This is a genomic window from Providencia sp. PROV197, from assembly GCF_028479625.1.
In the GTDB taxonomy this organism is placed as follows: Bacteria; Pseudomonadota; Gammaproteobacteria; order Enterobacterales; family Enterobacteriaceae; genus Providencia; species Providencia vermicola.
Genome location: NZ_JAMPNZ010000003.1, coordinates 1 through 45,853 on the forward strand (window position 1 = coordinate 1; position 45,853 = coordinate 45,853).

The 45,853-nt window shown below is 41.8% G+C and carries 63 protein-coding genes; 18 read left to right on the top strand and 45 right to left on the bottom strand.

Annotated features, from left to right (window positions below; translation table 11 throughout):
* The first annotated feature begins 159 nt into the window (after positions 1-159).
* Positions 160-1,242 (top strand): tyrosine-type recombinase/integrase, encoded by a 1,083-nt coding sequence (locus PR808_RS01505; protein ID WP_272538530.1) that lies wholly within the window; start codon positions 160-162, stop codon positions 1,240-1,242.
* 38 nt (positions 1,243-1,280) lie between these two features.
* On the opposite strand, the gene PR808_RS01510 is transcribed toward PR808_RS01505, so the two are convergent.
* From PR808_RS01510 to PR808_RS01705, 40 genes are all read right to left on the bottom strand, one after another.
* Positions 1,281-2,771 (bottom strand): pyocin knob domain-containing protein, encoded by a 1,491-nt coding sequence (locus tag PR808_RS01510; protein ID WP_272538531.1) that lies wholly within the window; start codon positions 2,769-2,771, stop codon positions 1,281-1,283.
* Positions 2,772-2,849: 78 nt separating this feature from the next.
* Entirely contained in the window at positions 2,850-3,845 is a 996-nt protein-coding gene (locus PR808_RS01515; RefSeq protein ID WP_272538532.1) for a DUF6453 family protein, read from the bottom strand.
* Complete coding sequence (gpJ, locus tag PR808_RS01520) at positions 3,835-8,571, bottom strand: TipJ family phage tail tip protein (protein ID WP_272538533.1); 4,737 nt, start codon at positions 8,569-8,571, stop codon at positions 3,835-3,837. Before gpJ ends, PR808_RS01515 begins: the two co-directional genes overlap by 11 nt.
* A gap of 53 nt (positions 8,572-8,624) precedes the next feature.
* Positions 8,625-8,834, bottom strand: coding sequence for a recombinase RecA (locus PR808_RS01525; protein WP_272538534.1), 210 nt, complete (start codon positions 8,832-8,834; stop codon positions 8,625-8,627).
* Positions 8,831-9,439: a tail assembly protein gene (locus PR808_RS01530; RefSeq protein WP_272538535.1), complete on the bottom strand. Its 609-nt coding sequence runs from the start codon at positions 9,437-9,439 to the stop codon at positions 8,831-8,833. Before PR808_RS01530 ends, PR808_RS01525 begins: the two co-directional genes overlap by 4 nt.
* A complete protein-coding gene (locus tag PR808_RS01535; RefSeq protein WP_272538536.1) occupies positions 9,436-10,146 on the bottom strand; it encodes a C40 family peptidase in 711 nt (236 codons plus the stop codon). Before PR808_RS01535 ends, PR808_RS01530 begins: the two co-directional genes overlap by 4 nt.
* Positions 10,143-10,886, bottom strand: coding sequence for a phage minor tail protein L (locus tag PR808_RS01540; protein WP_272538537.1), 744 nt, complete (start codon positions 10,884-10,886; stop codon positions 10,143-10,145). The genes PR808_RS01535 and PR808_RS01540 overlap by 4 nt, the downstream gene beginning before the upstream one ends.
* The gene (locus PR808_RS01545; protein ID WP_272538538.1) at positions 10,883-11,227 is read right to left on the bottom strand and encodes a phage tail protein; all 345 of its coding nucleotides are present in this window, start codon (positions 11,225-11,227) and stop codon (positions 10,883-10,885) included. The genes PR808_RS01540 and PR808_RS01545 overlap by 4 nt, the downstream gene beginning before the upstream one ends.
* A 36-nt stretch (positions 11,228-11,263) precedes the next feature.
* The gene (locus tag PR808_RS01550; protein WP_272538539.1) at positions 11,264-14,752 is read right to left on the bottom strand and encodes a phage tail tape measure protein; all 3,489 of its coding nucleotides are present in this window, start codon (positions 14,750-14,752) and stop codon (positions 11,264-11,266) included.
* A gap of 60 nt (positions 14,753-14,812) precedes the next feature.
* On the bottom strand, positions 14,813-15,271 hold the full coding sequence (locus PR808_RS01555; RefSeq protein WP_272538540.1) for a hypothetical protein: 459 nt from the start codon (positions 15,269-15,271) through the stop codon (positions 14,813-14,815).
* Between the two features lie 54 nt (positions 15,272-15,325).
* Positions 15,326-15,853, bottom strand: a complete 528-nt coding sequence (locus PR808_RS01560) for a hypothetical protein (RefSeq protein WP_272538541.1) — start codon at positions 15,851-15,853, stop codon at positions 15,326-15,328.
* A gap of 97 nt (positions 15,854-15,950) precedes the next feature.
* The gene (locus PR808_RS01565; RefSeq protein ID WP_272538542.1) at positions 15,951-16,301 is read right to left on the bottom strand and encodes a hypothetical protein; all 351 of its coding nucleotides are present in this window, start codon (positions 16,299-16,301) and stop codon (positions 15,951-15,953) included.
* Between the two features lie 83 nt (positions 16,302-16,384).
* Positions 16,385-16,744, bottom strand: a complete 360-nt coding sequence (locus PR808_RS01570; protein WP_272538543.1) for a hypothetical protein — start codon at positions 16,742-16,744, stop codon at positions 16,385-16,387.
* Positions 16,745-16,822: 78 nt separating this feature from the next.
* On the bottom strand, positions 16,823-17,257 hold the full coding sequence (locus PR808_RS01575; protein WP_272538544.1) for a hypothetical protein: 435 nt from the start codon (positions 17,255-17,257) through the stop codon (positions 16,823-16,825).
* Between the two features lie 9 nt (positions 17,258-17,266).
* On the bottom strand, positions 17,267-17,707 hold the full coding sequence (locus PR808_RS01580) for a Panacea domain-containing protein (RefSeq protein ID WP_272538545.1): 441 nt from the start codon (positions 17,705-17,707) through the stop codon (positions 17,267-17,269).
* Between the two features lie 256 nt (positions 17,708-17,963).
* Positions 17,964-18,200, bottom strand: a complete 237-nt coding sequence (locus PR808_RS01585) for a DUF1799 domain-containing protein (protein WP_209102771.1) — start codon at positions 18,198-18,200, stop codon at positions 17,964-17,966.
* 50 nt (positions 18,201-18,250) lie between these two features.
* Positions 18,251-18,565: a phage tail assembly chaperone gene (locus tag PR808_RS01590; RefSeq protein WP_164528721.1), complete on the bottom strand. Its 315-nt coding sequence runs from the start codon at positions 18,563-18,565 to the stop codon at positions 18,251-18,253.
* Positions 18,558-18,821 (bottom strand): Ig-like domain-containing protein, encoded by a 264-nt coding sequence (locus PR808_RS01595; RefSeq protein WP_272538584.1) that lies wholly within the window; start codon positions 18,819-18,821, stop codon positions 18,558-18,560. The genes PR808_RS01590 and PR808_RS01595 overlap by 8 nt, the downstream gene beginning before the upstream one ends.
* Complete coding sequence (locus PR808_RS01600; RefSeq protein WP_196719272.1) at positions 18,821-19,480, bottom strand: phage tail tube protein; 660 nt, start codon at positions 19,478-19,480, stop codon at positions 18,821-18,823. Before PR808_RS01600 ends, PR808_RS01595 begins: the two co-directional genes overlap by 1 nt.
* 47 nt (positions 19,481-19,527) lie before the next feature.
* Positions 19,528-19,929: a phage tail terminator-like protein gene (locus tag PR808_RS01605; RefSeq protein WP_272538546.1), complete on the bottom strand. Its 402-nt coding sequence runs from the start codon at positions 19,927-19,929 to the stop codon at positions 19,528-19,530.
* Positions 19,926-20,507, bottom strand: coding sequence for a hypothetical protein (locus tag PR808_RS01610; protein ID WP_272538547.1), 582 nt, complete (start codon positions 20,505-20,507; stop codon positions 19,926-19,928). The genes PR808_RS01605 and PR808_RS01610 overlap by 4 nt, the downstream gene beginning before the upstream one ends.
* 1 nt (position 20,508) lies before the next feature.
* Positions 20,509-20,862 (bottom strand): hypothetical protein, encoded by a 354-nt coding sequence (locus tag PR808_RS01615; protein WP_272538548.1) that lies wholly within the window; start codon positions 20,860-20,862, stop codon positions 20,509-20,511.
* A gap of 2 nt (positions 20,863-20,864) precedes the next feature.
* Positions 20,865-21,344, bottom strand: coding sequence for a DnaT-like ssDNA-binding protein (locus PR808_RS01620; protein ID WP_272538549.1), 480 nt, complete (start codon positions 21,342-21,344; stop codon positions 20,865-20,867).
* A gap of 41 nt (positions 21,345-21,385) precedes the next feature.
* Positions 21,386-21,658, bottom strand: a complete 273-nt coding sequence (locus tag PR808_RS01625; protein WP_272538550.1) for an Ig-like domain-containing protein — start codon at positions 21,656-21,658, stop codon at positions 21,386-21,388.
* 17 nt (positions 21,659-21,675) lie between these two features.
* Positions 21,676-22,629, bottom strand: coding sequence for a major capsid protein (locus PR808_RS01630; protein WP_272538551.1), 954 nt, complete (start codon positions 22,627-22,629; stop codon positions 21,676-21,678).
* A gap of 12 nt (positions 22,630-22,641) precedes the next feature.
* Entirely contained in the window at positions 22,642-23,406 is a 765-nt protein-coding gene (locus PR808_RS01635) for a hypothetical protein (protein ID WP_272538552.1), read from the bottom strand.
* 109 nt (positions 23,407-23,515) lie between these two features.
* A complete protein-coding gene (locus PR808_RS01640) occupies positions 23,516-23,878 on the bottom strand; it encodes a Gp49 family protein (protein WP_110592008.1) in 363 nt (120 codons plus the stop codon).
* A 72-nt stretch (positions 23,879-23,950) separates the two neighbouring features.
* Positions 23,951-25,072 (bottom strand): hypothetical protein, encoded by a 1,122-nt coding sequence (locus tag PR808_RS01645; RefSeq protein WP_272538553.1) that lies wholly within the window; start codon positions 25,070-25,072, stop codon positions 23,951-23,953.
* The gene (locus PR808_RS01650; RefSeq protein WP_272538554.1) at positions 25,069-26,439 is read right to left on the bottom strand and encodes a DUF4055 domain-containing protein; all 1,371 of its coding nucleotides are present in this window, start codon (positions 26,437-26,439) and stop codon (positions 25,069-25,071) included. Before PR808_RS01650 ends, PR808_RS01645 begins: the two co-directional genes overlap by 4 nt.
* A complete protein-coding gene (locus PR808_RS01655) occupies positions 26,439-28,013 on the bottom strand; it encodes a terminase (RefSeq protein ID WP_272538555.1) in 1,575 nt (524 codons plus the stop codon). Before PR808_RS01655 ends, PR808_RS01650 begins: the two co-directional genes overlap by 1 nt.
* Positions 28,010-28,498: a DUF2280 domain-containing protein gene (locus PR808_RS01660; RefSeq protein ID WP_110592012.1), complete on the bottom strand. Its 489-nt coding sequence runs from the start codon at positions 28,496-28,498 to the stop codon at positions 28,010-28,012. Before PR808_RS01660 ends, PR808_RS01655 begins: the two co-directional genes overlap by 4 nt.
* A gap of 30 nt (positions 28,499-28,528) precedes the next feature.
* On the bottom strand, positions 28,529-29,158 hold the full coding sequence (locus tag PR808_RS01665; RefSeq protein WP_272538556.1) for a putative metallopeptidase: 630 nt from the start codon (positions 29,156-29,158) through the stop codon (positions 28,529-28,531).
* Between the two features lie 126 nt (positions 29,159-29,284).
* Positions 29,285-29,872, bottom strand: coding sequence for a hypothetical protein (locus tag PR808_RS01670; protein ID WP_272538557.1), 588 nt, complete (start codon positions 29,870-29,872; stop codon positions 29,285-29,287).
* A gap of 1,040 nt (positions 29,873-30,912) precedes the next feature.
* On the bottom strand, positions 30,913-31,383 hold the full coding sequence (locus PR808_RS01675) for a lysis protein (RefSeq protein ID WP_272538558.1): 471 nt from the start codon (positions 31,381-31,383) through the stop codon (positions 30,913-30,915).
* A gap of 1 nt (position 31,384) precedes the next feature.
* A complete protein-coding gene (locus PR808_RS01680; protein ID WP_272538559.1) occupies positions 31,385-31,879 on the bottom strand; it encodes a TIGR02594 family protein in 495 nt (164 codons plus the stop codon).
* Positions 31,876-32,244, bottom strand: a complete 369-nt coding sequence (locus PR808_RS01685) for a hypothetical protein (protein WP_272538560.1) — start codon at positions 32,242-32,244, stop codon at positions 31,876-31,878. Before PR808_RS01685 ends, PR808_RS01680 begins: the two co-directional genes overlap by 4 nt.
* Positions 32,244-32,657 carry a putative holin gene (locus PR808_RS01690; RefSeq protein ID WP_272538561.1) on the bottom strand — a complete coding sequence of 138 codons (414 nt, stop codon included), beginning with the start codon at positions 32,655-32,657 and terminating at the stop codon, positions 32,244-32,246. The genes PR808_RS01685 and PR808_RS01690 overlap by 1 nt, the downstream gene beginning before the upstream one ends.
* A 285-nt stretch (positions 32,658-32,942) precedes the next feature.
* Positions 32,943-33,158 carry a hypothetical protein gene (locus PR808_RS01695; RefSeq protein ID WP_125892325.1) on the bottom strand — a complete coding sequence of 72 codons (216 nt, stop codon included), beginning with the start codon at positions 33,156-33,158 and terminating at the stop codon, positions 32,943-32,945.
* Positions 33,159-33,210: 52 nt separating this feature from the next.
* Entirely contained in the window at positions 33,211-33,429 is a 219-nt protein-coding gene (locus PR808_RS01700) for a hypothetical protein (RefSeq protein WP_125892327.1), read from the bottom strand.
* Positions 33,430-33,585: 156 nt separating this feature from the next.
* The gene (locus tag PR808_RS01705; protein ID WP_272538562.1) at positions 33,586-34,020 is read right to left on the bottom strand and encodes a PACE efflux transporter; all 435 of its coding nucleotides are present in this window, start codon (positions 34,018-34,020) and stop codon (positions 33,586-33,588) included.
* A 428-nt stretch (positions 34,021-34,448) separates the two neighbouring features.
* Between PR808_RS01705 and PR808_RS01710 the strand changes: the two genes are divergently transcribed.
* Positions 34,449-34,973: a hypothetical protein gene (locus tag PR808_RS01710; RefSeq protein ID WP_272538563.1), complete on the top strand. Its 525-nt coding sequence runs from the start codon at positions 34,449-34,451 to the stop codon at positions 34,971-34,973.
* A gap of 84 nt (positions 34,974-35,057) precedes the next feature.
* On the opposite strand, the gene PR808_RS01715 is transcribed toward PR808_RS01710, so the two are convergent.
* The 5 genes from PR808_RS01715 to PR808_RS01735 form a co-directional block, all read right to left on the bottom strand.
* A complete protein-coding gene (locus PR808_RS01715; RefSeq protein ID WP_272538564.1) occupies positions 35,058-35,837 on the bottom strand; it encodes an antitermination protein Q in 780 nt (259 codons plus the stop codon).
* Positions 35,838-35,910: 73 nt separating this feature from the next.
* Positions 35,911-36,198: a hypothetical protein gene (locus PR808_RS01720; RefSeq protein ID WP_272538565.1), complete on the bottom strand. Its 288-nt coding sequence runs from the start codon at positions 36,196-36,198 to the stop codon at positions 35,911-35,913.
* 18 nt (positions 36,199-36,216) lie between these two features.
* Positions 36,217-38,109 carry a toprim domain-containing protein gene (locus PR808_RS01725; protein ID WP_272538566.1) on the bottom strand — a complete coding sequence of 631 codons (1,893 nt, stop codon included), beginning with the start codon at positions 38,107-38,109 and terminating at the stop codon, positions 36,217-36,219.
* Between the two features lie 45 nt (positions 38,110-38,154).
* Positions 38,155-39,087, bottom strand: coding sequence for a hypothetical protein (locus PR808_RS01730; protein ID WP_272538567.1), 933 nt, complete (start codon positions 39,085-39,087; stop codon positions 38,155-38,157).
* A gap of 21 nt (positions 39,088-39,108) precedes the next feature.
* Entirely contained in the window at positions 39,109-39,351 is a 243-nt protein-coding gene (locus PR808_RS01735; protein WP_272538568.1) for a helix-turn-helix transcriptional regulator, read from the bottom strand.
* A gap of 104 nt (positions 39,352-39,455) precedes the next feature.
* Between PR808_RS01735 and PR808_RS01740 the strand changes: the two genes are divergently transcribed.
* The 16 genes from PR808_RS01740 to PR808_RS01815 all read left to right on the top strand — a co-directional run bounded on the left by PR808_RS01740 (position 39,456) and on the right by PR808_RS01815 (position 45,765).
* Positions 39,456-40,100, top strand: a complete 645-nt coding sequence (locus tag PR808_RS01740) for a LexA family protein (RefSeq protein ID WP_272538569.1) — start codon at positions 39,456-39,458, stop codon at positions 40,098-40,100.
* A 222-nt stretch (positions 40,101-40,322) separates the two neighbouring features.
* Positions 40,323-40,562 carry a host cell division inhibitor Icd-like protein gene (locus tag PR808_RS01745; RefSeq protein WP_272538570.1) on the top strand — a complete coding sequence of 80 codons (240 nt, stop codon included), beginning with the start codon at positions 40,323-40,325 and terminating at the stop codon, positions 40,560-40,562.
* On the top strand, positions 40,541-40,864 hold the full coding sequence (locus PR808_RS01750) for a hypothetical protein (protein WP_272538571.1): 324 nt from the start codon (positions 40,541-40,543) through the stop codon (positions 40,862-40,864). The genes PR808_RS01745 and PR808_RS01750 overlap by 22 nt, the downstream gene beginning before the upstream one ends.
* On the top strand, positions 40,857-41,096 hold the full coding sequence (locus tag PR808_RS01755; protein ID WP_272538572.1) for a hypothetical protein: 240 nt from the start codon (positions 40,857-40,859) through the stop codon (positions 41,094-41,096). The genes PR808_RS01750 and PR808_RS01755 overlap by 8 nt, the downstream gene beginning before the upstream one ends.
* 2 nt (positions 41,097-41,098) lie before the next feature.
* Positions 41,099-41,350 carry a hypothetical protein gene (locus PR808_RS01760; protein WP_272538573.1) on the top strand — a complete coding sequence of 84 codons (252 nt, stop codon included), beginning with the start codon at positions 41,099-41,101 and terminating at the stop codon, positions 41,348-41,350.
* Position 41,351: 1 nt separating this feature from the next.
* Positions 41,352-41,783 carry a hypothetical protein gene (locus PR808_RS01765; RefSeq protein WP_272538574.1) on the top strand — a complete coding sequence of 144 codons (432 nt, stop codon included), beginning with the start codon at positions 41,352-41,354 and terminating at the stop codon, positions 41,781-41,783.
* A gap of 79 nt (positions 41,784-41,862) precedes the next feature.
* The gene (locus PR808_RS01770; protein ID WP_272538575.1) at positions 41,863-42,204 is read left to right on the top strand and encodes a hypothetical protein; all 342 of its coding nucleotides are present in this window, start codon (positions 41,863-41,865) and stop codon (positions 42,202-42,204) included.
* Positions 42,201-42,506: an ANR family transcriptional regulator gene (locus PR808_RS01775; protein ID WP_272538576.1), complete on the top strand. Its 306-nt coding sequence runs from the start codon at positions 42,201-42,203 to the stop codon at positions 42,504-42,506. Before PR808_RS01770 ends, PR808_RS01775 begins: the two co-directional genes overlap by 4 nt.
* Positions 42,499-42,708, top strand: coding sequence for a hypothetical protein (locus PR808_RS01780; RefSeq protein ID WP_272538577.1), 210 nt, complete (start codon positions 42,499-42,501; stop codon positions 42,706-42,708). Before PR808_RS01775 ends, PR808_RS01780 begins: the two co-directional genes overlap by 8 nt.
* Complete coding sequence (locus PR808_RS01785; RefSeq protein WP_272538578.1) at positions 42,705-43,397, top strand: Rha family transcriptional regulator; 693 nt, start codon at positions 42,705-42,707, stop codon at positions 43,395-43,397. Before PR808_RS01780 ends, PR808_RS01785 begins: the two co-directional genes overlap by 4 nt.
* A gap of 80 nt (positions 43,398-43,477) precedes the next feature.
* A complete protein-coding gene (locus tag PR808_RS01790) occupies positions 43,478-44,005 on the top strand; it encodes a hypothetical protein (RefSeq protein WP_272538579.1) in 528 nt (175 codons plus the stop codon).
* Positions 44,005-44,232, top strand: coding sequence for a hypothetical protein (locus tag PR808_RS01795; RefSeq protein WP_272538580.1), 228 nt, complete (start codon positions 44,005-44,007; stop codon positions 44,230-44,232). Before PR808_RS01790 ends, PR808_RS01795 begins: the two co-directional genes overlap by 1 nt.
* A complete protein-coding gene (locus tag PR808_RS01800) occupies positions 44,229-44,474 on the top strand; it encodes a hypothetical protein (RefSeq protein ID WP_272538581.1) in 246 nt (81 codons plus the stop codon). Before PR808_RS01795 ends, PR808_RS01800 begins: the two co-directional genes overlap by 4 nt.
* Positions 44,464-45,204 carry a hypothetical protein gene (locus PR808_RS01805; RefSeq protein WP_272538582.1) on the top strand — a complete coding sequence of 247 codons (741 nt, stop codon included), beginning with the start codon at positions 44,464-44,466 and terminating at the stop codon, positions 45,202-45,204. The genes PR808_RS01800 and PR808_RS01805 overlap by 11 nt, the downstream gene beginning before the upstream one ends.
* Positions 45,191-45,508, top strand: a complete 318-nt coding sequence (locus PR808_RS01810) for a hypothetical protein (RefSeq protein ID WP_272538583.1) — start codon at positions 45,191-45,193, stop codon at positions 45,506-45,508. The genes PR808_RS01805 and PR808_RS01810 overlap by 14 nt, the downstream gene beginning before the upstream one ends.
* Before the next feature lie 5 nt (positions 45,509-45,513).
* Complete coding sequence (locus tag PR808_RS01815) at positions 45,514-45,765, top strand: pyocin activator PrtN family protein (RefSeq protein WP_272538585.1); 252 nt, start codon at positions 45,514-45,516, stop codon at positions 45,763-45,765.
* The last annotated feature ends 88 nt before the right edge of the window (positions 45,766-45,853 follow it).

Genomic DNA, 45,853 nt, shown 5'->3' on the forward strand with positions numbered 1-45,853 from the left:
GCATGTATATCAACAAAAATGATAAAATCAATAGTTTCAATTAGTTATATCATTTTCGCGTTTTTGAAATATGTTTATTTTGGCTTTTTTCTGCGCGTTTTGGTATATTTTTCCTATCTCAGCACCCCTCACAGCACCCCCAAAATGGAGTTATAAAAAATGGCTTATTACAGTGTTGAAAAGCGCCCTAGAGCTGATGGTACTGTAAAATACAGATGTACTGTTGGAGTAAAGGAAGGTGGAAAATATGTTTATAGAGAAAATAAAACCTTTAGTAAAGCGGCAGCGGCTAAATCTTGGGGGATTAGGCGCGTTGCAGAAATTGAACAAACAGGAATACCTAAGTCTGATTCACCAACAAAAATAAAAATTGGGGAGCTGGTTCAGATGTACTTAGATGAGCCAGGACTTGGTGGAAAGTCTGGAAAAACAAAAAAGTATGTGCTCAATTCTCTACTTAAATCCTCACTGGCGGACATTTATTTATCTAAACTATCAGTCAATGACATTATAGAGCACTGCAAACTAAGAAGAGCTTCGGGCACTGGCCCTAACACTGTTAGCCAAGATGTCAGCTATCTCACGGTTGTATTAGATTCTGTAAAACCAGTATTTAGCATAGATTACACATCCAACCCCGCACGAGAATCTAAGGCAATACTCTACCAAATGGATCTAATAGCGCAGTCTAACGTGCGCAGTAGAAGGCCAACTAAAGAAGAAACTGAGCAGCTCTTATCCGCACTAAAAAAATTTGAAACTCTCAAGCAAGTAAAAATACCATATAGTAGTATTTTTATGTTTTCTATACTGTCATGTATGCGTGTTGGCGAAGTTTGCAAAATACTTTGGGCTGACGTGGATTATGACGCTCGGTCAGTAATTGTTCGAGACAGAAAAGATCCCCGAAAAAAAACAGGTAATCACATGTCTGTTCCCTTACTAGGTGATGCATGGGACATTTTAATTAGCCAAGAGAAAAAAAGTGATCGAATTTTTCCTTACAATGCAACTTCGATATCTAAAGGAGTTCGTACTGTAAGAAAATCTTTAGGTATTGAAGACTTGCGATACCATGATTTACGCAGGGAGGGCGCTAGTAGGCTATTTGAGGCTGGATTTTCTATCGAGGAAGTGGCGCAAGTTACTGGCCATAAATCACTTACAACGCTGTGGCGAGTTTATACTGAATTATTCCCTCAAACTCTTCACGAAAAATATAATAAATTAACTGGTAAATAATCAAAATGCGCCAACCACTCGAGCTGGCGCATTAGTTTTTATTGTTGCTCTACCTGTTCCGCAGCTTCCTGCTCTGCCCTTTCTGCTTCCTGCGCTGCACGTTTAGCTTCTTCTTGCGCTAATCGCTCTGCTTCTATCTTAGCGAGTCTCTCAGCTTCAGCTTGCTTTTGATTGTAGAGTGAGTTAGGTGGCATTTCGACACGCATGTCTATCCAGCGCGATTCAGGTACATCACAAGGTTCGTAGTTTTCGAAGTAAACCGGAACACCTTCTTCATCAAAGTGCTTAATGCGCTTGTTCTGGAAACGTTCAGGCATGTCCGCGTTCTGTTGGTGGAAAACAAAAACTTCAATATCACCATCAGGTCTCACCTCGTAATCAATGAGAACCATGTTTTTACCGTTATGGTCTTGAGGAATGACAAAGCCGTTATTGATACCCCATGCACCATCTGCATTAAAGCCTACAACGCCTTTAATGAGGTAGTGGCCAATACCAAGGTGCTCCATTTCAACGCCTTCAGATTCGTCGTTTAACTCAATGTCATCAGCAAAGAGTTTTACCACCGGGGAAGCGGCTTTTAAGTTACCGTTTGAGTCTTTTGTTGTGTTCCCAGTATTGTATTGCAAAATCCAAGGTTCACCCTCAGATGAACCGTTAGTATTTACTGAACGATAATAAATTAACTGTGGTCTGTTGTAGACTCGATACTCTTGTAGTGTTTTGGCTCCAGCGGATGGGTAATTGATTAATGTCCCCGCTAACCCATTATATGGGTATTCTTTTTCTAGTGTTGCCTCTACCGAATATTGCTGAATAAAACTCCCAGCACGAACGATGGATGACAAACTAATATTTAACGCCCCAATTAATGGGGTTGGATTACCAATGCCATAATCGTTAACTTGTAGTAGTGTTCCAGCAGACTCAGGTATGACATGGTCGTACCACTTTCCATCTTTGGAACGTGACCGTAACCTCGCGATATCTCCTTGCCCGTTTAATTGTGCCGCAGCACCATTTAGAACATGCGCAGTGACTTCACCTTGACTGGTTTGTATTGCGCCAAATGCCTTCAAGCCACCATTAAGCTCCCCACCTGTTTTATCAAACTTCCCATCTAGCTGCTTATCCTTTTCATTTTCGGTGCGTAATTTAACTTTCTGGCCATTGGGTAACTCAAATTCAATAATGCCCGTTCCAGTCATCAACTCCGTGAAAATATCAGTAAATATCTCACTAGCAATGACTTGTGCTGTCGCTTTATTAACTCCGTCAGAAATAGAGTCAATCATTGTTGTTAGAATTCTATATTTAACATTAGTCAGTTTTGCTGACACGGGAAAGCCCAGCGTTAAAGCCGTGTTACTTTCAATCGAATCAATGCAGTTGATGATTAGAGTGGATCCATTTTCAATCAACACAAGTTGTCCGACTGAGACAAGCGTGCTGTTATCTTTCCAGCGTGTGCCTGTCCCTGTTATTTTTGGGCTATTTGCTGTGGTGCTGACGGTACCGATATTATACATAGGATTGATTCTCCGAAATTTGAACGTAAAAAAACCGCAATTAAGCGGCCTAGTTGTAATTTAGTAACTTTTTAGAAATTAAAAGTAATCATCTCGATTTAAAACAATGGTGTCACACTCAGAATAAAACTCATTGCCTGCCCCTGTTTTGTGTGTTCCGCTCAAAAAGTAAGACCCTCTAGCAATGCTCACTCGACCACCTTGCATTTTTAGCCCGCCATGCCAACATCGAGCGTTACCCGTTGATCCAGTGAAAAATACACCATACCGCGCCAGTGGCACTAGTGGCCTTTCGTACACTTTAGATTCATTTCTTCCTATATGAATAGTACCAGGCGCTTTGATTGGTGGGTAATGATTCGTGATAACAGGCTGACCGAGTTTATTAAATAAAAACAACCCGTTATCACCGTTTTTTAAAGGTGGAGTAAACCCGCTCTGAATAATGATAATGTCCATTTGAACAGCATTACCATTTGTTGTCACTCGATTTGTAACATGGTCATACTCAACTACCGCGCTGGAATGATCCCAATACGCAAGAACTAATTGAGAATTACGGTTAGGTAAGTTGCTGGGCAATGTTAGCGCGTTTGTTACCATCCCGCTAAATGACCAGACAATAAACCCGAGCTGGGTATTGCTAGTTATTGCAGTAAAATCAGTTGCCCCCCTGATATAAACTCCCCAGCCTGAATGAGCCCCCTCATTATGCGTTTCAAATACATGCAATCTAGCCGCTGGATCTGTATAACCTCGATAATCATTCTTATAAAAATACGATGTTCTTAAGCCGATATTGACTTTATTATCTGCCACTCGTATGTTTTCAATAACAATATGATTAAACCAATCCATATTATCCCGCCAAACATTAGTTGCCTGAAATGGGACTGCGATCAGATTGGTATTAGGGGATTTTTCAGTGATAGTGACTTCATGGGAGTAAGTCCATTCACCCAGAGGAGCTCTTGGCACATCAATAGTTCTTAGATAATTGAAGCTACGTGTCCCCGAAAGCCCATAGGGATTTTTCAAACCAATTTTATTAAACATATAAACGTCATACGCCAAAATTCCCCCCTTTCCAGTTGCCAATAAACAATTCCAAATTACCATCTTTGTCATACATCGAAATTTCATTATTTTTTTGAATCATAGAGCCCTCACCATCTGATCCATATACTTCTGAAATTCCATTGGTCAAATCCATACGTGAACCTGTTCGATTTACTGGGTCATAGTTTTTAGAGCGCATATCACTTCCAATAACAATTTGTTGAATTGTTGCCTTATTAATAAGCGCATCACTCATTACAACTTGCCCGTTAACCACAACAAATGCAGGCTCTAACTTGCCGTTCGATGGATTGAAAATAACGAATGTATCGGCACTGAAACCTATTTGCGTAACAACTTTTCCATTTTTGACCGTCGCACCCATCATCATTTGTGCTTCATAGTACTGACCATTGAGCATAACCGCTGATTTGATGCTAAATACTGATGATGCATTTCCCTTGTGATCAACTGAGGTCTCGGCGCGTCGCTCAATTGCCGCCTTAGTATCTTTAATTTCAGATTGAATTGTCTCATTAGTGCTGGCCTGAGCTTTTTCATTATCTGAAATAGCTTTTTCAATACGAGTAAAGCGAGCATTGCTTTGTTCATACTGCGCATTCAACTGGGTAAACTTTTCAGCATGGGCCACTTCATTGGTCGCAATCAGCTTATTGGTCTCAATGATGCTAGCCTTAATTACCCTTGCATCATTGCCTTGCTTCATATTTTGCACAGCAAGCTGTAAGAGTGTTTCCGCTTGGGAAGACTCTTTGTCTGTTTCTGTTTTCTGCATATGAGCAATATCAGCTTCGTTACCCTCAAAACGGCTACTTGTTTTCTCCTCGTTTTCTGCAACGGTTTTATTGGTATCCGCTATCGCATTAGTATTTTTAGTCACCGCTGAACTGACGTCAGAAAGGTCTTTGCCTTGCTTATCAATGACTTTTCCTTGTTCATCGATTTGCTGACCTTTATCATCAATGTTTTTCTGTAACTGCGCACGGGTTTGCTCGGTGTGTTGGGTTTGGGCCTTGTCTTTTTCAGCAATTGACTCTGTGACGCGAACAAATGCCGCTTCAGTTTCATCATATTGCGCAGAGACTTTTTCTTCTAATGCCGCTTGAGCCTTTTCGTTGTCTGCAATCGTTTTTTCATTACGCTGAACCTGAGCTTTGATTTTACGATTGTCATTACGCGCCTTGCTGACTTCAGCAGTAGTTTGAGAAATCGCCTCAGCCTGTGATGATGCTTGATCTGCTTGCGTTTTGCGTACCTGTGCAAAGTTAGCATGCATTTCTTCATAGATACTTTGCTGATTTTCTTGCGTTTCTGTTGCCGTTTTTTCTAAACCAGCAATAGCCGTTTTTTGAGAATCAACAACGCTGCTCACATCCGACAACTCACGCCCCTGTTTATCAATATCCCCCTTCAGTTTGTCATCACCCGCTTTAATATCCGCAGTGAGCTGCTCTCGGGTTTGTGCGAGTGCCTTGTCTTGCTCAACCTGAACCTTTTTGATTTCAGTGATATTTGCCGCAGTATCATCAATATGCGCTTTAAGCTGAACACCTGTTTCCGCTATCGCTTTGTCAGCTGTCGCAATCGCTTTTTCATTCCGTAAAATACTGGCTTCAGAGGTTCGCAAACGGTCAGTCATTTTGCTAAAGCTAGCAATAGTCTGCATAGCCGTTTCGGCTTGGGCGATTTCTTTGTTTGTGTTCGCAATTTCCATGCGAGTAATTGCGCCGTAAATATCTCCAAACTCTGCAATTGTGGTTTGCTTGAACTCGGCCTGTGCTTTTTCCAGTGTCGCAGTAGTTTTCTCAACCGTTGTGATACGCCCTTTGGCTGCGTCAACTTCCGCTGTTACTTGGTTGATTTTCTCCGCTGTGGCTTCTTCAAGCGTGACTTGGGCATGTTCAACGCGAAGAATCGCAGAAGTGTTGTAATCCACTCTAGCACTGATTTGCTCTTGAAAACGCGCTGCTGCAGCATCTTGCTGTGCATTAACTTCTTCAAGTCGGAATATTTTACCTTCAGTTCTGACTGTCTCGCGCTTGAATTCATAACTCAATTTCGTTGCGTAAATTTGATTTTGCAATGCTGTTTCATTAACGATTGCTAAATCGGTATTAAGATTTAATACCTTGTTATCGAGTTCAATTGTTTTACTGTCGATATCAACAAGCTCATGCTTAATTTCAAGCTGTTCGAGTGCAATATCTTCAATTTGAGATTCCATTCGTTTACCAGCTTCAGTGCTGAGAAACTTATCGCCAACCGCTTCCAGAATACCCTCAGCATCAGTTGATGACTCACCTAAAACAAGGCTTGTCCACTCTGACTGATTCCCGCTTTTATCCACCAGTCTTGCACGAAAGTAGAAGCGCGTACCCGCTTTAAGGCCAGACATGCGATAAGATTTAAGTGGATAAGGCACATCCGCCAGCAACTGCATAGAATCAGCGGTGTTTTCGGGGGAATACTGCAGTTCTGTTTTAAGAGAATCGCTGGTATTTACATCAAAGCCCCAGTCCAATGTAATGCCCCAAACCTCAGAAGTTGCTCGTAGGTTTAGTGGTTTCGGTGGATTACCTTCTTTGCCATTGAGTTGGGTTTCTTCCGCACTGGTCCACACACTGGAAATTTCAGACGCATTAATTGCACGCACGCGAACCTGATAACGACCTGCATAAATACCATTCACTTCAAAGCCCAGTGTCGATGTACGTGGCGCATTTATCCAGTTACCATTATCTCGACGCCATTCGGCTTCATACGCAATCGCACTCTCAGCAGCTTCCCAGTCGACCCTCAGCGTTGTAAATGCAATGCCTTGGTCTACTTGAGAATATGAAGAAATACGCACGTTTTTCGGTGCTGGCTGCACATTGGGTGGAATAACCGTAATTGGCCGTTCATCAATACGCGCCCCTGAGTCAATGTGGTCATAATTGTCAGGGTTATGAATGGTACCGTTGATGGTGTAGGTGTTATCACCATTGTCACTGATATTAATCACTCGATACAGTTGAACGGCTAAGTCGTCAGAATCCACTACCCACACGGCTTCTTTTTGTGGCACCTGTGAATATTCAACAGAAACCGTCACCACTTTTTTATTCACAGTCGTGACCGTGCGCCCCTCAGAACCGCCATGGGGTAAATTCACAATTAGGCGATCACCAGCTTTAATGGACGTGATTCTGTCTAGGGTAATTTTACGGCCCTCTACGGATGAAATACGGCCACCCGTATTACGTCCCGCAAGTGATGAATCAGCAACCGCAATAATATGACCAGGAGATGGTATTGCTCCTTCCAAGCCTGTCGCAAAGGAAATCATACGGTCATTGGCATTGGTTAATAACGCCCAGCGACCACGGCGATTGGCTTCAGTTCGACGAGTACACCCGATTGCCGATAACTCCAGTTTTCGAACACCATAGCGCCGCTGAAGCTTTAAGTCTGCAATAGGCTCTACATCATCATTGCTGTGGTTATCGATATTCGTAAAAGAAACCAAGGCCTGAGTATAACGATTCTGAATACTGCCACCCGAATATGATGGCTTCCCGCCCACTATATTGGCATTGGTGAATGTACGGAAAATAGTCGCTGGCATGTCAGCGATAGCATTCACTTTATTGTCCGCCCAGAACGTCATGCCACGGAAAATAGCCGCAATATCACGTAATACTTGATAGGCTGACTCTTGTGATTGAATATATACATCACACAAGAAGCGGGGTTCCTTGCCGTCAGCACCTCGCCCGTCAGGAACTAATTCATCACAATATTGTGCAATTTTATATAAATCCCACTTTTCAACTTGTGATGCCTTGATACGGTCACCACAACCGTAACGGTTGTTTAAAACTAAGTCATAAAATACCCAGGCTGGGTTATTGGTTGCTGCAAGTTTAAATGTACCATCCCATACACCTGAGTAAGTACGAGTAATCGGGTCATAGTTAGTTGGTACCTTGACCAGTATTCCCCCTTTAGGTCGCACACTGATTTTAGGAATACGGTTATTAAATTGGCGAGCATTAAAAGTGATAAATAATAGCGCCGTGTTTGGGTACCGCAATTTCGCATCAATGACCTCGGTAACAGCAGCAACATTAATCCGATCAGCAACGCGTGCATTATTCTGGTTTTTCGTTAAACGACGAACACGAACTTGCCAACCTGTAGAAGCTTTGGGTAAATCAATGCGATGTGTTCTTGGGTACTCGCTGGTGGTCTTACCGTCAAAGGCAGATTTAACCACGTCCTTATAGCCAGCACCATCCGTGGAAAGCTCAATGACATAATCGACACGGTAACCTGTGGTGTCGCCGTTATCGTGCTGTTGGAGAAATTGAGGCGCAGACAAACGAATGCGGATCGCCGATAACTGGGTATTATTAACCGTTCTTACATATGGCTGGTCGTCTTTTAACTCCATCCCCACCGCAATTTCATTATCAACGGAAGGGATACCTTGAATATATTCCTGATGTTCACTACCAGAACGAAATTCCCACGTCACACCTTCAAAGTTTTTAGAGCCATCCGCATTACCGATTGGGGTATCATCAAGAAAAATACACGTATCATCTAACCCACCAGCAATTTCACCTTCAGAAATAGCAAGCAGTAACTTTGCCGTTGATTCTGCTAATAGACTATCTTTTTGCTCTACGGGTGTCCGAGGTTTGGAACTCCCACCTTTCGCGCCTTGAATTCTCATATTTCACCCATAAAAAAACCACCCGTAGGTGGTTAAGTTGAATTACTGTTGTGTTATTCCCAGTGCTCATCGCCCGCAACTAAATTAAGTGCATAGAATATCGTTTTCTTTTGTTCATCCGTGAATGTGTGCCACATTTGCTGCAATTCAAGTGGTGCATAGTTTCGCCAACAGTGAACTTTTTCACGCTTATCCCAGTTTGGCTTTTCCCAATCACAACCTTCAGCAGCAAAATCAACTCGACTGCGAACAATAAATGTCATTGCTGATCCTCAGTGTATATCCCCGCGGAGATAATTGCGCCGCCGATTTCACGGCGACCGAGCCCGTAAAGTAGTGGTACGGGATTGCCTTGGGCTGTGGTATTGACTGCGCCACCAAAAGCATACGATGGTTTATTATCCGCATCTTGACGCATTGATATTCCGCTTGGCTGAGGTGACAACATTTGCATTACGCCACCAATCGCCGTTGCCGCCCCAGCCAGAGCGAGTGCGCCCCCCGCAAAACCGCCAGCACCAAATGCTGCCCAACCAACAGGCCCCATCATCATAGCGGCACCAATCATGGCCACACCTAAAATAGTCTGAAAAAAGCCACCTCGCTTGCTGCCTTTAATTACTGGTGCGATGCGAATATCTTCGCAAGTATCAAGATGTAGCTCATCTTCAGCAATATTGCGCTTACCTTTAAATACGGCAAACTCCAGCCCTTTAAGATGTGCGTTCGCAAGAAATTGCTCAAATCCATCATAAAGTACGGATAATGCTTTTATGGCTTCACGAGGGGAATCAATCGCTAATTTGTGTTCTCGCCCAAACTGGGTACCGAGTTGGCCATAAAGGCGTATCGTTTTAAGTTCAGTCATGCTAGCTCTTTCCTCCGAACAATTTTTACCGTCCGATCCCGCCAATAATCGCTGTAGGGAACACGTCGACTCAGTTGACCATATAGATGATGAAATAACATACCGTCAACTATCACCCCTGCATGGTTGGGAACATCGGCTTGCACTTGCATAATCACCATGTCACCTTCTTTAGGCTCACCAGTGGCGTCGACAAAACCCGCTTTCTGGTAATTATCCATATACAAGTTTTCACCTTCTTCCCACCAGTGCCTATCGACGCTGTAGTTATGCAGCTCAATGCCGTGAGCCTGTCGGTAGTAGTCCATAATTAAAGACCAACAATCCGCATGACCCAGCACAAAGGGACGTCCTTCTAGCTCACGCTCTGCTCGAGGCTGAATGAGTCGAATATCACTTTCTGGCCATGATGCGATAATCCACGGTAACCCCATGGCATCACACTGTAGCTTATCGATTTCAGAGGGTTGAGTCGTCACACCATCACCACAGTGACTATGCACAATTGCAATAGGATCCCCCCAATCTTCAGCAACAGCATAGTCTTCTGGAGAAAGTTCAAAATGTTCGTTGGGGTTATCGGAAAGGTTACTGCAGGGGAAGTATTTTTTGACTCGGCTTTTTTGGCAAATAACACCACAGGCCTCTTTGGGATATTCCGCTTGTACATGCTGAAATATCGCCTCGGTTAATTTCTTTGTGATCATCGTATTAATCCTGCTGCAGGGAACCCTCCAAAGTCCAAAGGCTCATTCTCACCAAAACGTTTTTTACAATCACTGATAAGCCCACCGCATTTATCTAACGATGGATCATCGACAGGCTCACCTCGTTCATTGAAGTACTTATTGCCCGTATAGTTGCACCCTCGACCGCTCCGATAATCGCCTTTCATACACCAGTAACACAGGTTATGTATCTGGCGAACAGGTATCATCATCCCTTGCAAATCGAATGGGCTCGATAGTTCAAACCCAACGGATCCACCAGCAACTTCACTAATTTTTTGGTCAATGTAATAAACTTGAGAAAAGAACTCATCAGCATTAGCCATGGCGTTCCCGTCTGGAAAGTTTTTAGCATCAAGGTAATGCGAAAAAGTTTCATAAATAGTGACTTTCGCTTGTGCCATATCGTCAAAACGCAAACACAGAGATGAAATTAATCCATCAATATTAGACACTCTCAGTGTTGGTCTTGCGGGGCTTCCATCACTATTTTTTGCCATTCCATCTAATTCATAAGGCCATGCGCCATATTCGTTACCTTGCCACCAAATTGGCTTGGGTTTTATGTCATCCCCAGCAGCATCAATTTCTTCTGGTGTATGAGGGATATTGTAGGCATGAAAGCGAAGAATAGGTGCATCAAATTCACTGCCATCGACTTCTATTAATTGGACTTTATTACCTGGCTCTAGTTTTTGAATGTCTGATGTTATATTCATGCGCTAAATGCCTGTTCAAATATTGCTGTGATAGTGATCATGCTGCCACCAATAGGTTTCAATGTGATGGAGTCGGCCTTTACTCGATACAGCCCCTTCTCTCCAAAAGGGGGTGTCCATATAAATGATTTTGTCGCGTGCCGCCTAATAAAAGCAAAAATGGGCATAACTTCTGTTTTTTGCCCCGTATAAGTAAATGGCCATGACTGAGATTCAGAGTTAATACCATCGCCAGAAACCTGTTTGTAACCATCACCAAACTCAACTTCTTTTACTCGGTAGCGAAACTCGCCTGTTGGCGTCTCCTGTATTTGAGTGCGCCATTTAAATACTTCAGCCATAGTTTTACCTATAAAAAAGCCACCTGCTGGTGGCTGTTATTTACCGTTAATCTTTCGATATAAATTTGATGCTGGATTGCGAAGCAGTTTATTAACACCCGTTTCTACCATTTGTTCGAATTCGCGCGCCACGGCACCATTACTGATTTGACTTGATGAGGCTTGCTGCTGAGAGTTACCAAAATTAAAGTCCCCCATGCTAATATGGACTTGAGGTCCGCCAGCAGGTTGCATTCCATACATACGCTGAACAGGTACATTCGCCATAGGATGATTGTTTCCAACGTACCCACCAGAAGCATAGCCCTTTTCGGCACTTTTCATTAATGACATCAATGAGGTAATACCTAAACGACTTGTGGCTTCTTTTGTGAAAACAAACTCACCTTTATGGACAACACCTGCAGGTTCATACTTATCACCTGCCCCTGTAAAACCACCACGTGCAAAGCCCGGCTTAATACCTAAGAAGTTACCAAAGCTAGTACCACCAAATGCTGCTGTCATCGCCTTTAGTGCTGCAGCCTTTATCAGCATATCGGTAACCATCCGAGCAAACGAACGCCCAAAATCACCGAAATTAGCCTTGCCTGTCATAGCCCAATCCGTGAGAGAATTAGTCATTCCAACAAAAGCAAACTGCGAGGCTTGGGCGACTTTTCCATAAGTATTAGTTGCGTCTTCTTCAAACTCCGCAAAGCCCTTTTTGATACCGTCACGCCAGTTTCCCCGAAGTTCATCTTCCTCACGGTAAAACTCTTCTAACTTGGCTTTTTGCTCTGGTGAATCCGCCTTTTCTAATGCGATATTACGCTGGTATTGTCTATCGGTTAATCCTGCGCTGCCTTTTAAAGCCTGAATACGATTCTCAATCTCTTTAATACGCTTGGCTCTTTCCTCAAGCAGCTTGTTTTCACGGTTTTGCTTTTCTAAAGCATCACCTTTTACTGCAAGTTCACGCTGACCAGACAAAATAGACTCACGTCTCATTAACAGTGATTTTTCATCAGTTGTTAATTGACGCTCACCTTTTTTAACGATCCTATCCAAGATAGTGAATTGGGCCTCAGTAAGCATAAGTTGCTTACGTTCGTTACTCACAATGCGGTCACCTGTTTGTGAGAAATCACGAGCCACTTTTGTTTGTGCCTCGAGTGCTAAAAGTTGCTTTTGGAGATCTTCATCGTGGCGGGTGCCATAATCAGGGCGGTATTCCTTACCTTTTGGCGTTTTTTTGTCTTTATTTCGTTCTTGAATCCCCCTCCTAGCAGCCTCAATATCCTCTTGAGTAAAAAGAGACGCTAGACCTTCTTTAGCATCACGTTTATTTTCTAGGATTAGTCGATTAAGCTCTTTTTCTTCCTCATTGCGACGCTGAGCAGCTGTTTGGCCTTGCTTAACTTTAGCGTTGAAAAGCTCTTGGTTTTTAATCGCCCTTTCTTCATCTTGTCGAGCCAATCGCTCACGCTCAACTTTTAGCCCATCTGCTGCCCACGCTTTGTCAATAAGTTCGTAGGCTTGTGTTTTTAGTTCAACTTCTCGCTCAGCATTAGCTAAACGTTCGGCATCTTGTTTTGTATTTACATTGTTTCCCTCATACCCTTTAGAATAACCGAGAGTTTTCTGTAATTGATTATACTGTTTTTGGGCTTGCTGAAGTTCAGCAAATGCTGTCTGTCTATCCAATGCAAGACCAGGATTTCGCCCCACGCCTAACATAGCATCCCAGCCTTTAGTCGCTGCGTTTTCAATCCAATTCCACGCACGCTCTAAAGTACCAAGGTTATCCACAATAGACATTGAGCGCTGATTCATTGCCTCGGCATAGGCTTTCGTTGCAAGTTCAGCCGCTTTTTCCGTGCGTCCTTGTGCTTCTGCTGCTGCAATTTGCTCATACTGCTTAGCGGTTAAAAAATGCAAAGAGTTATTTAACTCGGTTACCGCTTTAACTGGATCATCTTTAAGGCGTTTAAAGTGCTCAATCGTTTTATCAATATCCTGCCCGACAGTTTTTTCCATCTTCGCAGAGATATCAGCAACAATACCGACTTGATTGCCTGAGAATGCACCAGAGCCAACCACTTTCGCTAACGCGTCGGCCATTCGATATTGAGTAATGCCATTACCAGATAGCTGTTTAGCTAATGAGTCAAGCTGTGAGGCGGTTTTTCCTGCGTAATTTCCTGTCAGGATGAGCTGTTTGTTATATTCCGTAAACTCTTGAGAGCCTTTATAGGCAGCTATCGCCAGTGCGCCTGCTGTGCCCACCAGCCCAAACATCGCAATGCGCATTGGTGTAATTAATGACAACACCGCTTTGAATGAATTTCCAACGCCACCAAAGGAATCTTTTATTTGCCCACCTTGCTGAACCATGACCAACCAAATAGGCATGCCTGAAGCCAACGAGGTCACAATGTCGGTCATTTGCATTGGCAATTGACGCATAGCATTACGATACTGCCCTAATGTAATAGCGCCATTGCGGTAGGCCTGATCTTGCTGCTTTAACTTCGCTAAATACGGTTCTGCCTGTTGGCTCACGCCTAATTGAGCCGCTTTCATTTGCAGCAATTCAGATTTTGTTTTACCTATTGCGTCCGCTTCATTTTTTAACGCTTGAATAAAGCTTTCTTTGGCTTGAGCCTCCCTCGCTTCTGCGACCGCTGCTACTTGTTGCTCTCTGGCTAACTCTCTTGCCGCTTGCGCCGCTTGTTTTTGCTCGGAAGCTAGCCTTGCCGTGCGTTCTTCCTGCTTTTTCATCTGGGTAATAATGGGGGCTGCTTCTTTTGAAATCCCCATCTGAGCAGCTTTGTACGACAACATTTCTGTTTTACTGGCGCCATACAGAAAAACTTGCTCATGCATTTTTCGTAGGAAGGAATCCTTTAGAACAGAAAGTTCTTTTTCAGCGACAGATAATCCACTGGTACGATTGGTGATATCTTCAAGTAATGATTGATACCGCTCGGTATCAATATTGCCTTTTTGGTATACTTTGGTCAGATTCTCTCTGATTGCGGTCAGTTTTGCAGTTGAACCCGATACTTTTTCAATACTTTCAATTTGCCTCGCAAACGAGTCAGCAACTTTTGTATTACCTGATTCCGTCTCTCTTACCGCTTTTTTAATCTGATTTTCCAGTATGGCAAAATGCACACCACTAATTCTTCCACTTTCATACTGCCCATTCAGTTTTTTCAGAATTTCTGCAAATTGATTGCTCGCATCACCCGCTTTCTTTATGGATAGAATTTGGTCTCGCAGTGATGAGGCATTTTCCTTGAACTTCGCATTCATGTTATCAACAGAGATAACCGTTTCTCTTTGTATTTTGGTTAACTCAGAAATAGAATGGGCTACCGCCTTGTGTGCTGGTTCAGACTGCTTAAACGTACTATTTAACTCATCAACGGATTGATCTGTCCTGCTGGCGGCTTGTTGTAAATCATTTAGCGCTTTAGAACCTTTTTCGAGTTCGCTAGTGCTGACCTTAAATGAAATACTGGCTATTTCTTGTGTCATAACTTTCCTCGGGTACAAAAAAACCACCCGTAGGTGGTTATGTGTGACTATTAATGATTATTACATCGACCATTTTAGTTTATTGGGCTCGTACTTAAATTGCATCATGCCTTTGCCTAAAATAGGAAGCTCTATATATAGGATTTTTGCGCCAGATAATTCTGTTGAAAAATTACGCATTCCAATAATAAATCCCAAAAACTGATTTTTTTTATCGAGTTCAAATAATAACTCTTTAATTTCGCCGCTATCAGCTTTCATTAGGCCAGAACAGATATCCCCTACTTTGCAATCAAATTCAGCGCCATTTAGGGAAAAGTGAAAGTTATATGCTTCTTTGTTATTATAGCCTTCCGCTATTAACATTATTGCTATACCTTCATTATCTTTCTCTGGTGCTAAGCTTGCAAAGTACTGGGTGGTTCCCCGCATTTCATCAACTTTCTCAGAATACTTCCAGTCAGCAACAGCCCCAAATCCAACAGAGCAAAGTAAAAGTCCCAATAATAGTTTTCTCATCTATCCATCCCACCTGTTGGTTTCAGTAATGTTAGCTTAGCGGAAGTGCAAATTCTATTTATCATCTGATTTATAATTAGTGACACCAATAACACCACCAAAGGGGACCTTCATTACTGAAAATTCAACAGTACCATAATCCGTTTTGATGGTTTTCTTTATCCCTTTATTTTCGAGAGTATTACATGATTTTGTAAGTTCAGTTAGCTGTGTGGTATCAGCACCTAAACTAGATAGATAATTAATTTCTTTAGGTATATTTCCACAATCACTCTTTTTAAACTCGCTCACAGGATATGAGTTCACAACTGATATTAGCCTGTTATTTTTAAACGTCAGCATGGCATTACTAGTCCATGGCATGAAAGGTTCTTGGCCTTCTAAGAAAAAATCTATATCACACGCTTTATATCCACGCATGCTTTTGCAATTACTTAAATCAATATCTTCAACTTTCTCAACGTCCTCAAAACTTTGTCCCCACTCCAAGCCAAATGGGGCTTTGGTTACAGTACTTGCCTCTATTGCATACCCATTAAAACAAGCAAGCGTTAATAAACCTGCAATAATTCCCTTTTTCATACATCACCATATTTAAGTTAAGTACGTGAATACTAGGATAGATGCAGATTTCAGGCAATAAAAAACCCACCGAAGTGGGCTAGTCGTATGGAGTTAGCTATTTGTACTCTGCTTTATATTGCTCAGCGATAACGCTATCATTTGCTTCAACACAGTTAAGCTCATACAGCCCATCACTAGCCCAAAGCTTAGCTCGAAACACACCAAAGCTATTTCTTTCGATTACTGATGGATAGCCCCCTAAATCACTCAGTAATTTTCTCATCGTTGATACACATTTATTGAATGTGACTACCCCTGTAGAATCGTACACCAAGTGAGAATTTAACGTTTCAGGGTTAGTGCCAGAAAGAACCATGTCGTGAAGTTCATCAGCAGTATAAACAGGCTTAGAAATTACAATAAAACTACAACATAAAAGCGCTACAAACATCAGTGATTTATTCATAATCAGCCCAACATTTAGCTTAAGATAAGCCCATGTTAAGCTAATGTTAATTGATAAACAATAAAAAACCAAATTAAGAAAAATTACTGATAAAGAGCTTCACTTATTGCGCCTGATATACCATCCATTCCGCCATAATTTACACAATTAAAGGTTAGTGTTTTATCTTCAGTAAAAACTCGCACTCCGTACTGTTTTGGTGATTTATCAACTTCAACCCGCTGAGGAAAATCAGCATATGGATGCAACTGCTCATCAAGCCAATCAGTGCAAGCTTCAAAGCTATTGATATTTTTAATTTCTAAGATTTCTTTATAGGCTAATGTATTCGGCGTTTTTCCTTTTTCGGAAATTTGACTCAATTGTTCTAAGCTATATGTTGTTGCTGATAACGCCGAAAAGCCACATAACGCAATTACACTAGCAAATATAACCTTTTTCATTGATATCTCCATTTGACTTTGGTTATCAATACTAAGTCATCAAATATATTCCAGCAATAAAAAACCCACCGAAGTGGGTTAATGGTCGTATAAAGTAAATGCTCTATCTAGCCATACAATAAAAAATGTTGACTCATTCCTGTAACCAACCATGGGACTCATACCGAAAAATCTGAAAGCTATCAAATCAACATCATCAGTAATATGCTTGGGAATCGAAGCGTTAATGCTGCTACTCTTTATTTTTTCGAACCCCAGCCCATGCCTTGGCAGCCCTTTGATTTCGGACCATGATAGCTTGCTTAATGTGAATAACTTATCGGCTAAAGCTGCTTTTTCATCTTTTTGACAGCAATCTAGACAATACCCCTTCTGAAGGTATCGTAATGAAAATACTGGAGGATTATTTTCTGGCAGGTCGTCTTTGCTTGGTTTACTTAGACCAATACGCCCAGATTCTTCACTGGGCGGTTTGGCTATCTTACCTCTGAATTTATTTTTACCCTTTGCCATTGCGTATCATTAAACAATGAGGGTCTTGAAGAAGGTTTTCATTCTATCATTTGGAATGCTAATTGGCCCTGCTCCATCAATGTATGTATCAGCCCATGGTGACTCATCATGAGTCATATTTCTAAGTTTCCAAGCAGAAAACTGACCATATACATTGTAGACCTCTTCTAATAGGTCCAATTGATCTTCTGTGAATTTATTTTTATCAAAACCCTGTGAAGGTAAAGGTTCTCTCCCATAATTCTTATACTTAGCATATAACTGAGGAACTACAGGGCCGTGCATCCAAGCTTCAATGTTTTCATCAAACAATGGTTCATCTAGCAAAGCTAGCGAAAAACCTTGCGCATAATAAACTAGCTTTTGTAATTTAAGATTGGAAATGAGATCGCCGCTTTCATCATCGCAGCGTGATAAAAAGTAATCAGCCACATCAAAACAAGTAAGCATACGCACCTCAAATTAAATAGAATTTTTATCAAATTGATATAACAACTGAGGTTATAATGTAAGTTAAGTTACATTAAGTCAATAGCGTTGCTTGTATTTTACATTGCCATACGTATAATTCGCGCCCCGCGAGATTGCCACGTTCCACTTTGCGCTGCAATAGAAAGCTATTTCTCAATGCAAATCTAAACGTTAAATATCGCAGCACAAATAACTGTGTAAATAAACAGCCCTAATTATTTAGGGCATTACCGCCCTATTTTTTATGTATCAATTCTAAAGCTTTTGACTCCATCAATTGAATATCTTTCATCACGGTTGCCAGATCACAAATACCGTAAGCACTGGCCAGCATGGGGATAACGGTATAATCAATCCCAGTAGGACCGTCCATACTGACCCGCCATTGTGTTGATAGCGCTTGGAATAGCGTGACTGAAGCTTCAATATCTGGGGTAACCTCAACATCATTGTCATCAAGATCCCCCAGCAAATCTAATTCAATCGCTGACAGTGGCTTACTGTAAAGTGCCTGCGCAACCGCTAGGAGTTTTTTTCCCGAATACCTAAGAGCGCTTGGCGATAGGACGTAAAAATTTCGAAAGCTGCCCCTGGGTAGTTATCGAAAAATTCTGCCACATTATCGTGGTTAAACTCTCGATCTTTGAATCCCCACCCTTTCGCAATTTGAAGCAAAAATCCTGTATCGGTTAGATCGTCCGCTTTCCCCATCTCATCCAGTTCACTCATTTTCTTGTGAACGAATACAAACGGTAAATCACCTTGCTTACCGTCAGGTGTTGTAATTTTGACAGTATGTTCAAATGTCGGTGTTGGGTTGTAGGTTAACTTAGCCATTATTCGCCTTTTCATTAATCGTAATAACTGAATTGACTGTTACACCGTCAACAGTGGCAGTGATAGTCACTTTGCCCGCGGCTTTCAGTGTGACTTTACCTGCGGTATTCACAGTCGCTTTTGCGGTATCAGAGCTCTTCCATGTCGCATTCTGATTGGATGCATTAGCAGGTGTTAAGGTGAGGTTGAGTAAAATCACCTCTCCCACAACACCTGTGGCAATCGGTTTATCAATTGTGAGCTCAGATACCGGGATTACTTTGCGTGGGCGTAGACAGACTGTTTAGAACGCAAAGAGAAGCGAACGGTCGTTGTTTCAATTTCGTTCACCGCCGTATCAGGGATTTCTTTATACGAGGTCGATGCCAAATAATAGCGATCTTGCTCAGCACGTTTATTATAAAAACGCACAGCCACCAGCGATTTACTCTCATCATAACCCAGTAATAAAGCATGATGTTTAGCATCGGCGTTATAGGCTAATGTGTAAGTAATGATGTACGGGTTCTTAAAGGTGTCAATGCTGATTGCCTGATCATCCTCAAGAAACTGAATGCTGGTGGACTGCTGATCGCCCCCTTCAATGCCCACCGTCGTCACACGTTTGATTTGCGTCCAACCCGTGACCTTCTTGATAGTGCCCATTGCTTCTTCTGCTGGATATTTAGATTTATCCGTACTGTCAAAGCCTTCAATGGTGATATTGCTGGCCGCAACCGTTTTAACCCGTTTAGGGCCATTTAAATTACTCCAGCTGTCACTGATGATCACAACATCACCCGCTTTAATATCGCCCGCGCTTGCAACAGTAAGAACAACCTCACTGGCATTCGATGCAGCAGTAATCGCGATTGCTTCACCATATCCACTGGAAACCGAAACAGTAGAACCATTAGGAATGCTATATTCCGCCATAATGAACCTCTTTATTTATGCATAAAAAAAACCGCCAGCTGGCGGTGTTATCGAACTGAATCACATCGATAGAATGTGCGTATGGGAATGGTGTAGTGGGTATCCCCCACGAGAGGGGGTAATTGATTTGGCTCACTGTTGAGATAAAGGGTTTTGGTCAATGTGAGCCCGTTCTCAAGCTGAGTTTTAATATTATCCGCAATCAGGCTTAAGTGTTCGTCACCGCTCCCCACTTTACCCACAAGATTAATTTGAATGACCCCTTTTAAAATCGGCATATCGAGCGCTAGCCCCATATTCTCCGTTGCCGCTGGCAAAATATGCATTTGCAAATAAGGGGAGTTAATTTCATCAAAAGCCATATTAGGCCATGCCACCTTTAACCCCGCTTGCTTCGCAATCTGAGCCACCAGCGCACGTATTGACTGATTAATTTCGGATTGCTTCATGATTTCACCTCAGCCATGGCCTCTCTAAAGAACTGACTCACATTCTGTGCAGTGATAGCCACCATGCCATTCGGGGCTTGTTTTGAATGGCCCATTTCTAACGGGTAAGCATAGGGCACATTATTGGTAAAGTAGATAGCACTCATGCCTACCTTGAAGTGCTCAAGTACGTAATTTCCCATAGAGACGGTCATTCGGCCTGATTTATCAATTCGTCCTGTCTCACCGTCTGCAGGTGTATCAAACGTCACTTGCCAGTTACCCCGAAACCGCCCACCGGTATAACCTGGAGGGGCTTTGATATCCATGGAGTCATTGACACGCACGCGCTTTTTTAACTGACGTTTCTTTGGAGTAAGGTTATTAGGGTCTTTCCTAAGTTCTTCATTGTGTTCAAATACTGCTTGGTTATAACTGACTGCCGTCTGGTTGACTTCCCAGAGTTCAGGATTACCGACAGGTGACATTTGAACCAACTGAGCCAAAATTTTAAACCCCGTTTTCTTAACAACCGCTTCCATATCTGCTTGGGCATTATCAACAAACAAATTAATTGAACGCATAAATGATTGTGACATGTCACGCCCTCAATTGAGATTGATAGCAAATTACGAGTTCAGCAGGTTTAATTGGATTAGGCTCTTGTACACGCAACCACACGCCGTCAACGAATACCCGATCCCCTTTCTGAATAACCGTGGCAGGTGAAAAGACCATTTTGATATCTGTCGCCAGAATAAGCGTCCCGTCAATATCATGGGGTTTGTATTGCACCTTAACCCCTGTGGCGAGAAACTCAGTTTCAGGCTCGTGGTGCTCTTTTCCCGTCTCATCATCAACCCAATGTTTACCATCCCGTTTAACTGGGTATGAAGCACCGTATTTCTTCAGCATTCGCAACGCTGTGTGGTGACCACGCTGATAGATATTCATGGCTACCTCATTGCAAACGTATTAATGGCGAACCCCTCAGAGATATCAATCAAGCCCGATAACAAACCTTTCAACCAAGCAAAATTTGGTGCACCTGTATTGGTACCTTCCGCGTATTTCAAATCAACAGCGCCCTCAATACGTTCTGCAATGATTTCCCCACCTAAAGTAGGTTGCAGGTCGTTTTCTTGAGATTCAATCGCTAAGCGGCATTGGGCTTGGATAACTTGCTGGGGGATATTCTCACTTGAAACCGCAATACCATCACGAATTAATCCCGTACGTGGAAAAGAGAGCGGCTGATGAACATCGGTTCGCTTACCTAACCACTTTTGGGATTCGAGATAGTCCATGGCCACAATGAGCAATCCTTCTAATCCCTCATTAGGGAGCGTTAACCGCCTTGCTGAAGCATAGGCCTTTAAATCCGCTACGCTAGCATAGCTGTTAAAGGTCAGGGAGGTTTTATCTGAATCAATCATAAGCCCCTCAAAATAAGAAAGGGGTATTGCACCCCTTTAAGTTATTCACCACTTACAGGTGGCTTAGCCGTAAATGTAATTTCATCCGTTGACCGAGTCACTCCATCGACTGTTGCCGTGACAATGAATTGACCTTCGGTATCCGAGGACAATTTCACTGTCGCGCCCCCCGCTTTGCCCGTCTTAGAGGATGTCACACTCAAATTACCACCAGCTGTTGACCAATTAACGGTAGCCCCCTCAACTGGCGAGCTTCCCTTGGTATAATTGAGTGTAACGGTCACAACATCGGCACTGTCAGCGATAGCGGACATTTTATCCGCTGACAGTGCTACTTTCCCACTTCAGCGGTCAGCTTGATCATGACGCCAGCGGTTAACTTGTCGCTAGTGAAATGCTTTTTCCAGTTTCCTTTTGTCCCAATCTTGGCCAGGTCAGGGTTTTCACCTTTTGTTTCATCCCAGCTATAGCCTAGAACCCCCACGTTCACGGTACCTTCACCACGGTAGCCCACCTCTAAGTTCATCTTGTCATTGATAGGATAAGAACGGAAAGACGGCTCTTGGGATTCAGTAATACTCACAGCTCCTGGCACCAGACCAAAGATAGCATCTGCTGGAGCGGTATCGGTAACTAATACAGGCTTGCCCAATGTACCTGGCAAACCACCATAAACAACAATGCCCGCTTCTTCATAAATTTTGCTGGTGATAGCTTCATCAACAATATCAAAGTAGGTTCCAGAGTGCATAACCCAAAGAGCGATGCGACCAAACTTGTCACCGAAGGTGCGCATGCCACGTGTAAGCGTTTTCTTGCCATCAGTAGCAATGTCTGCTGAAACCACCATTTTGGTATTATTACCAATCGCTGCGCCCAAAGCAGAAAGTGCGTATTTGATGTAACCTTCCAGTGAAGCGTCCGCCGCATCAGCTCCCACCAGCTCTGAGAACTCAGAGACATCGCGACCACGGCGTTTAAATGCCTCTTCCGTCGTAGAATAAGGGCCATACATCCACGGTGCTTTAACATCAATGGACTCACCTGCACCAATTTTCTTACTTTCAACTTTATCAGTCGAGTTAACATCACGATGCCCAATCGAGCCGCCGATTTGATAGAAAGCACGTTTACGGAAATCGCCTTCAATAAACAGGTTATCCAGCACAATGGCACCATTCGATGCCTGGTTGAATACCGCTAAATTATCTTGGCGACGCTCTAAGAACGCGGTTTGTGCCAAATCGTTATAAATCACTAAATCACTATTCACTGTTGCTGTCATTGCTGCCTTTCCTTACTCTTTTGGAAGTCTTAAATAAGTGTCACGACCATAGCGGCGAATATATTCAGCCTTTTCGCTGGCGGACATTTGAGAACGTTTAAGGTGTGCACCACCTTGCTTATGTTTCCCTGCGTCTGTACCTGATGCGGCTGGGAATAAGTGCGGTGCGCTTTCTTTCAGGGATTCAATCCATTCAATAGGGGATAGCTGTGTTCGGCCATCTTTGCCCATGATTGGATTCCCATCTTCATCAACAGCGACGGCCTGACCTTCGTCGTTGATTTGAAAAATGCCTTTGGCACGTAGAATTAAATCTTCTTGCGCACTGCTTAATGCGCCCGCTTTACCCGCCGCTGAACGAATTTCATCACCCAAAACACGTGCGCGGAATTTATTGGCAAAAGCTTCTGCTTTTTCCACGCGGGCATTAGCCTCTTTTAACTGCTTATCTGTATCGCCACGCATGCGCTCGGTACGCTTATTAATGACTTCATCAATCTTGCCATCGGCAATGAGTTTGGCTTCTTCGTCATTTTCAAAGCGTTTAAGCATCCCTTTCACCGTGTCGGGATCAATACCATCAAAGCGTTTTAGGTTGTCGCCCTGTTCTTTGATTTTGCCGAGTAACTCGGTGTTCTTGGCTTTTAGTCCAGACACTTGCTGGTCGATAAGGGTTTGAATTTCAGGTGTGATTTCGAGTGCGCCACCAGCACCGCCCCCTTTATCCTCGCCACCAGCCTGTGAATAGTACTTGCGTTCGATATTCATAAATAACATGTGATTCCCCTTGGGATTGAATGCGCCTAGCGCGTTGAGTTAGTTCAGCCCTCAGCTGAATTTAGACATTAAAAAGGCCACCGAAGTGACCTTGAAGATTCAAATAAAACTATTTTTCTGTATCGTGAATTTTCTGTTTGAGCAGATAACCTTCAAGCGCCCAAATTTTATTAACTGCGTTCTGTCTGGCAATTTTGCGACCAATTTCCGCATCGAAATTTTCAGGACTTGCACATGCTGACTCACCAGTAACCATGAAGCCATTTTTTAATATCAATACACAAAACGTAAGGTAGTTAAGTGACTCATGCCATCCGAGTAAAGCTGTCTGAGGCTCAAGCGCCCCCCTAGCACCATCTTTAGCAGTAAAGTAGTAGCAATCCTTAATGATGCTATCAATATGCTCAGGTGTTACACGAGCCGCTGTTTTACCTTTGGCTTGGATTTCTTTTTCGATATCTTTATCTGTCATTTTTTAATTCCTTAAATAAAAAAGACCCCGTTAGGAGTCTTGGTCGAATAATTAAATTAATTACTGGAACGATTAGTTATAGCCCGCCTCTCTAAATGCCCGTTCATCCAGCGCTTTTAATTCAGATAACAGAATAAATTCGCCTTTATCGGTATAAAACTCAGAAGGAGCCATGCCGCCCTCTTTCATCAACCTAAACCGCACTTCACCAAACACTTGGCGCTGTCGCCATTCGGGTTGCCTTTGGATCCACTCTAAATACGTTGTTTTAACAGGAACTTGCCCATCCATTGACGCACGTGTCCCATCATCCATTTCATCCGTATCAATGCCTAAATCACGCCACGATTTAAGAATGAGTGTTTCCGTTGAGCGGCATCCCCAATGGATTTTGCCAGGGCCGCGTTTATAGGGAACCTTATGGCCAATCGGATGACCGTTTAAAGTATATTTCAGCCTGTCACGCACAATACAATCATGAGAGGTTTTGTTATCCAGTGTTGAAAGCCACTGTTTGCAATCAATAATGTCTTTATTGGCGTCCACTAAATGTTCACGTGCAGTGGCTTGCACATGATTGATAGCCGTTTTGGCTAGCGTGGTTGCATTTGCACGACTCATCTGTAATGCGCCGTCTTTATAATTCTGCTTCGCATGACCACGAATTTTTCGCCCGATTTGAACGGCGCTATCCCCATTGAGATAACCATTACGCACGGTATTGCTGATACGGGTCATACGGTCTTTTTCTAGCCCTGATGCCCACTCAGACAATAACTTCCCTTGGAAAGGTCGAGACATCGCTGAGGCGTATAACATCTCCTCGCTGATCCCCATAAAGGGATAATGGCGTAATACTGCATCAGGCAGCAGCGCATTGAACAGGGAGGGATAAAAACTGACTTCATGAAAAGCATACGCCTTCATTTCATCCGATAAAAACGCAAATGCCCGTTCTATTGCTTGACCATTAATTCGTTCGACTCTGGACAATAATGACTCCAACCGCCTAACCGTAAAGCTATTGATATCAATGTCAGCATCATCGAGCGCAGTAATTAATGTTGCTGTGAGCTCAGCGTCGAACTCATTCAATACCTTGACCATACGTTTAGCGACGCTGGTGGAATATCGACCTGAAAAGAGCGAATGAGCTATTAACTCATCCATTAACTGCGTATTCACGGATATCACGTTTCACCTACCATCGTGGGCTGCTGGGTATTCAGTTCATCCACCACCACCTCAATATCATCTGAAGGGTCGATAACATCGTATTTTTGCAAACTACGGACTAAGTCAGACTTACGTATTGCACTGGATTGCCATGCGGAAACTATTTCGCGGATCATCGCACTGTCCGCGATGTGGTTAACGAGGTCTTTGTTAATCTCAAACGAAATGTCCGTCGTATCTAAACCTAAATATTCAGCACACCACATTAGCGCTTTACTAAATGCATCAGAAACGTTTGAACAGCAAATACTCAGAATGGAAGTTTGGGCATTCTGTTCACCGACAGACTGAATAACCGTTTTGACCTTACTATCCGCAGAAACCAATTGAGCACCCAGCGCAACCATGTAATCACGCTTACTGTCCATCGCCTCTTTAGCCAGCATGTTAGGTTGTGCTTGAGCGTAACCAAAAAAGCCATCTTTAGGCAGCATAACGGGTGAACGAGAGCCCACAATAACCCCTGTTTTCTCTAAATGATCCCGCCACGTGGTATCTAACCCACCAAGGTATGGCTGAACTTGGCCACAAAAGAAAACAGAGTCCTCATAATCTGCCGAATTTCGATAATGCCCTAGGTTAATCTTTGCCAGCCCTAACAAGGGGGCTTCATCAATAGTGTGGTCATTATTCTGAGCACCGATAAACGTAAACGGGATTTCCTCCCACGCACCATTACCGGCACGCTCAGGGATGTATTCAGAATCGATTTGAAATACGCTTTGCCCTGCTGCCTTGCGATAAACACGGCAAATGAAATGACCGTCTTCAATGGCTAATACACGGTATTGAACCGCATCCTTAAAACCAAACCCGTCCTCTTCTTCCACCGTTTCACGCAATACCACCAGCGTTAACATCGTGCGCCCATTAATACGCGCTGTACGCCAGTTAATGATATCTTCAGCGCGATATTGGAATATGTACGGGAGTTTCGAATCGCTGTTGTAATCGACGTACAGACCATGCCGACCGACTTCTAATACTGACTCAAGTGAAGACTGAGCCAATTGATAGATACTTGAACCCGCCCCGTCAGCATCGTCTTTTAAACACGACAGCTTTTCGATAACGGCAACTAAGGGGTCTTTTTTAAACGCCATGCCTATCATACCGTTTCGGGTATTGCCCGTTATGGGGTAAAACACGGCCCTGTCTTGATAGTCTTTGTTACGTTTCTTTTTACGGGCATCATCCTGCTCGACAAGTTCGGGCAAATAAGTGTTTATATCCTCGCCACCTCGACATACATCACGGACTAACTTCCATTGAGGCGCAGCCGCTTTATATTCAGGGCGAGTAAAATCAACGTTGTTTGTACTCATTAGAAGGTTGTTCCTAAATTAATGCCAAAGGCTGGACGACTCGGTTTATGGAGAACGCGATAGCGTGTACTATCCCAGTCATGATCTTCTTGCTCGGTATCTACATCATCAGGGTTTTTAGAGTCTCGAACTAAAACAGGAACTCGACTGATCCAGCCTCGGCAATAGTCAAAGACATAAAATGCCGCTTTTTCTGGTATGCCTGACTCTGTTTTCTTACCTTCAATCACCGCCTCGAGCATATCGGCAAAAAGTGATGCACCGTTAATACGGGAACCAGGGTTTTTATTCGCTTTCATCCATTCGACACCTTGAGCCTCCATTTTTTGTGCAATGGAGTCCTCGTCATCGTTAGGGGTATAGATAGAATTATCTGCAGGACCTTTAATCACCTTTTTACAGATATTGGGCATAATATTCATTTGCCCCTGTGTAATACCGTCTTGAACTATTTCACTAGGGATAACGCTATCTAAGCCCGCTAAGCGCTCATCAATCCACTTAATGCCTTTAGCAACATTGGTTGATGACATATTCAGCCCCTTGTTGAGCTCATCAGGCGGGCACCCATACCACTCACCAATCAAAATTAACGTCCCTGCTGGTGGGCAAAACTTACGGCCATCGGGTAAGGTGGCTTCAGTACCATCCGATTGCGCCCACCACAAGTTAGAAAATGGCTTTGACTCCCCCCAGTCATGTGATCGGTCAACAACCCAACTGTCGGGGATCTGAAACGGCTTAATCACATGGTGTGTTGCATTCCAAAGATGGTCAAAACGCCCACCGCTTGTCACATCCCAAGAACCTTCCACCCACGCCTTTTTACGGTTTGGATCTTTAATGCTCATGAGCGTTGCGATGTATTGGGGATCTAAGTACGGGTTTTCCTTAAATGAGCCATGGATAGCGACGCGAGTTAATGTAATTTCTTCGTCACGCTCAGTTTGTGGGTTAAACACTTTTTGTGTTTCCCGAATAACGGTTCCTCGTGGCTTTGGTTCGATAAAACGCTTTTTCACCCATGTATGACCAATACCAAACGGGTTTGTCGTACTGAAAACCTCAAGCGGAATAGGCTTTAGTAATGTGCCATTTTCAAGGGGGTAATCTTTTGGTCTAAATGATGAGCGTCGACAAGAGAACATTGCCTCGTAGAAATCGGGTGATTTTTGCTTGGTTAATTCGTTAAAACCAATAAAGGGAAACTCTTGCCCATGGTAATCCCAATAATCATCCGCTTCTTTACCAAATCGAAATAGTAACTCTTCACCAGTTGGCCATACCCAACGCAATTCTGAGGCTGAAGCAAGAAAGCGAGCACCATCTTTAAACAACCGATACATCCGCTTTGATTGCGTGATGATGTCGGCAAGGTTTTTGTACTCCGTATCAAATATGATACCGCGCCAAAATGAGCCATAGCCAATACCCACATTACGCCTAAAACGGGCAAGTTGTGCCGCTGTTTTACCAGGACCTCGCGTGCCTTCATACAGTATTTCATTGCATGGGCAACTTAAGGATAACGACTGCGAACCAGGCAAAGGCTTCCAAACTACGTTGTAATTCATTCACCTAATACCCCGCCCTGTTGCTGTTGTGCGACTTTCTCCCAATCATCCACGCTGTCACAAGCAGGAACAGGCATAATGTTGTGCGTCGTCTCAACTTTCTGCTCTACCTTGTGTCTGTTGGTATAAACATCCCCACACTCTTTTGCAGCTTGCTCAGCTAATTGTGCCGTTAACGCAAAATTACGCATGCTCTCAGCTTTAACCGCCATTCGGTCTAACATTCTCAAACGGTAGGCTTTATTCGCTATGGGGATGTCTGTTATTTCAGTTTGGAATCGTTCACGGGTTTCATTAAAAAGCTCTACCCACTTTTTCGCTAATTTACGCCCACTTGACTTAGTTGGGTCATGAGATTCAACTTGCTGGCGGCTCACTTTTAACCCAAATTCATTTTTGACGGACTCAACCACTTGAGAGGGGGTGTCATAGCAGGCAAGGGATTGAATAATATAAATTTTAACCTCTGATTTTAACGCTGCCATAATCAATACCTGTCAAAACTAGTCAAAAATTTAAGCCAGTTTCATTAAACAGGTTCCGCACGCTCTGGATATATTCAACCTAGCCACTTCTGGCTTTTCGCTTGCGGCATCAATGATTGCTTGAACCTCTTCACTAGCGCCATATCGACGAACAACGCCGACAAATTCTTCTACATCATGCCCTCTTAATTTCAGCTTAGGCATACCGTCCTGTGTGAACTTGGGTGCGCCAAATTCATCCATGTCTTGTGCTATATGGTAAAGCTCATGCTCAATCAATGCACAAAACTCGGCATCCGAACATTGAGCGCAGTAATCAGCAGCTAATGTGATAACAAACTTAGGTATACGACCAAACCATTCATACATTTGTTGTTCCATTCTGGCTTTCTGCCAGCCACCAGCACGCATCATGACTTCTTCACATTGACCTAGCACATACCGACCTTTCTTATTGAATGAGTTTGAGGCCCACATAAAACAAATATCCGCATCAATTAAGTGCATATGATCAGGATTATGAATATCACCGTCATCATTGAGTAGGTGTTGCTGTACCCACTCATTAACCTCAGGAGCAGACGTTATTTTTATGTGCGGAGAAAATGATTCGATAAACTCATGAGGTGGATATGGCCTAGCAAATGCTTCATCACTCATAACTTCCTCAATCAGAATATTTAACTGGACATATCAATATATTTTCGGGACCCGTTGTGAAGCTAAACCATGAGAACCTATATAAAACTCTATCAACGCCACTCAGTGAATGACGTTTGTAGAATTTTATAAATCAAGTTGTTCTTTACGTTGAACCTCAGCGCGAACTTGCTCAATAGCATTCGCACTCGCTATCTCTGAGTTAGCTTGCGTATGTTGTATGGCTGTAATTGAAGACTGTAAGTAATTAAACTTATCCTCAATCAGTTGTTGAAGCTTTTCGAATTCTGACTGCTCGCGAGAAATGGCTTTACTTGTTTCAGCAATTTTAGCGGAAGATTTAAGGGGCACCTCAGCAGATACTTGCTCACGGTTATCATTAACGCCTGTGGTTATTTCAAACCGCGCTTGCTCTGCGCCCTTTTTAGTTTGTTCTTCTGCTGGCTGCAGTACCATTTTCTCTATAGTGCCATTCTCAATAAACACATCATTAATGAACACTCTGCTAGAAGAAACTGTAAACACAGGTTCTAAACACCCTTTAGGGTTGAATATACCAAAATCCACTGTGAAGCCTTGCTTAGCTGGCTGCTTCATTCCCGTGCTAACCATCAGACCTTCAATGCGCTTTAGTTGCGCTTCCAACTTATCTAAGTCAGTGCTATCAACTGATATCTTTATAGATAGGGTGGCTATTTCTTTTTTATCTGACATGTCTGTCTCCATAAATGAAAAAGCCACCAGTGATTAGCTGATGGCTATGAACCTTTACAAATATAAGTTGGCTATTGTTTAGCCAGTGCTGTACTGTTGACTAACTCATGCAGTACACGACTCATTAGGTATAATAAGACATAGTGTAGCCATATTTCAGACCCTCATTAGACACGTGGGTCTTTTTTTATTCTTTCGGAATACTTTTATCCAACTCTTCACGGAATTAAAGTGGTTTATCGAAACCTTGTGCTGCCATGGTGTTTCTCCATTAAAAAGACCCGCTATTGTAAGACTGACACATTTGGTTAAGATTTTTTACACTTATTTCTCAGTTAATATACTATTCTAAAAAAGATGACATAATAATAATCAACCTAGCTGTGCATACTGTTATGCCCACCCTCCCTGTCGGTATGTGGGCTATTTTTTTGCCACTTAAAACCCCTTCTATTGCAAAATCTTTGCTCACTTAATCCGCTATCAGCTGAAAATATTTAGAAATAACTTTGCATACTTTGAAATTCCTACTATGTTTAAAGTGATATTCAATTGTATAAGCAACATCTTTAGCCTACCGCTGTGTAGGCTTTTTTTGCTATCAAACTCATCAATCAATAGTCTTTTCCGTATTTCGTAACAATTTACACCTAGATTATTTAACTTATGTTGGTACTATGCGCACGCCCTTACGACATTTGGGTTATTCGTAAAATTAGTAATAAACATTCCAAGTATTTGCCTCTGCTTACTGAGGCTTTTTTTATCCATACAATTTCTGATACTATGGCCTCTAAAGCTACCACCATTATAGAATTAAGATAAAATTACTTTTTCAAAAACATGAACCTTATACATCCCCCTCCGATTACAACCATACTTATCGTTTTCTCTCTATTTATTTGCGTTGTATTTATTCTTATTCGTGATAACCACCAAGCAGGCGTTACAACTCTATTCTTTAAAGCATTTATATATCTACTTGCAGTTATCTCCTTCTTAAACTTACTTTTTCTAATTAGAACCTTCATTGGCTGGAGCTAATGTAAGCACTCCAATCTAATATAATCTTGTAAATACAAAGTTTGCTTTTCGTTCTCAACCATCATTTCTCTGAGACGCCAATAATCTTGTTCAGCTGCTTCACTAAGTCGTGCGGAACTTTCATTGCTTCCGCTTTCGGAGGTATTCGGTTCGGGCTTTGGACAGTCGGCGTTGACGTACACGCGCTTAGTGCCATTGCTAACATCAATACGCAACTGGTCAATTTCAGCTTTTGCATTTGTAAGTTCCGTTGTGTGTTTGGTGTCGAGTTCGTGAAGGGAGTTAATGCGCTTTTCGTAGTCTTCATTAATAGCAACCTGCTCATTGAAATCACTATTTAACTTAGAGAAACTACTTTCTAACTTAGTGTGTTTATCATTCAACTTGTCAAAGTCATCAGCAACCCACCAGAGCCAAAATAGCAAAATGGCACAAGCGGCCATTAATGCTTTAGTTAGCGAACCCATATTACGACTCTTTCACTGACAATGCGGCATCGCCGATTGGCAGAGTTCGGTTATCACCTTCCACACCTTTAGGCCATCTATAGCCAACAACTCTGGTCAGTGGGAATGATTTGATATTAACCGCATCCGATTGATTGCCGCCTAAAATAAGCAACTTACCATCTGCTGTTTTCCCTACACAAAAACCAACGTGCCCACCGCCAGCCCTATCAAAAACAACCACGCAACCATAGTGAGGCTCTTTTAATGCAATACCCCAATCTAAATATGATTTTGCCGCTTCAGGAACCTTGCTGACCGAGCGACTACCGATAATTCCAGCTCGTTCAAGCATCGCGCCAACATAGCCTGCGCACCAAGAGGTTTTGTCCTCCTTGATACCTGACCATTTCATATCTTTCCAATATTGAACAATTTTAGGATTGCTGTTCGGGCTGGGGAATCGAGTAACTCCAATTTCTTTTCTGGCTTCGATTAGCCACTTAGGTTCTGTCATTTCTTCACCATAAAAGTAAAAGGCCGCTTAATTAGCAGCCAGATTGATTTGATTCGGGACATTAGCTTACTGATGACAACAACCGACATGATGTTGCCACCAGCCGATAAAATGACGAGGAAAATAACTGCATCAAATACCACATCAGATGGCGCTGATATTCGTTCGCCTGCCAGTGTTTCACCAATCTGGTAAACCCAGCAAACAATTAATATATTGGTAACTATCGAATCTCTCGTTTTCTCATAAGGGCAAAGGAATGCGATAATAGCCGAGGCCACCATAAGACCAATATCGGTAGCATCTAAAGGGTGAGCCTCCACCCAGCAAGTTATATTCGTAAAAATCGTTAAGAAGGTGTCCATCAGTTACCCCCTTTATTTCGCCAGTCTTTAATGGCCTGTACGATACTGCTGAAGTTTCGGTCTATTGATACGGCAATACGGCTAAACAGCTTTCTAAGGTTGTCTTTGTTTGCAGCTAGCACCAAAACGGGGATTAACAAAGCCGAAATAATTACTGCCATTATTCTAGGGCTAATATCCCAGCTCCATATCTGTGAGATAACATCAGAAGCTTCTTTAGCAATGAGGATCCCCACGCCAAGAGCTAAGATAAAATGAAGTATCTTTCGTCGGTTATTATCTTTAGATGCAATGACGGAAACTGATGCGCCAATAACTGCCCCTAGCACAACACCATAGTCGGCACCAATAAGGAAACCGCCCATCGCGCCACCGCCAGCAGCACCGAGGGTTATCCCTATTGATGTGCTCATAAATGATTTGTTCTCTTGATTTAATAGGTGACGGGCGCAACTCCGCCTTATGCGCAGCTATCGATTTCTCTGCATGAGGTTTTCGATAAGTTAATGAAATATAGCTCGCCAATAGGCTTTGTATTTTGAGCGGGTTAAAAAGTAATGAAATGATCAGGCTAAACTTAACTGTTCTTTAGTCTTACCAGACAATTTAATGCATAGATTAATAAATATATTTTTCATATTATCTCCAATAAAAAAGGCCACCTAAGTGACCTAGTATTTGGGTGTCAAATAAACACGTTATTTAACTTCACTCCATACAAAGTCGTCACTTTGTAGTCTATGTGAGCCATAATGCACTTCATAGCCATTATCTAATAACGATGCCCGCAATTCCGCTTGAGTTTCAGTAGCATGTACGCTATCTAAATGCCATGGTGCATACTTAACCACTCCCCATCCCAAAACCGAATTTGCATTATCTGGGTCTGGGGCTAAATTGCTATCTACAAACATTTCTATCTCCTTTGTTGGGTACCCAGAGATAGATTATTGTATTTATTGCTTACTAGCCAATAACTTTAACTGAAATTTCCACGTCTTCACTATCACTATGGGTAGTGGTAATCAAGAACTCATCAGAGGTGCAGCTTACCTTGTATTTTTTATGGAATTCAGCGCTTGACTTGCCATAGAGAGTATCTTTTATAAGTAAGTTACTTCCCTGGTGTACTTCAAAAGAGACGGAGCCACTAAGCTTCGTCACCGTAACTTGGATTGTTTTCATTTGATGCCTCTCTTAAATAGAAAGGGCCACGCAATGCGCAGCCCTTGGAATGGGTGACTGATTTAGTTCAGCCGGACTGTTCCGCGCTACCAGAACTTGATAGCAGATTATAAGTATTATGGAGGCATACGCTGAGAGTGTATGCGTTCAGGTTCCTCACACATTAACCCTGGGCAACAGTAAATCAAAGATATACGTAAAGACATACGTATAAATAAAGAAGAAGATTAAAATAACAACCTCCATCGAGAAGGCCTTTAAAAAACCCACATCATACCACCACATGTAGAGAGGTACTGTGAACATAAATAAACCAATCTCAAATCCTGCTGAATGAAATATTCTGACTTTAACGGTTCGTTTTTTTATCCTCAGCCTACATTCAAGATATTCAAATAGTGTGTTAAAAACATAATTCCATATCAATGCAATAACCGAAACAATAACCGCGACAAATGTTGAACTATGTCCACTATCATTACTTAAAATGAAAAGCAACAAGGCGCTTAATAAGATTGCAAAAAACTCAAAAACAACGGCATAAAGCAACTTTCGTGAACGTGACGACAATATAAGCACGAATGACCCCATTAATTAAGGTGATTCGGCCCGTCCCGAACTTTGCCCTGATATTTAAGTCACGGTTTCCACTTAAATCATATACTCCCTAGTCTAACGAGATATAACAAAAGTGCAAATCACACATGTAACTCTGACAAGTAGGAACAGCAAGTCTTATGTTTATTTTGGGCATAAAAAAACCCCGCATTGCGAGGTCTTGAATTGGTTTAATGTGACTAGGTATAGAATGTCCATTATTAGAGGATAATAAGCTAATTTTATGCAAAATGCAACAGGATAGAAGCCCATTTTTTCTTGGCAGCTATGAGAAACCATGCTAGGACAGCCCATAAATTACTGAACGCAACAATCAATTAATCTAAGAGTAAGCCTAACTATTAAGCAATGTATCTGATGTAAGATATAAGAAACAAACTCAACAGCCTATCGGGGTAAATATGAAAAAACTAGTTTATGTATTCTTATTTATGTCTACTTGCGCATTTTCAGCCAACGACAACAACGAAGGAGGAATTAAAGACAATGTAAAATCAATAACGTCATTAATAACAGCCTCAAGTAAAGATGCTTTATCTGGGCTGAAGGAAGGAATTGATGAAGGAAGAGCCTCTGGAAGCAGCATTGACGGTGCTATTATTATTTACGATATAGAGAATCTAAATAAACACACTGACGTAAAGGTAACATCATCTGAAAAAATTACTGATGGTGAATATCTACTTACTGTCGCAATTAAAAATAAATCAGACTCGGCTATTCGCTTAACAAACCTTAATGACAAAAATAATATTTTTATATTAGATCAAGATGGGTTTACTTCTTACCTATCTACGGTTCAAAATGATATTAGCATTCCCAAAAGAGCTGCTTCTAAAGTGAAATTTAAATTTTCAGCGGTAGATGAAACTCCTTCTGTATTGAGGCTTTATGACCTAGATATCAAAATACCAACAGAAAAATAACTCATAAATTAATCATCTATTTAAAACGGACTACGCAGCATACTGTCCGTTTTGTTTTTAAATAAAATCAAGTCACTATTAAACTTATTTTATTGCTTTACAAAAAGCTCGCTCCGCTATCCATTCTTCAAAATAACACTTACTTGCTAGTTTCTCATAAAATGGTTTCCAATTGCGTGACCATGATGATTGAGTTAAATCAGGTATCAGGTGTTTTATCGCATTATATGCAACAGACGACGGTACACGGTTGAACCCCTTACCAGCACAACGAGGGCAATCTTTAAATACAGGCACGCCCTGCAGCTTAGTTTGAATGTCATCTAATACCTTACCTCGCCCTTTGCAGCGACAACGGTGCGCTATTTGACCTTTGCCATTGCAAGAAACGCATAACTCATCCACCTCTTCATTTTTTGTCCATGGCTCAATAATTACAGTTCCGTCTAGTCTCGTTATACCAGGATGTTTAATGACGTCCTTACGCTTATAAATAAGACCCTTACCGCTACATGCTGAACATGGAAACACTGAGCCTGCTGAACGTGCGTAATCTTCAAATGCCATCTTGGCCAGAATAATTAAGCAATAACCCAACTTTTTACCTGCAGCTTTAGCCACCAGTTTTGGTGTGATTTTTTTAGCGTATTGGATCAAAGCTTCCACCGTAGAAAACTTATCCTCTTCACTGACATCATTTTTCGCCAAGAATGCCGTCATGCCAAATTTAGCCTGTGATTTAGTCATCCCCATTGCAGCCATGATATCCGTTCCTGTTATTCGGTCAGGAGAGGTACAACCTGCTACATTACCGAATGTAGGTGACTTAGGGTGAAAGTTTTTAAGTGCGTTTTCGAGTTTCATTAAGCCACCTCTATTGCTTCACTAAAATTAATTGAAATCACATCCATGTGTAAATCCTGCTAATAAGTATGTTTTAATGCATTTTTTTATCTAGGCCATCAAACCGACGAAGTTCTGCGCGAAGTTTTTCGTTTTCAGTAGTTAGTTCCCTGATGGCATCCCTACATTCAATCAGCTTGTCATACATTTCAATAATCATGCTAGCACCTGCTAATTCACGAATTTCACTTTCTAAATTATGCTGAATTGTTAACCATTCTTCTGGCCAGCCATGCCCTTTTAGCTCCTCCCCTCTCATTTTTTCCTTTAAAGATTTGTATTCGTTTACTGCATTTTTTAGTTTTATCTTTCTGTCTTCCATTTTTAGCCCTTATTTGATTTAGTATTCAGATACATTCATCATTTTCCAGTCTTCATCGTAATGAGAAGCTGGCATATTACCGATGTAATTATAGGGATCCGCATCTTCCTTCGTAAGAAACTGATGTGAGCGTTTATTTAGATACAGCCCCACAGCACCTTCCCACCCCTCACCATTTCGTTGTTTTTCGATAAATAGTGTAGAAGCTGACATTTCTAGTTTTTCAAGATCTTTGTCTGTAAGCATGACGCCTGATTCTTTTTTCTGAACAACCCGCTCACGAGGTTTATTTCGCCAGATTATCATTAAGTTATCCGTAAGGTCAGTTATCGCTCCCGTACCTTTGACATCCATCTTCCCCGTTGGCTTTTCTTCACTATCAGATTTTCGACTGTGTGTTACTAGAATGATGTGGCTACTTGTTTTATTTTTGAAATCACACAACGCATCAACAAAAGCTTTCTGCCCATTGTAATCATCTTCACCAATACCGCATTTCATTAAGCTATCAATAACAAACAGTTTTACGCCATATCGACGATGAGCATATTCGAATATTTCAAGTAGGCGATTAGCTTTAGCTGTTCCAGTTAAGCCAAATAACCAGAGACGATCATCATAAACCCCAAATGAAGCGTCTATTTCCATTATTGGTGGCTTTTCGGAGCAAGTGGTTTGCCTTATTAGTCGTTTTAATAGTTGTCCTGGCTTAAGCTCCAAAGATGCCACGCAAACACGGGTTTGCTGGCGCATGGCTTCAAGCATAATATGTCCAACAACTTCTGTTTTCCCGTGCCCATTAACACCGTTCAGAACGGTTAATTCTGACTCTCTAAAGCTAAAATTGTAATTAAGTGGCTCCCACGGCGTTCTGAACAGGTATTGTTCTTTGCCATAAAATGCATTAACCGCATCCTGATAAAATTCACGAGCGCTATACAACTCTTCAGGGTCAAAGTACGCTGCAGTTTCAATGCATCGAAATAGCTCATCTTCAGTCATACCTGCCTGTAAGCATTCGTTAATATCTTTTTTCGGTAATTTCAACATTCGACATCGGTGCTCACCTAGTCGACTGGCAATTTCTTTTGCTGCAATCTGTCCAACTTCATCGTTATCAAGAGATAGCCAAATTTCGGTAAAACGGTCTAGGTTATGGTATTCAAACTCTATCCACTGCTGCTTGGCCCCCTTACCGCCCCCAAATGGTACAGACAAAGCTGGTAATCCGTACTGATGATAACTCAAGCAGTCAATTTCACCTTCGCACAAGATCAGGACTCTTGCATTGTTTGGCATTGCCTGCCAACCAAATAGGCAAGGCTCACAGTTTGCTTCAGCCATAATGATTTTTTTGCCATTTGGTCGCTCAGTGCTGATACGCTTTACTTGTAATAATTCACCATCTCGCTTGTACGGAAAGGCTATCGCAGGAAGCTCTCGGTTATCATCATGAGACCAAACAACAGCATCACATACACCAAAAGCTTCTGCTGTTGCTTTGCTTATGCCGCGCCCCTCAAGGTAATCAAAACAATTGGTAGTCTTTCGAACGTGTTTCGCTAATGCCTTGCGATCTGGCTTTGAGAATGTCTTTTTTTGTTTGGCTGCAAAATGGTGATCAGTATCGTGAATGCCTAAAAACTGCTTGGCCTCAGACATCGCCTGATGCAAACTGCAATTGCGAACTAGCACCCACAAATCAAGTAAATCACCACCCTCTCCCGTTGCAAAATCAGACCAAACCTTTTTACCTGACAAGTTTATTTTTAAACTCTTGCCCGCTTCACCGTGAATATTGCCAGCGATCCACTCCTGTCCGTCTAAACGCGCGTTCGGCGGAGGTAGCAAATACTTCGCTACTCGCTCAACGTTGTCCCATAATTTCTCTGATAACTCATTCGGCGTCATTTCAAATTCCTTAAAGACAATCCTGTGGCCAAACATCAACTTCAGCTACTCGTCGCGGATATAAATCCCATTGCCGAGATCAATTAATCCGCCAGCAGAACGCCGAGCCTGTGCTTTCGTGCCTTGCTGACCCCGCTGGAAGGTTTTGGCGTTACGAAGCCATGTGTTTAGGGCTAAATCCCATTTGGCGTAGGTGGACCCCTTACTGCCATGATGGTCGCGAAATTTCAAAAACTCTTCCTGCAAGTCAACACCTAGCTCACAAGCCAGCTCTTGATGTTTTTCAGTTGGGGCAAAGCCCTCTGGCATGGTGTGTTTTTTGGTTTTAGCTTTTTTGGGTGACGGTTGGGATTTTTTGTTAGCCGCGTTTTCGCGGTTATAAATATTCTCTGTAGTAATCTCTGTAGTAATCTCTGTATATGTATCACTTTTCAACGTAGGTGCGCTTACGTCAGAAAGTAATAGTGGTTCCGTTTCAACGTAAGGGGTGTTACGTTCAGATGTAACAGGTATTCCATTTTTCTCATCTTCATCCGTCAGATTTGAAGCGTTATTCGTGATGGCATAAATAGCTTCGGGAACAACTTCAACGTATAGAACATTATTAAGCGTCGCTCCTTCTGGAGTGGTAACTGTTCGCAATTCCAGCGTAATTAAGCCTGCTGCTCGCAGTCTCTTCAGAGCATCCGTAGCTTCTCGTTTTGAAAACCCAAATTGATTAGCAAATGCCTGATAACTACGCTGCAACTTGTCGCCATGGAAACGCTTGCGCCATCCCCTGAGCTCACCAGTTACCTCATCTCTAATCTCAGATGGGCGATACCAGTAGACAATATCAGATAGTAAAATAATGGCTGTAGAATCAGGCTTACCGCTAGGTAATTTAATGTATTGCCACCAATTTGACGGAATAACATTACCGGATAAACTGAGCTTACCAATCTGATTAACCGCGTCGGTTGGTGTGAGCTTATTCATTAATAACCTCCTCGAAAAGCATTATTCCACCTCGGCATGTTGTGTATCTGCTGCATGCTGTTTTTTTGTAGGGAATAGATCATCTAAAGAGCATGCATGCCCCTGCTTCTGGAAAGCCATAACTATTAACCTGCAGTCATTTAAACTTGGCGTTCTGATTCCTAATTCATAATTAGCAATGCGCGAAGCACCCCACCCTAAAATACTGGCTAACTTTGCCTGTGATAGACCAAGCTGCCTTCTGCTTTTTGCGATATTGTTCATTCTCAGTCCTCCAAATATTAATATACATTAAACACAATATGTGATTATATTGCAATCACAAATTGTTTAATTACAAACAACACGTTTTGTGTTAAAAAATACATATGAAAAACATCAATGAACTTATCGGTCAAAGACTAAGATCCCTCCGTGAAAACAAAGGGATTAGCCAGGCACAGCTTGCACGTATGTGCGGGTATTCTTCTGCATCTAGAATTGGAAACTATGAGCTAGGTGAAAGAAAAATTGGTGCTGATGACGCAGTGGTCATTAGCCGCGCATTGGATGTGTCTCCCGCAGAGTTAATGTTTGGAGATTCCGCAGGTCATATAGTGCGCATGTTTGAGTATCCATTATTTTCAAAAATTCAGGCTGGAGCGTTCACTGAAAATAGTAACGCCTACACTAGGAGCGACGCTGCTGCATGGATACCCACTGCTAAAAAAGCAAGTGATAGCTCATTCTGGCTGGAAGTCGAAGGACATTCAATGACAGCGCCACAAGGAGGCCGTCCAAGCTTCCCTGAAGGCATGTTGATACTAGTTGACCCTGAACAAGAGGTTAAGTTTGGGGACTTTTGCATCGCTCGCTTGATGAACGATGAATTTACATTTAAGCGATTGATACGAGAGGGTGAACGTGAATATCTTGAGCCATTGAACCCTAGATTTGAGATGATACCGATTAATGGTAACTGCCAGATTATAGGCAAAGTGGTTAAGTCTCAGTGGCCTGACGACACGTTTTAGAACAATAAATACATATCAATCTTTTTTCTATAAGCCCTCGCTGCCTGTGTAGGGCTTTTTTCATTTCTCACATAAACCTAAATTTATCAAATAGTTAATCACAAAAACAAAAATAATCACATTTTGTTGTTGACATAAATACACGATTAGTGATTAATATAATCACACAAAACGTGATTAACACCAAGTAGTCATAGTGATAATTAATTTGAGGTTCAAAAAATGCCGACTATACATTATGCGCCAAATACGAACGTACTTAAACCTGATATCCGTACAGGTCTGTTTAAGTTCTGCTTCTTTGCTGTAAAGCATAGTGATCTACAAGCTAAAGCCGAACGCAAAGAAGTTTATGCAACTGATTTGAAATCAGCAAAATTACAACTTGTTCGTGATTATGTTTTATCACTGGCATCACAAACACCTGTAGGAGTCGTGACATGTCACACGAAATTAAATTAGAAAACAACGCAAAAAAAACATGTGAATACGATTGTGACAATACAAGCATTGAAACTCACAATGACATTTGCGAACAGGCAAATTTAATTATTCAAAATGTAGACATCAGTTTAGCCAAAGATAAATCATCGCGCCGACTTCTAGAGCACGATGCATTATTGATCCACTTGATGGAAACTATTTTCCCTGAGCTAATAAATGACCATGATATTTTATTTAAAGTTCAATCTTGGATGTCTCATTTACATCGCCCGTCTTGGTTTGAAAGAAGTGAATTGAAAAAGGAGAATAATCATGAGTGATCTAACCATATATTCACCTTCTACCGAGAGTAAGCATTCTAATTTACATAAAACTGCATTATGTGCTCAAAGGTACACCAGAGAATTAAAGTTAGAAATGCAGCCATTATTAAATAAGCTATTCACAAGCTACCCTAAAGAAGCAGGTAGATTTATTGGGTTAATTAATGAGATTGATTTAATGACTAGCGCAACCTTAGCAGGAATAGAGCACGCACTGAAAATGGATTAATTATGAACACTACAACTTATAATGCAATAACTATTAGTAAAATTAACAATATGCCCCCCCCTAAATACATTGATGAATTTTTGCAACATCACGGTAAGTGGGAATGTAAAATATATAAACTAGTAGATGGTGACTATCAATTAGTAAGTTCATTTTTCAACTATGAAAATGCATCAAGTGAAGCTAAAGAAATAATGAATCAATTACCAAAAATGAAAGGGCGAATTATCGCTTTTTTAAAATTAAGGAAATAATATGAACAATAAATTTGAAGCAATTGAAAAAGCATCTAAAGGTGAAATCACCATTGAAATGCGCCCTGTATATATCATTAATGGCGCTAAGCGTGCTTATCTTAGCGAACGTTCTGCATTGAATAAGCTTTCTAGCATCATTGCTGAGCGCGAAGTCAGAAAGCAAGGCTTTGAAACAAACTATGAAGATATTCCTGTAACATTGGAGGATGGCACTACCGCGGTCAAGCGCGGTGAACCAACTGAATATTTTATGGGTGTTAAAGAAGGCATTCTTATCGTTTTGCATGAACACCTGAAAAAAGAAAAACAAATAATTAAATTACAAGAAGAATATGCAAAAGCAGTTGTAGACCATTCTATATTAGATGATAAAGTTGAATTATTACGCAAACAATTGCAAACAGCCATAGATAATAGAAAGAAACTTTAAAATCCAATTTAAATAGAATTAATTTTAAATCAGCGCCAATGCTGAAGGAATCCCTTTATCTAAATTCAGGAATAAGAAAATGGAAAAGTTAACTTTATTAGATAAGAGAAGAAAACATTTTATTGATGCAATCTTTGATTATCTAAAAAGTAAAAAGAAAGCTTCAATATTCGAGCGAACTGTTGATGGTATTAAATACCGAGTTGATTTAGACGCTGAGGTATTAAAGCAATCATTAATCAATTTATACGAAAATAACATCTGCCGTAAAGAAGCAGGAGCAACCGACCAGCAAATAATCAAAGTCTACGATAGTTTTTACAATAAGCACGGAAAGCTAACCGATGAAGGCAAAGAATTCATTAGTGATATTACTTTGCTCATTGCTGAACATTTACATCAAAAGGAAGTGAATAAATGAAATTAACTTATTTAAACATCGCCAATCAAGCAGCGGAAGCCGAACGTGAAGGTGATTATTTAAAAGCTGTCCACTTATGGAATAGAGCCAAGAGTCTGGCGAAAAGTGAAAGCGATTTCGAATGGGCTGATTATCGTTCTAGCCATAATTCAAAGCGCAGTACTTTATTGAACCGCGCCATTGAATATGAATTTAAAAAACAAGAACAAAGTAAAAAGTCAAAAGAGAGAGCGGCGCTAAAAAAAGAAGCTGAATTACTGGAGGCCAATATTAATAAAACTTCGGAGGTAGGCTGTGAGTAACTTTGAACATTATATGAATACTGGCAAGTCACTTGAAGATAGAAAGTTATATCGACGTGCCTCTGAGCAATATAACAAAGCTTTTTACATTGCCATGCCACCAGTAAATGGCGCGTTAAGTGATCAGCAGAAAATAAGCAGTCAAGCAGCTGACCGTTGTTTATCTAAAGCAAAAATTAAAGTAACGGAGAGTTATTTATGAATGATTTAATTAGCACTAATGCATCAATGACCTCAGAAGAAATTTCAGACCTAGTGGGAAGTCGCCATGACAAAGTTAAACAATCAATTGAGCGACTAGCAGACCGAGGAATAATAACTTTACCCCCAACGGGGGAAAAGCCTACAGCAGGCAGAACTAGCACTTATTATTTGTTTTCAGGCGAAGAAGGTAAGCGAGACAGCATTATTGTGGTAGCTCAGCTTTGTCCTGAGTTTACAGCTCGACTAGTTGACCGCTGGAAAGAACTCGAAAATGAGCGAAGTAAACCTAAGTCACAAGCAGAGCTAATCGCTGCTATGGCTATCGCAAACCTTGAAAGTGAACGCCGTATATCCAGCGTAGAGTACAAAGTTGAGCAGGTGCATGAAGTTGTCGAGCAAATTAAGCAAGGCACTATTCCTGCAGGTTGGATCGGTTATTCACTGGCAAAAACAAAATCAGGCATGACTATTGATAAGTGTAAGACGCTTGCCAAGCAATACAACATTCGCAAAGACCAAATAACCATTCTTACACCAGAAGGGATGCCTAGGCCTATGGTCATCATCCATGAGGCTGACTTCATGGCGGCAATGAAACACATGATGAACGAAGCAGAAAATCGCGGAACTCGTTGGTATCACCCGAAAATGGGATTGTTTCAGGCAATTGGCTGGGAGGCTAAATAATGAAGACTAAATTACCACATATTGATGCTGACCTAATCCGCGCTGCTTTAGCTTTGATATCCGTAAATGATGACCCGCGCATGCTAACAAAGGTTGTTCACATTAATAACCAGTACATAGAAGCAACTAACGGGCATGCATTGATCAGAATGAAGCATAACGCAGAGTTCGACCAGGATGTTGCTGTTCAGTTTGTATATTCAGTACCTGATGAGGCAGAGTTTCTTGATATCAATAGCCATGATGATGGAAGCCACACTGTTACTTATTACCGTCAGGATCGGGATGAAGAGTTTAGGCCATTTGAGAAATCAGAATTAGTTCTCATGCAAGAACGTTATCCCGATCTTAGTAACTTGCTGGACTGTAAACATAAAGAGGGGAAAACACCTTACATAGCATCCGTCTATTTAGCTCTACCTTATTTAATGTTTGGCAGAGGTAGCGTTGATGTATTGCCTAGCGAAGACTTTCGTTCCGTGTTGTTTTCTATGGATGCCTTAACATCAGAAATATATGGTGAGCCCATTTTAATCACTATGGCCATGGAAAAGGATATCCACAAATTATCTCAATCTTTACGTGACCAGATTATGGGGATTGACTAATGAAAATTGAATATATCGCTAGCGAAACAGGCAACACAGCCAAAGTAGTAATCCTATCTTTCATTACTGAACGTAGAAAACTAAATCGCTTAATTGATACCGCCCTACTTCGTGCGCCAGTTCATGAATTATCTACTGGTTTCTTTTTTCGAGTCACTACGATTTATGGCAAAACAAACCACGTTCTACGCGCTTACAAAACCATTTGCAAGGAGGCAAAAAAGTGATTGAACAAGATAGCACTGAACATGAAATGGTTGATTACGATGATGTGATCGTTCGGGTTACTCACTATGTGGATGACGGTTGCGATTGGACGGCTCGAATTATTCACGGGATCAGACAAAGCTGTTATATCAGGATGGGTATATGCCCTCCTCTACCGCCAGCACCACAAATCGTTGCACCTAAATTAATCCCGATCACCAAAAAGAAAAAACGCGCAAGGAAGGTGAAAGATGAGCAATAACCCTTTAATTATCGATGCTCTTGAAGAAGTGGGTCCATGTGATATCGATACGCTTGCTTTGCATATGGATCAAAGCGCCCAAGTTGTTAATGCAATGATTACCAATCAAATGCGAAAAGGTGCGGTAAAGTTGGTTAATGGTATGTATCAACTTACTAACCAGCCAGAGCCAAAAGTAAATAAGAGCCCTATTGCTTCAAAATTTTCATGTCAGGCTAGTGATGAGCGCCCTAAGATTGAAATCTTAAGAGAGGTTTTACAGCAAAGCTCACTCGCTATGACTGCTGCAGAACTAGCTAAAGCAACTGGAGATTCGGCAAATAACATTGGCGGGCGTTTAAAAACTGATATCAAAAATGGAAATGTGGTTAGTCAGGTAAAAAACGGCTCAAGAGTTTACCAGTGGGTTGAAGCTAAAGAGGAGAAATCGCCCCTTTTAGAAGAGACCTCCGACAAACAATTGATATCACTTAATTCTGTCACAAAGCCAGAATTTAAAGGTGAGAAAAATCACCTTATACCAGAACAGCACATCTCCGTTTCAAACGGAACCCTGAACGTACCAAACAGTAAACAACTACGTGCTGAACTGGTAAAAATTGATGATGAGTTGATTCAGATAAACAACCGCATGGGCGAATTAACAAAAACCCGTCAATGCAAAAGTGAAATGTATGAGTTAGTTGTGAAGCTTGAGGGGTTAATGGAGGTGGGCAATGACAACGCTTGATTTTAACCTCGTCAGTATCATTAAAAATGCAGGTGGTGATCCTGGTGATGTAACTGAGGCTGTTTGGGACGCTGGTTATCAGAGAATGGATTTTACCACAGACGAAATTATTGAGATGACCACCAGCCAGATAGCTGATTGTGTTTATTATGGCGTCCCGCAAAATGTATGGCCAAAAACAGTTGAAAGTCTCAGCAAGGGGAACCTAAACACAATAATTGATGACGCTATGTCGCTGGGTATACCCGCTGAAGTTGCGGCAATGGTGTTAAGAAATGGGTATGTGAAAGGGGGTGATAAGTGATTGCAATGAATACAGCGTTTCTTCTCATGGCTGAATTCGGTACATCACAAATACCTCTGGCCGATATTGCGGAGAAATATTTAAAAATGAGTACAACTACGGCTGAAAGGAAAGCTAATGCAGGTGAGTTGCCAATACCGACATATAGACTAAATAACAGCCAAAAGTCACCCAGAATGATCCACGTTAACGACTTGGCAGCTTACATAGACAAGCAACGTAACGATGCAATTACTGAGTTCAATAGAACCAGATAATAAAAAAGGTGCTGACTTCCAGCACCCCTATAGCACCCCTTTAATACATAACATACTGTTTTTAAATAAAGTGCGCTCCATTGTGGAT

Bases quoted from the DNA above. Each gene is read 5' to 3' on its own strand.
- PR808_RS01615 (WP_272538548.1), bottom strand. From the start codon at position 20,862: ATGAATATCTATCAGCGTGGTCACCACACAGCGTTGCGAATGCTGAAG.
- PR808_RS01730 (WP_272538567.1), bottom strand. From the start codon at position 39,087: ATGAATAAGCTCACACCAACCGACGCGGTTAATCAGATTGGTAAGCTC.
- PR808_RS01700 (WP_125892327.1), bottom strand. From the start codon at position 33,429: ATGAAAACAATCCAAGTTACGGTGACGAAGCTTAGTGGCTCCGTCTCT.
- PR808_RS01560 (WP_272538541.1), bottom strand. From the start codon at position 15,853: ATGAAAAAGGGAATTATTGCAGGTTTATTAACGCTTGCTTGTTTTAAT.
- PR808_RS01695 (WP_125892325.1), bottom strand. From the start codon at position 33,158: ATGTTTGTAGATAGCAATTTAGCCCCAGACCCAGATAATGCAAATTCG.
- PR808_RS01505 (WP_272538530.1), top strand. From the start codon at position 160: ATGGCTTATTACAGTGTTGAAAAGCGCCCTAGAGCTGATGGTACTGTA.
- PR808_RS01670 (WP_272538557.1), bottom strand. From the start codon at position 29,872: ATGTCAGATAAAAAAGAAATAGCCACCCTATCTATAAAGATATCAGTT.
- PR808_RS01750 (WP_272538571.1), top strand. From the start codon at position 40,541: ATGTCACACGAAATTAAATTAGAAAACAACGCAAAAAAAACATGTGAA.
- PR808_RS01590 (WP_164528721.1), bottom strand. From the start codon at position 18,565: ATGGCTAAGTTAACCTACAACCCAACACCGACATTTGAACATACTGTC.
- PR808_RS01540 (WP_272538537.1), bottom strand. From the start codon at position 10,886: ATGAATATAACATCAGACATTCAAAAACTAGAGCCAGGTAATAAAGTC.
- PR808_RS01760 (WP_272538573.1), top strand. From the start codon at position 41,099: ATGAACACTACAACTTATAATGCAATAACTATTAGTAAAATTAACAAT.
- PR808_RS01555 (WP_272538540.1), bottom strand. From the start codon at position 15,271: ATGAGAAAACTATTATTGGGACTTTTACTTTGCTCTGTTGGATTTGGG.
- PR808_RS01755 (WP_272538572.1), top strand. From the start codon at position 40,857: ATGAGTGATCTAACCATATATTCACCTTCTACCGAGAGTAAGCATTCT.
- PR808_RS01510 (WP_272538531.1), bottom strand. From the start codon at position 2,771: ATGTATAATATCGGTACCGTCAGCACCACAGCAAATAGCCCAAAAATA.
- PR808_RS01745 (WP_272538570.1), top strand. From the start codon at position 40,323: ATGCCGACTATACATTATGCGCCAAATACGAACGTACTTAAACCTGAT.
- PR808_RS01785 (WP_272538578.1), top strand. From the start codon at position 42,705: ATGAATGATTTAATTAGCACTAATGCATCAATGACCTCAGAAGAAATT.
- PR808_RS01605 (WP_272538546.1), bottom strand. From the start codon at position 19,929: ATGAAGCAATCCGAAATTAATCAGTCAATACGTGCGCTGGTGGCTCAG.
- PR808_RS01535 (WP_272538536.1), bottom strand. From the start codon at position 10,146: ATGATCACAAAGAAATTAACCGAGGCGATATTTCAGCATGTACAAGCG.
- PR808_RS01775 (WP_272538576.1), top strand. From the start codon at position 42,201: ATGAAATTAACTTATTTAAACATCGCCAATCAAGCAGCGGAAGCCGAA.
- PR808_RS01660 (WP_110592012.1), bottom strand. From the start codon at position 28,498: ATGGCAGCGTTAAAATCAGAGGTTAAAATTTATATTATTCAATCCCTT.
- PR808_RS01580 (WP_272538545.1), bottom strand. From the start codon at position 17,707: ATGCTTACTTGTTTTGATGTGGCTGATTACTTTTTATCACGCTGCGAT.
- PR808_RS01690 (WP_272538561.1), bottom strand. From the start codon at position 32,657: ATGAGCACATCAATAGGGATAACCCTCGGTGCTGCTGGCGGTGGCGCG.
- gpJ (WP_272538533.1), bottom strand. From the start codon at position 8,571: ATGAGAATTCAAGGCGCGAAAGGTGGGAGTTCCAAACCTCGGACACCC.
- PR808_RS01625 (WP_272538550.1), bottom strand. From the start codon at position 21,658: ATGTCCGCTATCGCTGACAGTGCCGATGTTGTGACCGTTACACTCAAT.
- PR808_RS01685 (WP_272538560.1), bottom strand. From the start codon at position 32,244: ATGGACACCTTCTTAACGATTTTTACGAATATAACTTGCTGGGTGGAG.
- PR808_RS01710 (WP_272538563.1), top strand. From the start codon at position 34,449: ATGAAAAAACTAGTTTATGTATTCTTATTTATGTCTACTTGCGCATTT.
- PR808_RS01530 (WP_272538535.1), bottom strand. From the start codon at position 9,439: ATGACTGAACTTAAAACGATACGCCTTTATGGCCAACTCGGTACCCAG.
- PR808_RS01545 (WP_272538538.1), bottom strand. From the start codon at position 11,227: ATGGCTGAAGTATTTAAATGGCGCACTCAAATACAGGAGACGCCAACA.
- PR808_RS01640 (WP_110592008.1), bottom strand. From the start codon at position 23,878: ATGACAGATAAAGATATCGAAAAAGAAATCCAAGCCAAAGGTAAAACA.
- PR808_RS01765 (WP_272538574.1), top strand. From the start codon at position 41,352: ATGAACAATAAATTTGAAGCAATTGAAAAAGCATCTAAAGGTGAAATC.
- PR808_RS01675 (WP_272538558.1), bottom strand. From the start codon at position 31,383: ATGGGTTCGCTAACTAAAGCATTAATGGCCGCTTGTGCCATTTTGCTA.
- PR808_RS01725 (WP_272538566.1), bottom strand. From the start codon at position 38,109: ATGACGCCGAATGAGTTATCAGAGAAATTATGGGACAACGTTGAGCGA.
- PR808_RS01680 (WP_272538559.1), bottom strand. From the start codon at position 31,879: ATGACAGAACCTAAGTGGCTAATCGAAGCCAGAAAAGAAATTGGAGTT.
- PR808_RS01740 (WP_272538569.1), top strand. From the start codon at position 39,456: ATGAAAAACATCAATGAACTTATCGGTCAAAGACTAAGATCCCTCCGT.
- PR808_RS01575 (WP_272538544.1), bottom strand. From the start codon at position 17,257: ATGGCAAAGGGTAAAAATAAATTCAGAGGTAAGATAGCCAAACCGCCC.
- PR808_RS01655 (WP_272538555.1), bottom strand. From the start codon at position 28,013: ATGAATTACAACGTAGTTTGGAAGCCTTTGCCTGGTTCGCAGTCGTTA.
- PR808_RS01665 (WP_272538556.1), bottom strand. From the start codon at position 29,158: ATGAGTGATGAAGCATTTGCTAGGCCATATCCACCTCATGAGTTTATC.
- PR808_RS01770 (WP_272538575.1), top strand. From the start codon at position 41,863: ATGGAAAAGTTAACTTTATTAGATAAGAGAAGAAAACATTTTATTGAT.
- PR808_RS01630 (WP_272538551.1), bottom strand. From the start codon at position 22,629: ATGACAGCAACAGTGAATAGTGATTTAGTGATTTATAACGATTTGGCA.
- PR808_RS01620 (WP_272538549.1), bottom strand. From the start codon at position 21,344: ATGATTGATTCAGATAAAACCTCCCTGACCTTTAACAGCTATGCTAGC.
- PR808_RS01650 (WP_272538554.1), bottom strand. From the start codon at position 26,439: ATGAGTACAAACAACGTTGATTTTACTCGCCCTGAATATAAAGCGGCT.
- PR808_RS01525 (WP_272538534.1), bottom strand. From the start codon at position 8,834: ATGACATTTATTGTTCGCAGTCGAGTTGATTTTGCTGCTGAAGGTTGT.
- PR808_RS01600 (WP_196719272.1), bottom strand. From the start codon at position 19,480: ATGGCGGAATATAGCATTCCTAATGGTTCTACTGTTTCGGTTTCCAGT.
- PR808_RS01810 (WP_272538583.1), top strand. From the start codon at position 45,191: ATGACAACGCTTGATTTTAACCTCGTCAGTATCATTAAAAATGCAGGT.
- PR808_RS01570 (WP_272538543.1), bottom strand. From the start codon at position 16,744: ATGAAAAAGGTTATATTTGCTAGTGTAATTGCGTTATGTGGCTTTTCG.
- PR808_RS01610 (WP_272538547.1), bottom strand. From the start codon at position 20,507: ATGTCACAATCATTTATGCGTTCAATTAATTTGTTTGTTGATAATGCC.
- PR808_RS01565 (WP_272538542.1), bottom strand. From the start codon at position 16,301: ATGAATAAATCACTGATGTTTGTAGCGCTTTTATGTTGTAGTTTTATT.
- PR808_RS01735 (WP_272538568.1), bottom strand. From the start codon at position 39,351: ATGAACAATATCGCAAAAAGCAGAAGGCAGCTTGGTCTATCACAGGCA.
- PR808_RS01715 (WP_272538564.1), bottom strand. From the start codon at position 35,837: ATGAAACTCGAAAACGCACTTAAAAACTTTCACCCTAAGTCACCTACA.
- PR808_RS01720 (WP_272538565.1), bottom strand. From the start codon at position 36,198: ATGGAAGACAGAAAGATAAAACTAAAAAATGCAGTAAACGAATACAAA.
- PR808_RS01550 (WP_272538539.1), bottom strand. From the start codon at position 14,752: ATGACACAAGAAATAGCCAGTATTTCATTTAAGGTCAGCACTAGCGAA.
- PR808_RS01815 (WP_272538585.1), top strand. From the start codon at position 45,514: ATGAATACAGCGTTTCTTCTCATGGCTGAATTCGGTACATCACAAATA.
- PR808_RS01790 (WP_272538579.1), top strand. From the start codon at position 43,478: ATGCTAACAAAGGTTGTTCACATTAATAACCAGTACATAGAAGCAACT.
- PR808_RS01635 (WP_272538552.1), bottom strand. From the start codon at position 23,406: ATGTTATTTATGAATATCGAACGCAAGTACTATTCACAGGCTGGTGGC.
- PR808_RS01805 (WP_272538582.1), top strand. From the start codon at position 44,464: ATGAGCAATAACCCTTTAATTATCGATGCTCTTGAAGAAGTGGGTCCA.
- PR808_RS01705 (WP_272538562.1), bottom strand. From the start codon at position 34,020: ATGGGGTCATTCGTGCTTATATTGTCGTCACGTTCACGAAAGTTGCTT.
- PR808_RS01795 (WP_272538580.1), top strand. From the start codon at position 44,005: ATGAAAATTGAATATATCGCTAGCGAAACAGGCAACACAGCCAAAGTA.